We start from the raw sequence: 57,671 nt of genomic DNA on the forward strand, positions 1-57,671 counted from the left end.
GAGAGCCGCACTTGCAGGTGGATCAACTCGGTTATGGACCGATGCACCCCGATACCATGTTTTCGCCACGGGTGGCTTCGCCGATGATCGGCCTTGGTTTGCTGGAAAGTATTAGCGAGCAAGATATTTTGGCTAATGCTGATCCAGATGACCGCGATCATGATGGGATCCGTGGACTGGCGAATCGAGTATGGGATCAACAAACACAGCAATTCACTTTGGGGCGTTTTGGTTGGAAGGCCGGGCAACCTAGCTTAATGCAGCAGAATGCGGCGGCCTTTAATGGTGATATTGGCATTACCAGTTTGTTATTTAGCAAAGATCACTGTACCGGGCCTCAAACGGCTTGTTTAGCGGCGACTTCTGGGGTCGATCCCGATGGTTCGGAGGTGAGTGATAAGCTGCTTGGTTTTGTTGAATTTTATTCGCGTCACCTTGGTGTTCCTCGACGCCGTGATTATAACGATCCGCAGGTGAAACAGGGTGATCAATTGTTTACTCAATTGGCTTGTGATAGTTGTCATCGACGCAGCTATACTACGGCTAAACGCCCGCATTTACCGGCTTTAAGTGAGCAGCGAATTTATCCTTATACTGATATGTTGCTGCATGATATGGGCAGTGAGTTAGCTGATGGTCGGCCGGAATATTTAGCCAATGGCCAGCAATGGCGTACGCCGCCATTGTGGGGGATCGGTTTAACCAAGGTGGTGAATGGTCATAGTCAATTTCTGCATGATGGTCGGGCGCGCAATGTTACCGAAGCGATTATTTGGCATGGCGGAGAAGCCAAACCTGCTCGACAGGCCTTTGCTGGTTTAAGTCAAAGCGAACGAGAGGCTCTGGTCGCTTTTGTTAATTCCTTATAGGAAGTTGTCATGAATATTTATTTTTTACGAGTACTGACGTTTAGCCTATTGGGATTGCTGGGGTTGACGTCGGTGCAGGCGGATAATAACCCACGAAGCCTTTGGTTGAAGCAGGAGCAACAGTATATCAGCGGTTTAGGGGGGCAGTTACTTGAGGCTGCGCAGGCTTATCAACAGCAAGTTGCAAGCTATTGTGCTGCGCCTAGTGCCGCTGCTTTAGCCGCCAGTCAGCAAGCTTGGCAAGCTAATTATCAGGCTTATTTACCCCTGCAGGCCAGTGCCTTAGGGCCGCTGCTGGACTTAAAATTAAATTGGGCGATTAGTTACTGGCCAGATAAAAAAGACACCACGGGACGCAAGGTAAAGGCAGCATTAAGTGTGGCCGAACCCAAGCTCAGTACCACGCATAGTAATTTGCGCAGCCAAGCGTATTTATTATTTAGTGAATTGACGGCCAAACAGCGTTGCGATGTCTTATCGTCCCAGTTCAGTCGGTATTTACCCGTGGTGACGCTCGTGAGTAAAGGCCTGCAAAGCCTTGCAATACATCAAGACCAAGCGCCGCTCTTTCCACAGTTAAGCAGCGATCTACTGAACAGCTATCGTTTACAAAGTAGTATTATGCTGCGCAAGTACCGTGCGCTTTATTCCGAGAAACATCAACGCTTGCGACCTTATCAAGGAGAAGCGTGGCGCGCTAATATCAGCCTGCACTTACTCAACCAACAACTCGCTTTATTACAGCAACGTTATACGAAATATTTGGCAGTTTATCTGCAACAGCTTGAGCCCACGCTTGCCAAGCAGGTTTCGCAACAGTTTGCGGCGGTGTTGGCCAGCATGCCTCAACAAGAGCCGTTAGCAGAGCAAAGCGATTTAAGTGCTTGGCAGCAGGCTGAACCACAACTGGCACGCTTGGATAGTTTGTTTATGGAACAGATCCCGCAAGCCTTGTCGATTGATTTAGGGTTTAATAATAATGATGGCGACTAAATTAAATCGCCGTCAGTTATTGGTGCGGCTCGGTTGTTTAAGCCTGGGTTGTGGTTGGTTTCGTCCCGGGCTTGCGGCTAAATTATTACTTGAAGCAGACGATGCTCAAGCGAGCAACATGTTGCTCTTGGGCTGCTCCAAGCAAGAGCTGGAGTATCAATTGAGCGCGGTAACGCTTGATGGGGCAGTGCAATATCAAATCCCTTTGGCCGCGCGAGGCCATGAGGTGGCCGTGGCAAAACCGGAGTTTGATTTGGCGGCTTGTGTCGCGCGCCGCCCGGGGAAATTCATCGTGCTATTTAATCCTCGTCACGGTGAAATTCTCGATACTCTGCAGCCACCTATGGGCATGCATTTTTATGGGCATGCGAGTTTCTCTGAAGATGCTTTGCGCATGTTTGTTACCGCGGGCGAGCAGGATAGCAGTGAAGGTTATGTGCTGGTTTATTCACGCTCCGACTCGGCAACGGCTTGGCAGCTAAGTGCCCGTTGGCCGCTTGGCGGCTTGGGTCCCCATCAGTTATTGGTATTACCTGGGCAACGTTTAGTGGTGGCTGTGGGGGGGATCCATACTCGAGGCCGTGAAAAGCTTAACCTTGCGACGATGCGTCCGTCCTTGATTTATCTCAACAGCCTTAATGGTGAGCATTTAATGCGTCGAAGCCTCGCTGATCATCAGCTTAGTATTCGTCATTTGGCTTACTCAGCGCATAGCGATACCCTATGGTTGGCTTGTCAGGGGCAAGATCCAGAGGCTGAAATTAGTTCTCTTGTGTACTCTCATCATGGTGAGGGGCCGCTGGTGGCTCTGGATCCCGATGCTGATTATTGGGGCTTATTCGATCGCTATGTTGGCAGTATTGCCTGTAGTCAGGGAGAAGTTTTAGCCAGTTCTCCTCGGGGGGCCAAATTGGGAGTGTGGTCGGAGGCGCAAGGCGAGTTGAGTCACTTAGTGCAAATGGATGATGTTTGTGGTTTGGCTGGTGGCGAAACGACTTGGGTAGCAAGCACTGGGCAAGGCCAATTACTCGGGCAACGAGGCTCTGGGGAAGATTGGCGGGCACAAAGCCCGCTGCAATGGGATAACCACCTTAATCTAATCGCCTTACCCTAAGTCACAGTGCTTTGTCGTGGCTCAGCGCTGTATTGCTAGTTGGCGAGCGGTGGTTGAGCACGACGGCGAAACGGATTGCCCTTGGTAAATACAATCAGATTCCCAATTAATACGGTGGCGACTCCCAGCAAGGCTAGTGGTGTCCATTGGTAGCTTTCGAACAGGGTCGATAGGCCTAAGGCAACCACAGGAAACAGCACCGTAGTGTAGGCGGCTTTTTGTGGGCCTAAGCGCCCCACCAAGATCAGGTAGAAGCTAAAACCTAACACCGACCCCACTAAGGCAAGGTAGAATAAGCTACTCAAATACTTCACAGAGCTAGTGAGATGAAAACCTTGGCCGCTGAGCAGGCACCACAATAGCAGGAAGCTTGCGCCATAGGCCATGCCATAGGCATTGACTGACAACACCGGCAAGCCTTGCTTTTGCTGTTTTGCTGAAAGCACATTGCCTAAAGAGAAGCAGTAAGTGCCCGCCAATGCCATCAAAAGCCCAAGCACTTGCTCACCCAAGCCTTCACTTTGTTGTAGATTAGGGTAAAACAATAACACGATACCACTAATCCCAATGGCTCCGCCCACTAATAGTCTTAGACTCGGACGTTGTTTATAGAACAGCCAACTGTTGCCCATATTCATGATGGTGGCGATGGAAAATATAATCGAGATCAGTCCACTGGGGATGTATTGTGCGGCATGATAAAACAGCATGAAATTACAGCTAAATAGACACAGGCCTAATAGTAAGCAACTGAAGTGCTGTTTTGGATTGAGCTTTTGTAAGCGTCCGCTGAGGCGTAAAAAAATCATTAATATTAACGCGGCGATAGCAAATCGATACATGATGGAATTAGCGATGGGCACATTGCCAATTTGATAGGCTATCGCTAACCAAGTTGTCCCCCAGATCCCTACGGTTGCTACATAAATAAGAGCAATCATTTAAGCTTTCCTTGCGCGGCCATCGATACCCAATTAAAGAGTTCTATGATGCTGGAGTCGTCAGGCCGATGATTACAGATCTTTGCGCAATTTTAGGTGTTTTTATCGAATTTTGCGCATTTTACAAAAAGAGCAGCCGCCTCGCGGTTTGTATTGTGGCGGTGAAGTGCCGCTCAGGGCACTCTTCGCTTGGACTGTTTTGTTCGTTACTCGGTAGGGACTGAGTGGTTTACTCAGAAGACAGCAGATCTTTACTGAGTTTGAGTCGATGTTTACCGCGGGTGGCTTTGGTTACTAGGTAATAATGGTTGTCGACTTTACGATAGACCCCTGTGCTTTCCATTTCGCTGACGATAATGCCATTTTCTTCGAGGGCAGTTTGTTTACGTGGGTTGTTGCTGAGTAGCTTCAGCTGTTTCACTCCCATCGCTTTAAGCATTTGAGCTGCTTCGCCAAAGTCTCGCAAGTCGTCATCAAAGCCCAATTGATTATTAGCGCTATAGGTGTCGATACCCTTAATTTGCAGCTGATAGGCATCCAGCTTGTTGTATAAACCGATCCCACGGCCTTCTTGGCGCATATACAGGATAATGCCACCTTGCTCGGCCATTTTTTCGATGGCTTCATTGAGCTGTTCACCGCAATCACACCGTGAAGAACCAAATACATCGCCGGTTAAGCATTCAGAATGGATCCTCACTAGAGGGTTTTGTTGTTGGCTGTCGGCATTTTTGAAGACCAGTGCGACATGTTCTTTATCACTACTCAGATCTCTAAATGACAGCATTTCGGCAGGAATATCGCTGCGGCGTCCAACTTGAAAGGGGACTCGGGTGCGAATACGGCTGGTGTTTTCTGCTGGCTTCATCAATGCGCTCCATTACAACGGCGATGGCGAAGTGTATAAATTCATTCTAGCAAATGCAAAGCCTTCCTCAGCGTAAAATTTACTGGTTGTGGTTCAGCTATCCTAAAAACCTGTTGGAGATGACAATCAAAAGCATTTTCACCATCCCTCTTACAGAAACGTAAATTGATTTTTGGGGGGGCTAAACTTGAACGACTCAGCTTTTTAAGGTGAATGATTTAAGTGAAGATTCCAGCTAAATTAAAAACGGTAGCCTAGGTTTAACATAAGGCTGGTACGTTGGCCCATTCCTAGTTCTAGTAGTGCCGCCAGTCGGTCGGTGAGAGAGACTTGAGCGCCTAATAGTGCATTCCATTGTGTTTTTAATCGCTGATTTACATCAAACCTCGTATTACTCGGAAATTGCGGAGGGAGAGCGATCCCGAGTTCGGATATATCACCATGAAAACTTTGCTCTAAGTTTTGGTACATCATTCCCCCCCACAGTTGAATGCTGTGGCCGCTGACTTCCCAGCGATAGCCAAGGCGAGGGCTAATGACGAGCGTATTGACTTCACCATTCAGAATATCGAGATCGGTGCGGCTATAGTTAATGTCGAATACACTAAACCAGTTGCCAATTCCCGCGACAAGGGTACTGCCGACGCCATAGGTAAGGCCTTTAAACTCGAGGTCTATTTGAAAAGGACTTAATAAAGGCTGACCTGCGAAGTTGATTTGTGCGTCGCTAATGCTGCTACCTTTGGTATAGCCGAGTAGCCCGTAAACATTTAAAAAGGGGCTGAGCCACAGATCGGCTTTAAAACTCAATGTTTCGGAATCTTGCACTGCATCACTGGTTTCAATATCAATTAAGGGCTCTAGTGCTCCTAAGCCTGAGAAAGAAATGTTATCGCTCGTTAAAGATTGCGACATTCCCAGATAATTTAGGCTGAAGCCATAGGGTTTCGGCAAGCTTTGGTTGCGCTGTTTTGCCTGCTCTGCCCCCATAGGAAAATAGGGTTTCTCTTCAGAATCGAAGTTATCTTCGACGACAGCCTCGGCGAAGAAGGGGGAATAGAAAGCGATAAATAGGCTTGCTTTCAGCCACTGAAGCTTAGTCATGAGATCCTTCTTTCGGTGATTACAGTGAATATTTTTAGGGGCGTTAAAGCCACCTTGCTATTGAGCGAAGAGTTACATCCAGATGTTACTTGGAGGGATGCCGCAGCCGAACAAGCTTTGTCGTAAGTTTATCGACCGTGCTTATCAGCTTGCCGTGGATTCTATTGAAAGTATTCAATTAAAACAAGCCATCTTTGCTTCTGATACGCTTGCTTAATCTTAATTCGTACTTATGATGGACGAATCTCCCTGAGCAAGCAGCCATGCGCTGGTGGTGTGATGAATTATTCACATTTATATCAACAAAATCAACGAGTTCATGTTTTCGAACGGCTGAGCAACGCTCGGGCAGTGCTGCATAACCGTGTCAATTTGAATCGGCAGTTAGGTTTTGCGCTGTGGTCTAATCAGGATGATGTGACTTCCTATCAGAAGCCAGAACACCACACCCTAAGTCTCTATCTGTCTGGCGGATATCAAACCAAACGGGTGCTTGGAGCGCAGTCGATTGGCGGTGGAGCACCGGGCAAGTTATGCATCATGCCAGCAGGGCATGAATCACATTGGCAGGTTGATGGCCCTTGCGTTTTGTACATCTGTACTTTTCAGATGATGATCTCAGTCGCTGTATCGAGCAGACTTGGGATAAAAGTGCGGCACAAGTTAGCCTACAAGATTTAACTTTTATCGACGATCCGGCCATCAGCAGCCTACTGCAATTGTGGGCTTTGAAGTTAAATTGGCAAGATGCTAGCGACCAATTGGCGCTAGAACAAGTGAGCCAACTATTACTTGGTCATTTGCTAAAAAACTATGCCGATAGGCGTTTCGCTGACTTACCAAGCCGCGGTGGTTTAGCTCCATTTCAGTTGCAACGTTGTCAAGATTACATCGAACAAAACCTAGCCACTCATATTAGCTTGCAACACTTGGCTAATTTAGTGGATTTGAGCCCCTATCATTTTGCTCGTATGTTTAAGCTCAGTAGTGGTCAGAGTCCTCACCAGTATCTGACTCAGCGACGGATTGCGCGGGCTAAGCTGCTATTGACCAGCGGCGACTTAAGCTTGGCCAGACTTGCTTATCAGCTGGGGTTTTCTTCTCAGGCTCACTTTAGTGCTCGTTTTAAATGTTTTACTGGGCAAAGTCCACTGGCCTATCGTCGCTCGCAGCGGACCTGACAGTCTGATGTGAACCATTCAGTTTAGCGATTGCATCAATGCTTGCGGCCAGTTGCGCTAAATCCCACTGTTATAGTGCGCGTTGGTGAGGACTGCCTAGTGGATAAGTGCTGGCGAAGGTTTGGGCTTGGCTGTTCATGGTTGGTCATTGCTCACGACTAGCAGGCTTGAGAGTGTTGTATGCGGTAATGTTCAGCAGCGTTCGCTTACTCAAGACGATAGAACCATTTTGCATCAATCGCATTGAATTTCTCACTGTTCAATGGGTTTTTAATATGGATGGCGGTTCGCGTTGCAAGCTGAGCTTTGCCGAGACCCTCCTTCATGAATGGATGGCTGCTCATTAGTTGCTGAAAACTCCCTTGCGAGTACGCGTTTTCTAAGCCCTTGATGATGTCGGCATAGAGTTCGGTGTTTTCTTTATTGACATAAAAGAAATGCCCCGATGGATAGACCAGCACCAGGCTATTCTCAATCACCAGATTTGGCAGTTTTGCTTTGTAGAACCGGAGGAATCCGTAGATTTCTCCCGCCCCTAATGGAAAGAAATCAAACCGTTCTCTATCAAGCATTTTAAGTAAGTTCTCGATCTTGGACGAGGTTATTACCTGCAAACCTGCGCTTTTTAAAATGACCACATCCGGCCAAGCTCTTCCCTGACCCGCAGTTTTGCTCTGAAGTTGTTGTAAAGTTTTAATCTTGGCAAAATCTTCAACTTGATTTTGGTGGATAATAAACAGTCGCCACCCCAGCAGTCCGCCATCGAGGGGAATGGGAACCATGTTGAACTGTTCTTCCAGCGAACTATCGGCCGCGTTGTCTGCGGCAGAGAGTTTACCCTCGCTCAACAGGCTAAAAGCCCGCTCTGTGTTGACTGCTAAGGGATAGAGTTGCAGTTGATATGGTTTTCCACTGTTCTTGAGCGCTAAGGCCATCATTTGATAGCCAAAGCTGGCTTCCTCAAGTCCATCAATATTTGGATACATAACGATAGTCTTGGCTGAGCCATCGCTGAATATACTGCTAAATCCGAATATGAGGCAAACAGATAAAAGCAGAATGGATACTCGTTTCATAAGTTCTCCTTTGAGCAACGTTACAACGTTCTACAAAAGAGGGGCCTTTCTCCCGGCGGCGCTCACTTTCAGGGGGAGTCCAGCTTGCTGTAAAGCCTGAACATCATGCTCCTCAAGTCCTATGTTTGTTATAGGCCAGTCAGACAAAAGTCTCCTGTTAGCTGTAAAGCACCATGCTCTAAGTTCAACACGTTTATACATATAAATTTAGCACATTTATCCTAGACTGAGGCTGATTCAGCATCATTTTGGTGTTATTTATGGCTTGGATAATTGGCGTCAAAACAATCAATGCTTAACCTGAATTAGGTGGTCAATTAATCGCCCATGATACTGTTATTTTTATTACGCTTCAGATTGCTAAAATTAGATAAATATCTTTTATTTCTGTGTGTTACCCGTGATTGATGTTTTGAGTATCAGTCGCAGGGCACTGAACGCTTCGTTTAGTTAAGGGGGGAACAGGCTTATTGCAAGCCTGCTGAGGAAGTACACAGAGGGGGGATGACCGATAGTCTGAGCGACTACAGTTTAAATGATCACCGGAAAGCCATATTTGGGGTGGCGCATAATTTGTGGCTGATAATTAAATACCGTGCCAATTTGTTGCTCGGTGAGCACTTGCTCAGGAGAGCCATCGCCACATATTTCACCTTGCTTTAATAATACGATTCGCTCGCAGTAACGTGAGGCAAGATTGAGATCGTGCACCACACTGATCACCGTGGCACCTTGCTGGCTTAGTTTTGAGGCATGTTGCATCAAGGCTTGCTGGTGGTTTAAATCTAAGGCGCTGGTGGGTTCGTCTAAGAGTAAGATTTGTTGTTCTATTGGAGTGTCGGCGAGTTGCGCAGTGACGCGAGCATAGTGAACCCGCTGTTTTTCACCGCCCGATAGTTGCGGGTAGGGCGTATCGCGATAGTGCCAAATGTCCATCAATTCCAGTTGTTGTTCAACGATTTGTAGCTGCTGCTGGTGGCTTAATTTACTGTTGATTAAGCCGAGACTAACTACCTCGCTAACGCTAAAGGCAAAGCTTAAGGCTGAACTTTGCGGGAGTACCGCGAGATGGCGGCTTAATTCTGTGCGTCGCCAGTGTTTACGTTGGCGTTGTAAAATACTGAGTATGCCGGTGGGGGCTTCAAGATCGCCAGAAATGAGCTTGAGTAGTGAGCTTTTACCTGCCCCATTAGAGCCCAACAAGGCGGTATGTTGGGCTGGATAAAACGCCAGTGATAGGTCTTTAAAGAGTTGCTTTTTACCCAGAGTGAGACCGATGTTGCTGAGCTGTACGGTAGTTGAAAGAGTCATAGTCGTCCTAGGCAATGCGTTGCCGCTGTTGTAACAGCAAGAATATGAAGAAGGGCGCGCCAACCAGTGCGGTCACGATGCCTACGGGGAGCTCAGCAGGACTAATGATCATCCGTGAAATAAGATCCGCCATTAACAATAGTGCTGCGCCGAGTAAGCCGCTAAAAGGAATGAGTTGTTGGTGGTTGGGCCCAAGTAACATTCTCACTAAATGGGGAACCACCAAGCCGACAAAACCAATTAAGCCGGATACCGACACTGCAATCCCCACTCCCAGCGCGGTAAAGAAGATCAGTTGACTCTTGAGTTTTTGTACATCGATGCCTAGGTGGCCAGCTTCTGCTTCGCCTAATAATAGTGCGTTTAAGGCCTTGGCTTTGCGGCAAAAGACCACCGTGAGCATGGTCAAGGTAATAAAAGCCAATAAGATATTATTCCAGCTGGCTCCCGCCAGTGATCCCATTTGCCACAGGCTCAAGTCGCGTAGCATTTGATCGTTAGCCAAATAGCTTAATAGGCCGATCCCAGCACCAGAAAGCGCACCAATGGCGATGCCCGCTAATAACATCATGACCACCGAAGTCCCATTGGCTGTTGTCCCCAAGCGATAAACCAAGATAGTGGTGATAAAGCCGCCGACAAAGGCAAACAGTGGTATTGCCAGACTACTCACCACGTTTGGGAGCTGCCAATCTAATAGACTCAGCAGCACAATGGCTATGGCAGCGCCAGCAGCACTGCCGCTTGAGACGCCAATAATACCGGGGTCGGCTAAAGGATTACGAAATAAGCCCTGCATGACCGCGCCGCACATGGCTAAAATAGCTCCCACGGCGATGCATAACAGGGTGCGCGGTAGGCGGATACCGGTGATCACTAGTTGGTAGTGAGCTGGAGCATCTGAATGCAGAGAAAAAGGCACTAAAGCTCTTAAAGCGTCTGCCACGGGAATGCTCATCGGCCCTTGAGTGACAGACAACAAGCCTGCGGCAATGAGTAACAGTAAGGAGGCCAACATAAACCAGCGAGACAAGCTGATTTTGGGGGAGACCGACTTTGGCGAAAATAGCGACATTAATACAACCTTGTAAAGGTTAAATAGCGAGTAATTAAGCTTATACATTCAGCTCTGTTTATATTATTGGGCTTATTGTAGGCGTTGGCTTAGCCGTGTTGCTTGTTCTAAGCTTGCTAAACCTAAGCCACCAATTAGTGCATGTCCATCAATCGCATAAATTGCGAGCTGTTGTCCAGCGGGCGTCGCCGCTAATACCGGAAAACTATCAATTACACCTTGTGGCCCACCGAGGGCGTCTAAACTTCGTTGGCTAAATAATAACAGTTCTGGTTGCAAGGCTAAAATGGCTTCGTTCGAGAGCGGTTTGTAGCTGTTAATATGCGGTTTTGCAAGGTTTACTGCACCAGCCAGTTCGATGATGCTATTGGCGGCTGTGTGATCTCCCGCCGCCATTAGTTTTTTGCCATCGTGGCTGATGAAAAATAAGCTATTGAGTTGGCGAGCAGTTTTAGCTTGTTGTTTTAAGTGGCTAATTTGTTGTTTTAGTTTGGCTTGTAGTTGTTGCCCTTGTTGCGGATGGCCTAATAATTCTGCGAGTTGGACTATCCGTTGCTCGAGGCCAGCGATAGTCGCTTCACTATTTAAACGATGTACTGCAATTCCAGCTTGCTGCAATTGAAGCAAGCTACTTTCGGGCCCCATTTCATCACTGCCAATTAAACCATCTAGACCTAAAGCGAGTAAGGCTTCGGCGCTGAGTTGGCGATGATAACCAACCACCGGTAGCTTAAGCCGAGGTGGCAGGTCACTGGTTGAATCTACTGCTACCAGTTGTTTCTCAGCGCCAAGGGCTATCACTATTTCGGTAATGTTAGCACCAGCACTCACCACGTGTTTTAGTGGCGACTCTGCAACGCTGATTGACGAGTAGAATAGGCTCGCGATAGTTAGGCAGAATAGCGGTGAAAGAAAGCGCAAAGGTTGATGCTTAATCATGTTTTTTTTCCATTAAAATTTGAGTGGTCTCTATCTTGAGTTGTTGTAATAATTCAAGCAATTTGAGCAATTGTTCGACTGGAACTTGGCGCTCGCTGGCGAGGCTGGTATTAGCCAAAGGTTGTTGTTGGCTCTGCTGTTTTAAGGCAGCGGCAAAGGTTTGAAAGTTTTGATAACGTTGTTGTCCAAGCCCCCATTTAGGTGATTCCGCAAATAGACTCAACTGTAGCTCGGCGGGTTGCTTTGCAGCTTGGGGCTGTGCTTGTTCGGTTTGTGGCAGGTTCATCTTCATCTGATAAACCCGAGAGTTTGCCGTGAGCAGCAGAAACACCAATACAATGAAGATAATGTCTAATAGGGCTGTTAGGTCCGGCATCATGCTGAAGCCACTATTTTTTTGTTCTATACGGATCATGCGGGGCTCTGAAGTTCCGGTTGAAAGGCCGCAAGGGTTTTTGCATCGTCGGCAAGGGTATCGACACCTTCAATCATCAAGTTGGCTTGATTGATCATTGTTTCCAGTTGGTGCACGATTTGATCCTTCCACAAGCTCAAAGCATGCGCAAAGGCAAGTGCGGGAACCGTCACCATTAAGCCTGCTGCGGTGGTATACATCGCTGTCCCAAGGCCCTGTGCTAGCATTGCTGGGTTAATGGCTTGCTCGGTACTGGCCAAAACATCGAACATCTCAATTAAGCCAAGCACGGTGCCGAGTAAGCCGAGTAAGGGACTAATTAGCGCTAGAATGTGTAAGGCTTTGAGACCACGAGAGAGTTTTTGTTGCTGTTGGCGTAACCAAACGGCTGCTATTTCCTCACGAAGTGTCTTGCTTTGATGACGATGAACCAGCAATAGGCAAATTGCTTTGCGAGCGAGGCTACGTGATTGGGAAAAACAGCGTGCTCCTGGCTGGCAGGACGTTTGATTGTTGACCAGCAGGTGAGTGGCTAATTGTAACCAATTTCGTTGATAGTTGCTGAGTTGCACTGTGGCTAAACTGATCACTCGTTCGGCAATGATTGCGCAGGCGAGTATTGAGCAGGCAATGATTGGCCAACGTAAGTCGCCGAGCTGGTCTGCGGTGATGATTTGGCTAAAAGCCGTTAGTTTATCCATAGAGAATATTTGCATAGGGTCAACTTAATTTAAATTTAATCGGGATAAATACGCGAGACATTTGCGCTTGACCGTCAATGACTAGTGGCTTAAAGGGCCATTGTTGAACGGCGTTTAATGCGGCCTGATCGAGGCTACTAATGCCTGAGCTAGTGCTTATTTCTCGCTTGATTTGCCGTCCTTTAGGGTCTAACCAAACTTCCACTATCACTTTGCCCTGCTGTCCGCGTTTTTTGGCTAAGCGTGGATAGACCGGGGCTTTCGGTGGATGGGCAAATTGTGGCTGGCTATTGAGTCTTGGCAGTTGTGCTAGACCTTGCTGCGGACTCGGTTTCGAGCGGCTCGGTAGTTGCGGTATTTCTGAAGTGGTTTGAGTTAATTGTCCAGCCTCTGGTGTTAATTTGTTAGGGTCAGTGCGCTGCTGATTAACTGGCTTTGCTTTGGGTTGAGTTGTGAGCAGAGGCGTCTTTTTAGTTTGTTGCGGTTGCGCCGCTTGGGTTTGGCGGACGGCGTGAAGCTCTGCGTCTGTTGGGGGCTGTTTTTCATGCTCAACGATTCCTATCGATTCAGTTGGTGTCGTTTGGGGTTTAGGCTTGTGCTTTGGTTTTTGAGCGGGGGGCGAAGATAACTCGCTCTGCATCACTGGTTGAGGAGGATGTTCGACCAGAGCTTGGGCGACATTTGGTTCGCCTATAAATGGAGTTTCTGCTTGCTCTGGCGTATTCAATATTTTGGTACTAATGCTGATTCCATCGACCTTCGATGCCACAATGTCGCCACTGCTATTTAGTTGCAGAGGGCTTGGTGAAGATTTAAGTAATATAAAATAGGCGTGGATAGCAGCGGATAACGCGATCGCGATAGTTAACTTTCCCATCTATTTTTATTCCGCTATTGCCCTCAACTAAGCAACAGAATATCGATAAAACAAATCCAAGTAAATACAAATGATAATGATTTGCATTCGATTGATGGTTGGGTTAAGGTGGTTATATTGTTGTTAAGCAGACGGTCGCGTTTGCTTAGTCAGTGGTCGATAGGAGATTTAAATGACGCTATCTGTAGCAGACGTGCTTGAGCAGTATCCCGATTTAAGTGTGGCTCAATTAGCCCAGAAAGCTCAATCTAGTGAAGCAGAAGTTGTCGCCCACTTGCCAGAACACATGGCATGTTGGTTAGTCACTGAACAATTACAATGGTTACTCTATGATTTGCCGAGTTGGGGACCATTAACCACAATTATTCAGATTGCGGGTTCAGTTTTTGAAATTAAGGATAGTTTTCCAGCGGGGAAATTGGGTCATGGTTATTACAACTTAATGGACAAGCAAAGCCACTTACATGGTCATCTTAAGTTAGAAAACATCGCTCAAGTGGCCTTAGTGAGTAAACCTTTGCGCGGTACAGAAAGTTATTGCTTCCAATTTTTTGATGATAGGGGAGACACCATTTTTAAAGTGTACTTGGGGCGTGATCGTAAGCGAGTCTTATTCGCCAATCAAGTGGAACGTTTTGAGTTATTAAAGCAAAAAATGGCTGTGAAAGAAGTAGAGGATTGCTAGTGAGCAGTGACAAGAGTGAGAAACAGCAGCGTTTGGCCTCGCGTTTAGGGCCCGAAATTGCAGATTTTATCGAACAACAGCAGAGTTTAATACTGGCTTCTCAGGGGGAAGATGGTTTCCCTCACAATTCGTATTCGCCGTTTGTTTTTTATCAGGCTGCATTTTTTATTTTTATTAGCGACATCTCCAAACATGCTCACTATTTACGTGCGCATGAAAAAGCCGCGCTAATGTTGATTGAAGACGAGACTAGTTCTCAGCAAATTTATGCCCGTAAACGCTTGAGCTATGAAGTGATTGCGCAACAAGTCGATGCCGAGCCCAGAGAGCAAGTGCTGGACTTATTAGTCAAACGCCATGGCGATATTGTCGAAAATCTTCGTCAGTTAAGTGATTTTAAGTTATTTCGTTTAACGCCGATTAACGGACGTTATGTAAAAGGATTTGGTCAAGCTTTTGATATTAAAGGTTATGACGATGTCGATTTTGTGCACTTGAAGGAAGGGCACAAAAAGCGAGCTTAAGGGCTCGTGGTTTACACCCGGGGTATAGCTGCCCCTGTACGTAAGTACTCTCTCCACACTCAGCGCAAGCTGAAACATTAGGTCTAATTAGACTAGAGCGGCACAACATTTCGTGCCGCTTTTTTTATGTTTAAAATCAGTGTGACGACCCGCTCCATTTTGCGGCGAGAACCAAAGTGAAGGCTCTCCGCCATTGATGCAGCGCAAGCTGAAACATTAGGTCTAATTAGACAAGCGTGGCACAACATTTCGTGCCGCTTTTTTTTATGTTTAAAATCAGAGTGACGACCCGCTCCATTTTGCGGCGAGAACCAAAGTGAAGGCTCTCCGCCATTGATGCAGCGCAAGCTGAAACATTAAGTCTGATTAGACAAGCGTGGCACAACATTTCGTACTGCTTTTTTTATGTTTTAAATCAGTGTGACGACCCGCTCCATTTTGCGGCGAGAGTTAAAGTGAAGGCTCTCCGCCATTGATGCAACGCAAGCTGCAACATTAAGTCTGATTAGACAAGCGTGGCACAACATTTCGTGCCGCTTTTTTTATGTTTTAAATCAGTGTGACGACCCGATCTATTTTGTGGTTAGAGTAAAGTGAAGGCTCTCCGCCATTGATGCAGCGCAAGCTGCAACATTAAGTCTAATTAGACAAGCGTGGCACAACATTTCGTACTGCTTTTTTTATGTTTTAAATCAGTGTGACGACCCGCTCCATTTTGCGGCGAGAGTTAAAGTGAAGGCTCTCCGCCATTGATGCAACGCAAGCTGCAACATTAAGTCTGATTAGACAAGCGTGGCACAACATTTCGTGCCGCTTTTTTTATGTTTTAAATCAGTGTGACGACCCGATCTATTTTGTGGTTAGAGTAAAGTGAAGGCTCTCCGCCATTGATGCAGCGCAAGCTGAAACATTAGGTCTGATTAGACCGTGGCACAGAACGGAATACCGATTTTATTTCTTGAATGTATGTAAACGATAGGCTTGTTCTGGTGACTTTGTAAATGATTCTTGCCATTCACGCTATATCTGTCGATTCCCTATTCTTCTGATAGGCCGCTGTTCATTATAAAATAAAATACCGTTTCATTTTTTAGGTTGGATACGTTTTATATTGATTTGTGATCCACTTGCTATGCAGAATAAGCGCCTTTGGCTTGCTGAACGTGAGCCATCGTTGTGGTGAAGGGGAGTGATTGCTTGATGAACGTCTTATCTGCTTGAAGATAATCAAGTACTAGGCTTTGTTTTAGTGCTAAAAATTTGTAAAAAAAACGCGATTAAATTGGCTAGAGTGAAGGAGGCATTCCATAATGTACTTATTCGCTTGGCTAAGTGATGGATAATAAAACTATGGATAAATGGAATTGCATATGAAGCTTTCAAGACAACTAACTTACTTAATGATCGTTGTTATTTTGGGATTTATTTCACTGGGTATTTTTGGATTAACGGAGTTAAAGTCTAGTTTGATCGAGAGCCGTAAACATGAAATTCAGTCAATATTAACTTTTGCCCGTACTCAGTCTCAACTTTATATTGATCAAAACAAAAAGGGACTAATTACGCGCGAAGAGGCAGAAGCAAAAGTCGTTGAAGTTCTATCGGGGATCCGGTTTGGTGCTTCCTATGTATGGTCGAATGATAACAAGGGCATGTCTAGGGTACATATTCGTCCCGAGAAGATGGGCATTTTTCAGAAGTCTTATCAGGAGCATATGGAGAAGCTCCAGAATAAAGACTTTGCCTTCTCTGTGGGAAGTAACCTTAAACCCAATACCAACACTAAAGTGATTAAGGTAAATGGGATGACTAAACTTCCAGGGTGGAATTGGGTAGTGGGTTACGGCGTCTATATGGATGATGTTGAGCAAACTTACTGGGATTTTGCTTTTAAGTTTTTGTTAATCGCGGCTGCAATCATTATTGTGGTGGTTGGTTTAACGATATTTATGTTGAAACTCATTTTGTCTAAGTTAGGCGGAGAGCCAAATTACGCGGTTGAGGTGACCAGTCGCATCGCTAAAGGAGACTTGTCGGAAAAAATTGAAGGTAAGTTTTCCGATGATAGCTTGCTTGGTTCAATTGCTTTCATGCAAAACTCATTGAAGACAATGGTTGCTGATATTCTTAAAGGTTCAAATCATCTGACGGAAGCGACCGCAGCTTTACATGAGCAGGTAGCGATGATTACCAATACTTCAAAGGGCGCTTCAGACGCATCGATTTCTACCGCCGCATCGATCTTTGAGATGTCCAGTTGTATCAAAGAAATATCTTCTAGTTCAGAAAAAACTGAGAAAAATTCAGAGCACTCTTACGAGGTCTGTAAAAATGGTGAATTATTGGTGCAGCGCTCGAGTGATGTGATTAATCAAATTTCTGAGCAAATTAGCACTTCAATGTCCGACTTTAAAAACCTACAAGATCGCTCTAATCAAATCGGCAGTATTGTGAAAGTGATTCGAGACATTGCCGACCAAACCAACTTGTTAGCACTGAATGCGGCAATTGAGGCGGCTAGAGCGGGTGAGCAAGGTCGTGGTTTTGCAGTGGTCGCCGACGAGGTGCGAACCTTAGCTTCACGTACCGCAACCGCAACCGCTGAAATTACAGAGACTATCAACGTGATTCAGAATGATACTGACGTAGTGGCGAAGGCTTTAGAGTCTATCCTTCCGAAAGTTCAAGATAGCGTTTCTAGCTCAGTTGAGGTGACTCAAATGCTTGGTGACGTGCAAACCAGTTCAACCGATACCTTGAATATGATCCGTGAAGTATCAAGTGCGACCTCCGAGCAGGAGCAAGCCTCAAACGAACTCACTATGCACGTCGAAAATATTTCAGGAATGGTGCAAGGCACTGCGGATTCAATTGAACAATGTCGCGATACGGTAGCTGCATTGGATGAATTGGCCAATGAGTTGAATAAATCGGTGAGTTATTTCACCCTGAAGTAACTTGTATCCCTCTCGCTGAAACAGTCGCAGTTTATGAGATTGTTTCAGCTTGTTTCATTTCCTCAAGATCCCATCCTCTATTTCCATTGGTTATTGCACTAGTCCCGGTTCTTCACTCACTTGGTATTTCCTAGATTTTCATGGATACAGTCTGCCGGTTTTAGTGGGAGTCTAAGCTTAGGCATTACTCATTGTTGATTGTGCGAGCTCAAAGGAGTCGCAGCGCCTCGTTGGCTGTGATAGCTGCCCTCTAGTAGGACATACATTAGCAATAGCTGGTTGCTTGCTTAACGAAAGTGCTCAGGCTTCCTCAGAGATAAGCTTAAATCTTAATAAATGTTCTTTTTTGTCAGAAAGGTAAAATAATTACAAATATAAGTTGATCTATGTCACATATAGGTAGAGAATTGTGATGTGAATCAGGTAATCATTCGGAGAAAACAACATGAACTCATCAGTAACTACAGAATTTGACGTAAACAACACAAAAAAATCAAGCAGTAATGGCAAGTTGCACAAAACTCTAACTGACATCGCTACTTTGGTAACTATGTTTGCAGTGACAGCTACTATTCAATTATTGCTCACTTTAAGTTGGGTGAACTAACGAAAGGTAGTTAAACATTGTTTTATTGGTGGTTTGGCCTTGTAAGCTTATTTAGTTAATTTTATTTGGGGTCGAAAAATCGCCATTGCTAATCAGCAATTGATTGAGACAGGCTTTGTTTGACGTTTATCAGTCTTTCGTAATTTATTTTTAGCACGGAGCAGTGCACGCCTATTTGCTTGCTCAGTATTGCCAGGGACATGGCCTTATCTGCTTGTCGTTTATCGATTCTTGACGCAATTAAGCTTATTCCTCGTATCCTATCGCAATATTCATCTTCCTCTACTTCGACATTGTTCCATAAGTCTCCTATATCATCTTAAGTCAAAAATTGCCCATCTTAGCCAAAACAATTAGAGATCTATTTATTGCCATTTAAATGATAATCATTATTATTTAAATGAGTGATTAATAAGCATAACAGTGAAACCATATGGATGATTTGGTTACTCAAATAAAACAAGCACAATCGCTTATTGGTTGTTTAGATACGGTGTACCTTGATGGTCGATTAAGAGTCGATATCATCAATGTTCAAGCATCCCGAACCACCATATTAAATGATCCTGTCAACGCGGGTGGTTATCTTACTATTATGGGAAATAATGGTGCTTACAATCCTGACTTCCCTGACTATCCCGCATCTGCATTTGTACATCGTTTTATGGTGACAGTGTTACCCGAATCGAGGTGGCATGACACACTAGTTCTCCCAACCAATGCGCAAATTCAGGCGATCCGGATCCATTTTCCTCAAGAGCAACCACCTTGTCAGTTATTGATGAAGGATAGTGTGGATGATTTTTTTGTGCCGTTGCAGTTGTACCAGGCCGGATGGCAGTTTCAGTTATTAGGGGAGTTGCGTTATGTGGTCAATTCAGTATGGAATTGTCGGCTGTCAGGAGAAGCGCGAAGGATGTGGATGCTCGGCAAGATGTATGAAATCTTAGCTTTAGCTATATCCCAGTCGAGACCTCAATCGTTAGCTGAAAAAGCAACAACTTTGGTTCGACAACAAATTGATTTGAACTGGACCATTGCTAGTTTAGCAAAGGCCCTGGCAACGAATGAATGTTATTTGAAGCAAGCTTTTCATCAAGAGTATGGCATTGGGGTTGCATCCTGGATCCAGCAATACCGTATTCAGCAAGCTCAACATCAGCTTAAATCGGGATTAAAGCCTGTGACAGATGTTGCATTCTCACTTGGATTTCAAACTAGTAGTTATTTTGCCAAAGTTTTCAAACGTCATATCGGACTTACTCCCTCTGAGTTTCGAAAGATAAATTCCTAAATTTACCTTTTCATTTCCTGAAAGTGACAGCAGACTTTTACCACTCATATAACAATGATTCTTATTTGCATTGGTGGCAGATGTTAGTTAATCAGTCGATGTCCAGAAAGCAGGCTTTTCTTTCGATACTAAAGGAGACACATTTACGCGTCATTACATCAATCGTGTGTGCAGTTCTAGCTTCTATCATTGAGCTCATTCCATGGTTATGTGTTTATCTCGGTGCTCAATCCATGCTTGCTCAGCAGCCAATTGGTGATTATGTTTTGTTGTTGAGTGGAGCGCTAATTATTCGCTATCTGCTTCACTCTTGCGCATTGTGGCAAGCTCACCTTGTGGCCTACCATGTAATTTCGAAACTACGCCAACATATTATTTTATCCTTGGCTGAAATGCCCGTTGAGCGATTAAAAACTTGGCACAGGGCAGATCTTGAGAAACGAATCTCAGAAGATTGTCAGGCCTTGGAGCCTCTAATTGCTCACCACAGTACTGACATCATCAATGGGATCTTGATGCCTATTTTGTTGGCTGGTTTGCTTTTTTATATCGATTGGCGAATTGGCCTAATAGCTTTTATTCCCTTGCCCATTGCAGCAAGTATTCAATTTTTATTTATGCGTGGATTTTCAGGCAGGCTCCATAAGTACCATGATGTTTTAGCTCGAATGCATGCCGCTCAGCTGGAGTTTTTACGCAGTGTTGGCGTGATGAAACTATTTTCGGTGGATGCGAAAGCTTATCAGCAGTTATATCAGGCAATGCGACGCCACCATCGCCTTGTGATTAGTTATACCCAACAAATGATCCGTGGCTGGATTAGTTTTGTCACGATTGCCCAGTGCTCATTTATGCTGGTTGTTCCATTTGCGATTGCTTTTGTGATTGATGGTTCGATGACCAAACCCGACTTGGTGATGGTTGCAGTGATTACTGCTGGTTTGTTAAAACCGTGGTTAGACTTAACCCAGGTGGTGGGTCAAATGCAATCTTCACTTCTCTCATTAGACCGAATCATTCCGCTATTTGGCCAAAAAATACAGCAACAACAGCGCTGGAGCGAGCCCGTTAAAGCAGTGACATGCCGTGATGTCTGCTTATATCAGGGGCAGCAAACGATACTCAAGCAAGCTGAGGGCACCATATTACCGGGTGAACGTGTACTTATTTATGGTGCATCTGGCTCGGGTAAAAGCTCTCTTATCGGAATTCTAAGTGGCTCATTAAAGGCTGACCGAGGTGATTGGTACATCAACGATACACCGGTGAGTCAGTTAAATGATCAACAACGTGCAGGTTTAATCGCCTTGGTTGGTCAACAAGCGATATTTTTTAAAGCTTCGCTCAGAGCTAACTTACTGATTAGCGACTCAAATATTAAGGATGAAGTGATTTGGACCGTTCTGAATTTAATGCGCTTGAGCGATATGGTTGAGCAGTTACCACATCAACTAGATACCCAAATGGATGAAACTCGACGTAGTTTTAGTGGTGGCGAAATGCAGCGCCTTGCCATAGCTAGAGCGATGCTAGCGGATACGCCTATCTTAGTGTTAGATGAGTCTACAGCCCACCTTGATGCTCAAACTGAGTTAGAGGTTCTTGAGGCGCTACGTGGTTATTCGCCGCATCAAATTCAAATTATTATTACTCACAAGCCGAATCAAGTCAGTACTGCGAATCGTCGTTGGCGATTGTGTGATAGCGCGATAGTAGAGGAATACCATGACTAAGTTTCGCTTCTTACTTCAATATAGTGGCGCCAGTTGTCGCCAATTTTGGCTCGGGATTATCGGAAAAATGTTGGCCGAACTAGTGCCAGTTGTGCTTTGGAGTCTGCTATTTATCTTTTTACTCCAAGGTATGACGCTGCCACTGTATGCCTTATTCTTGTTTGCGATTGGCTTAATTGCGTTGCAATTTGTGATAGGGCAAACGGCAAAAAAAAGTTTTATTGGCGCCTATCATATTACGCATCAATTGCGAGAGCGGCTGTTAAATGATCTTCGAAAGCAGCCGCTGGCTTGCCTCGTTGGCAAAGGACTTGGCGAGCGAATGAAACAAATTACCACCGATCTTAAGTTGTTTGAGGATATTCTTAGTCACTTGGTGGCTGATTTTTTAGCCGCAGGCGTGGCGCCCTTTGCGATGTTGATTATGCTGAGTTGGATTTCTCCGATACTCGCAGTATTGCTGGTCGTGATGATTGTTTTGGCATCGACCGTGTTGCTGTTACTAGAGAAACGTTTTAACCAAACCGCGCAACATTATCACCTACATAGTAACCAGACCGCCGATAAACTACTCGAGTATATTGCTTGTCTTCCAATGCTTAAGAGTTTTGGCAATGCAAGAAAGTTGGCGATCCCCCTAAATGATGAAATTGAACAAGTCCGAAAATCAGGACTAGCGCTAGAGGCTACCGGAGGAAAGGGGTTGAGGGCGGCCTGTATCTTACTTGAGCTAGCCTTACCCTTGGTTATGTGGCAGGGGGCTCGTATGGTCGATATTGGGACGCTCACCGCAACCCAATGGTTGGTCGCTGTTGCCGCCACGATCGCCTGTATCAAGCCCTTAACTCGCATGGCTTTTTTCTCAGCGATGTTACGTTACTTTGTGAATGCTGTATTTCGTTTGTATGCTTTGGCGAATACCCCCCTTCAGCAGCAACATGGTCAAGCGCTCACCAGTTATGAGCTTGAATTAGACGCCGTCAGTTTGCATTTAAATCAACAAACAATATTAGATGCTATTTCTATGAAAGTTGCGGCTGGTGAGCATGTCGCTATTGTTGGTCCAAGCGGAGCGGGAAAGTCTAGTCTATTAGATCTGATTGCGGCTTTTCATATGCCCAGCCAGGGGACCATCCGAATCGGCGGTTTAAGTCTCGAACAATCAGGTACCGAACACCTCTATCGCAATATTGCATATGTAACTCAAGACGTTCAATTATTTGCCGGAAGCCTGAAAGATAACCTATTGATTGCCGCTCCTGATGCTTCTGAACAAAGCATGCAGCAAGCCATTGTTGCGGCAGGTTTGGCACCGATGTTACAGCGCTTACCAAAGGGGCTGGAGAGTGAGGTTGGTGAAAATGGTAATCAGTTTTCACAAGGAGAGCGGCAACGGATTAGTATTGCTCGAGCGATTTTGCACGATGCACCGATCCTGCTTTTAGATGAGATTAGCTCAGCTTTAGACATTAATACACAAGCGCAAGTTATGGCGGCTTTAAAGCAATTGAGTATCCAAAAAACGGTGATTACGGTTGCTCACCGTCTAGATACGGTGCTTGATTCAGATCGGATTTACTTATTAGAAAAGGGCCAGATTAGTCAAGTTGGCCAGCATGAAGCGTTGTTGTGTTCTAGTTCAAGCTATCAACAGCTATGGAAAGCGAATTGTTCGGGTTATGAAACCGCGGTAGGTATTTAACCACCGCTCAGCTGCCCTTGTAGAATAAGTACGAATCATTACTAAATATTGAGTCATTAATTGAGGTTATCGGATGCAAACGGCAACACCATTATCTTCGAAATTGGGTTTGGGATCTCTGCTGAGCATTATGGCGGGGGTGTATACCATCCAAAGCATTATTGGCATGTTCACCTTACAGGGACTTCCCGCCATCTTGCGCTCCGAAGGTGTATCGACTTCCCATATTGGCCTGTTTTACATCGCGATGTTGCCATGGGCGTTAAAATTTATTTGGTCGCCCACAGTGGAAGAAATACGTAAGCGAGGTGCGAATTTTAGCCATCATGGGTATCTAATTTTAGGTGCTCAATTATTGATCATTTTGTTGCTGCTGTTCTTTGCGACAAAAATAGCACTTACACAGCTCTGGTTGTTGTTTTCCGGTATATTTTTATTAGCCTTGTTGTCGACTTTTGCTGATATTACGACCGATGGTTTAGCGGTGGATCAGCTTGCGCCCCATCAGCGCCACATTGGGAATGTGATGCAAGTGGGCGGAGGGTATCTGGGGGCTATTTTTGGGGGGGGCGTGTTCATTTATTTGAATGGCATTTTTGATTGGAAAACCGCACTGCTGTTGTTGATAGTATTGGTTGGATTGATGTCCTTACCTTCGCTGAAATTATTCACCAGCAAAGTCGTTGTGTCTGCTGTTAAAAGTAAGACTCGACCTTCGCTTAGAAATGCCTTGGTCAAGCACCAAGTGCGACAAGGTTTAGTCGTGGTTTTTCTTTGTCAGTTTGGAACCCGAAGTGTGTTAGCGATGATGATGCCTTTTTTATATGACCAAGGGATCCAGCTTGAAAGTTTAGGTTTGCTGGTGGCTGGAGGTAGTGCCTTGACCGGATTTATTGGTGTTGGCTTGAGTGCTTGGCTGATCAAGCACAGCAGCGCTGGTAAGTTATTGTTGGGATGTTTATGCCTTGAATTATTGTTGTACATTGGATTTTTCTTCTATGCCGCAACGTTTTTGACTCAAAGCCAGGGCTTGGTGGTGCTATTTACCCTGAACGCAATTGTTGGTTCAGCTAAATTTGTTGCTTTATATACCTTAATGATGGACTGGTCATACGGTGAGCAGGCGGGAGTCGACTTTTCTCTATTCCAATCTATGGATATGGTTGTGGGGATCCTCATGGCGGTCATTTGCGGCTGGTTAATCTCTCAATTTGGTTATGCGGTTCATTATGGCTTAGCTATTTTAGCCAGTGGCTTTGCGATTTTTAAATTACGTGGTTTGTTATTAGCCAGACCTTTTAATGCGGTAAGCGAAACCCATCTCGCTTAAATTGAGGGTTTACTGCTCATCTTGAGTCAGTGATTCATCGAGGGATGTATGTTAGTTAAGGATGCGTTTTTATGGTTTCACCGTTAAATCTTCAAGCGGAAATTTCGCTCACCCAATTATTGTTAGATACACCAATGCAAGATACTTCAATACAAAATCAATGCCGATTATTACGTTGCAAGTTACAACCAGGCATTGATTTATTTATCTGGCAAAGTCAGCTGGTAGAGCCATTTAAACTCAGGGCTTACGATGATTTGGGGATGATAAATTTCACTTGTGCATTAAATGGTCAGTCAGAATTTTCTCTTAAGCATGAAAAGGCGCGTCGAAGATATCAGGTTTCTGAGGGGGCTAATTGTATTAGCTTCACCCCTGGTTGCCACGGCACTGCCTTATATCAAGGGCAATTTGAGAGTTTGGTTGTCGCAGTGCAGCCACGTATTTTGGAGCAATGGGGGATTGATCCAGGGGCGGTTATTCAAGCTCAGTTGAAGGCTCAATGTTGTTTCCTACAAAGTCCTTATCATCGCGAAATTCAAACCACCGCAGCTTTATTAAAACATAAATTACTAAAAATGGCTGCATACCCTCCAAGCCAGCGAAGTGCATCTTCGTTGTGGTTGTTGGGACATAGCATCATCTTTGTTAGCTTGATGTTGGAACAGTATCAGCAACAAACGCTTACGGGCTTCAAGCTGACTCAACAAGAGCAGCAAAAGCTACAACTTGCAAAAGAGTTGCTGCTCGCCGATTTAACTAAGGCACCTAGTATTTCTAGTTTGGCCTCCGAAACGGGTTTAAGTGTGCTGAAGATAAAACGTGGATTTCGCTTACTATTCGAGAATAGTGTTTATGGATTATTTCAAGTGGAACGAATGAAAGAAGCAAAAAAGCGCTTGTCAGCAGGGAATGTACAAGTTTTAACCGTTGCTTCCGATCTTGGCTATGTGAATGCGAGCCATTTCTCTAGCGCCTTCTATAAACAATTTGGGGTGAACCCTTCAACTTATAAACGTAGTTTCTAAAAGATGTTATGGATACCGAAACGGGCATAAGAAAAACCTTTTCGGGTAGTCTTTAGTGTTGCAAATGATTATCATTTGCAACACTAAAGGATGACAAGGAAACAACATGAACCTTAATGGCTTTTATCTATTGGTCTTTATCAGTACGTTAAGTGCTCCGGTAGTTGGTGCGGAACCAAGTCCCGATGAGGCTGGGGCCTTAGGCACCATGGTCGTGACGGCGAGTAAACAATCCGCTCACGCGGCATCATCAATTAATGTGTCTTCGAGTGTTGTGGATAAATATCAGCTTGAAGATGCCAGAGTCACTCAGGTTGAAGATTTAAGCCGAGTATTACCAGGTTTGAAAATTGAAAAGAGTGGTAGTTTATTGTTTCCTATCGTTTCTTTGCGGGGGGTGTCGTCGGCGCAAGATTTTTATCACCCTTCGGTGAGTATCTATGTGGATGGTGTTCCACTGCTCGCCAGCGACATGTTACAAGTTTTAAATAATGTTCAAAGCGTTGAAATGTTACGTGGTCCTCAGGGAACGCTATATGGGCAAAGTGCGCAGGGTGGGATCATCAATATTGTGACAGCGAAACCAGGCAATCGAACCCAAGCTTTTGTCGCTGGAGGTTGGGCAAGCCGTCACAGTAATCATGGCAAGATACACGTAAGCGCGCCGATACAAAAAGGCCTGTTGTATGCGAGTGTGACTTTATCGAGACAAGATGATAATGGTGACTTCACTAACCCTGCCACCGGCAGTGATGACTTGGGTGGGGCAGCAAGTGAGTTGGGCAGCATGGCATTTCGTTTGGCGCCCGATGACCATCCTTGGGAAGCCAATTTAAAGATCAGTCATAGTTGTACCGAAGCGAGTCAAGATACCTATATCGATTACGATGATATTGACAATAAAACCTTAAGTCTTCTTGACGGATCGCCAGATCCCTATTTGAAACGTTGCTCCAATAGCCAATCGCTTGCTGGAACTTATACGGCGGCCGATTGGCAATTAATGATGCTTACGGCTTTTCAACAACAAGATTATCAACGGCTTTTCCCAAATGGTTCGGTAATTGCCAATATGCCTGAAGATTGGCAGCAAAATGTACAAGAAATTCGGCTCGCTACCCGCGGAGCTAAACGTACAATAGACGCTGTTTTCGGGCTCTATCGTCAATATACAAAACAGCAACTTAATCTTTCTTATGATTTGTTATCAGGTCCCAATTATCAAACTAGTGATGCTCAAACCACAATGCAAACGATCGCTGCCTACAGTGATTTAACATGGCATGTTAGTGAGCGATTTAATCTTGGAGGTGGTCTGCGTTTCTCGCATGAGCGGGCTAAAACTAGTTATGCTATTTCGCAAATGGGGACCCCTTATAATGCTCAAAATAGTTTGCAAGATAATCACTTACTTGGGCAGTTATCCTCTGGCTATCAGCTCAATCAAGCATGGTACTTATATTCAAGAATAGCCCAAGGCTACAAAGCGGCGGGATTCAATATTATTCCTACCGCGAGCTCATCAGCGGAGCCATATGAGCAAGAAACGTCTATCAACTATGAGCTGGGTTCACGTTATCAGGCGGGGCCGCTGCAAATTCAGAGTGCAATTTTTCATACCCATACCAAAGATATGCAGTTGTATTTTGGTCCTTTGGGTGGGCAAACACTATCGAATGCGGGAACAGCAGATGCGACGGGGATCGAATTGAGCTCTAGTTGGCAATTTAACCCTATTTGGACTTGGGATATTGATGGGACTGCAGTACATGCTGAATTTACCGATGACAGTCTTTTATATGCTGGAAACAAGGTGCCTTTTGTTCCTGAGTTTAGCGGGTCGACGAGTTTGAATGGAGCCATTGATGGGGCCTATGGCATGTTGACGCCTCGCGTGGCTTTGAATGTTGTAGGGCCGCATTATTTTGATGGTGATAACCAGCTTCGACAAGCCAGCTATGCACTCACTGATCTTCGGCTTGGATGGCAGGCAAATGACAAGTTTAATCTTTCGGTGTATGCCAATAATGTATTTAACCGTCGTTACCGAACTTATGCCTATAGCAGTGGTAGCTCAAATTATGCTCAGGCTAATGTTGGTCGAACCATTGGTATCGATTTACGTTACGATATTTATTAGTTGAAGGACTGTTATCAAACGGTAGCTTAGTTCGAAATGTTTAAGCTACCGATTTTAAACAGGCAAGTAATCTGTCGATTACTTGCTTAGCTGTATATGACTTAGGCGCAGTAGGCGATGGCAATCGCCGCGCCAAGGCGTGCATTGTTCAGCACCAGCTGAATATTACTCTCTAAGCTATCCCCACCTGTCAGCTCACACACGCGGGCCAGTAGGAAGGGGGTTGATTGCTTACCACTAATCCCTTGCTGTTCGGCTTCTTGTAAGGCTTGCTCAATGGCAGCATCAATGCTGGCCTTAGGCATTGCATATTGCTCTGGAATGGGGTTGGCAATGACCGCCCCACCTTGCAATGCTAACTGTTGTTTAGCTTTTAAAACGTCAGCTATTTGCTGGGCTGAATCTAAGCGATAATCTACTTTAAAGTCGCTTTCACGAGTGTAGAAGGCGGGGAGGCTGTCGGTTTGGTAGCCGATGACCGGAACACCATTGGTTTCTAAATACTCTAAGGTTAAGCCTAGGTCGAGAATCGATTTGGCACCGGCGCAAACCACCGCGACATTGGTTTGCGATAACTCTTCTAAATCCGCAGAAATATCGAAACTTTGTTGAGCACCGCGATGCACCCCACCAATTCCGCCAGTGGCAAAGATTTTCACACCAGCCATGGCGGCTAAGATCATGGTTGCCGCTACTGTGGTTGCGCCATGTTGACCCGCAGCAACCACAAAGGGAATGTCACGACGGCTGACTTTGGTGACCGACAATCCGGCTTTACCTAGCAGTTCAATTTCGTCCTTTTCTAAACCAACTTTGAGTCGTCCATTAATAATCGCGATGGTCGCTGGAATTGCGCCTTCTTCACGCACGGTTGCTGAAACCTGTAGGGCCGTTTCAACATTCTTCGGGTAAGGCATACCATGAGAAATAATGGTTGATTCCAGCGCGACAACTGCTTGGTTGGCTGCGAGGGCTGCGGCGACTTCGGGATGAATGTCGAGAAAAGAATTAAGCATGGTGACTCTCCATATGGCGGCGTACCGCTCGTTCAGAAATAAGTGGATTGATCGTGTGTTCGGATTGGGTGGCAATTTGCGCGCAGGCGAAGGCAAATTCGACACTGTCTTGCCAGGACCAGTTTTGTAAGCTTGCGTGGCTCATGCCTGCCATCATCGCATCTCCGGCACCGGTGACATTGATGACTTGCGGGTTTACATTGCTTAAGCGGATCACTTGCTGCTGATCACTGGCGTAGATCCCGCGCGCCCCTAGACTCAGTAGCAGTTTGTTCACACCAGCCTGATGTAAGGCTTCGCAAACCCGTGGCAAATCATCGTCACTATTAATGGTGACGCCGCTGAGCAGCTCGGCTTCGATTAAATTTGGTTTTAGCAGCTCTATTTGTCCCAGATAAGGCCTTAGTTTATGGGCCTTATTAGTGGACACTGGATCAACGAAGATTGATGGTGTTTCAATACAATCAAATAAGTAGGCCAGCGCATCTTCGGATAGGTTGGCATCGAGGATCAGAAGGTCTGCATAACTTAGCAATGACTTGTGTTTCACTAACTGACTTGAATCTAGTTCTTCTAAGATCCGCATGTCGTTGAGTGCCAGTTGCATCTCACCCGAGGCATCATGGATTGAAAGGTAAGTGGCGGTATGACTGGTTTGACTACGTAATAAGTGGCTCACGCCAATACCTGCTTCTTGGCAGGCTGCAATCAGTTGCTCTCCCCATTGGTCTTTACCGATATTGGAAACTAAGTCTACTTTACTGCCCAGTCGCGCAAGGTTATCGGCGATATTACGGGCTACGCCGCCGGGGCTATTGTGCAGGGTGCCTAGGTTGGAATCGCCAGCAATTAAAGTGCCGCTGGCTTTGCCGCATAAATCCATATTGGCGCCGCCAATCACCACCGCACTACGTTGGGAGGCAATAATATATCCCTTGCCTTTAATCAGACCTTTATTGGTTAAATTCATGATATGACCGGCCACCGCACTGCGGCTAATGCCCAGTTGGCTGGCCAGTTCTTGCTGGGCGATCATTGGGTTATCGCGCAGTATCGTGAGAATTTGTTGCTCTCTATTTGTCACAAACAAATGTCCGTTTTGCAAACTTAAGTTTGTATTGTAGTCTACTGCTCAGAAAAATAAAGTACAAATTTTGCTGCTTGGGTGCTGGCCAATATTCATTCGCAGTTCAACTTTTGCTGTAGCGATTGGGGGCGCATCTCAAGCGCAAAAAAAAGCCCCTCCTACCAATGGGTGGGAGAGGCTCGAGACTCGTGGTGAGTTTACAGTTTTTCGGCCAGAGCGCTTAAGTCTCGGTTGGACTTGATTTCTTTCAGCACTAACTTGGCGACCACTTCGGCTCCGGTTTGTTGGAAGTGAGTCGTATCGGGCTTATCCAAGCGCCCAGTCCGGTTTTTATAGAAAGGATACTCGGCGGGGTCAACGGCTAACCAATAGGTTTTCCATACGTCTTCACCTTTTTGGTTAGCGGCTGCAATCACCTTACTTTGCATATCGAGTAAAGGGACGTGATTTGCTTTAGCTGTGTCTTTCACGGTTTGGGTGTAGCTGCCATAGAATTGGTAGCCACCGTCAGAACGTTTCTTGGTGACATGCTGAACAGGATTAAGCGGCACACCAAGTTTCTTTTTGGCGGTCTTGGCGCGAGGCACCGAGGTGAGTAGCACCGGGTGTAATTGTTTCTCTTTGGCAAAAGCCAGGTAGCGCTCTAAAGAATGTTGGAAAGAGTATTCTGACTTACCTTGTGGGAACTGCGGTTGACCTTCTGGTGTATTGGGGTAAGTACATAGGTTGGCGACATCAATTGGGCCGCGTTTTTTCTTCGCGCCATTACATTTTTCATCGTTATGACTAAATTGGATGAATAGGTAATCGCCGGCTTGCACTAAGGAGCCCATTTCGCTAAACCAACGTCCATTAATATAATCACGCGAACTGCGTCCGGAACGTGCTGCATTCACCACCATCAGTTTAGGATTGTCAGCGAGCAATTGGTCTAAAGCCTGGCCCCAGCCCATGCGCGGATAAACATCGGCTTCGTAGTTAGAAGCAGTTGAATCACCAACAATAAATAAACGCGTTGCGGCTGATTTTAACGCTTGTTGGCTTTCGGCTAACTGGATCCCATCGATGGTATATTCTGGGATGCTGGCTAAATTGATGATCGGTTTAAAGCTTAAGTCGGTGAGCGAAGTTTGAGCCGCCAAACCGGTCGAGGTTTTATAGGCGCGATTATGCACCACTTGCTGGCTGATGCTTGTCATGAGAGGGTGTAACTTGGCATCGTAGCTCACTGGGTCGAAAGACTGACTGATACCCTGTTGCGCGGCAAGTTCAGCAAAGGTTTGTTGGAAATTTTCAGTGGCGGTCTGCCAGGCTTTGTGGGAGAAAGCGGGGAGCTTGTCGGCGCTGACTAAAAGTTGCGGGCCGTTGATCCCTTCTGTCTTGGCAAGGCTGGAAACGATTAAGTCCGAAAATGGATTTACATTGCCTAAGGTTTCCCCTTGATTATTCACCTCAACCACTAGCGCACTGGCGCAGAGCGAGCGTTGGGTTTCGCTGCGCAAGCAAGACTCACCACTATTGTCATTGGCTGATACCAGCAGTGGTGGAGTCATACCGGTAATCGACAGTTGGTAGCGACCCTGAGCATCGGTGTTGCTGGTGAGTGTCTTACCTAAGCTGTCTTTGACCAAAATACTGGCTGGAAATTGCATGCTACGATGTAAGACTTCGCCCTTGAGCTGGCTGTTATCGCCTAAACTTATGCTGGGTTGCCAACCCGCTAAGATGTTACTCGTGGTGTATTTTTCCGCCTGCTGCTGGCTCAGCTGTGGGCGTTTTTCTAGATTGGTTTTGGCACCTGCACCGCGTGAGGCGTACTCCCAAAAACGTGAGTCTTCAGGATGGAACCAGATCTTGTTCTTGTTGATATCTTTACCACTCATTTTATCCCAGCCGTAGATATGGTCGTCCATTTCACAGTTGAGATAAGCGCTGTGGCCAATCGCATCGGGATCAGCATAGCGTCCGTCAGTAAATCTAGTGGTGGGATGCCAAGGACGACCTAAGCCATAACTGTTGGCGGGCACCCCAGCTTCTTTGCTCAAATGACAATTTTTAAAGACCAAGCCATATTCGTGGTCAATATTGGTGGCAGGCGCTGTCATATAACCATAGGCATTACCAGTTTTCACATCGTTGCGATTGCGCGCAACAATATTGCTGTTTTCAAATAATCCGGTGCCGTGACCGAAGATAAAATCAACAGTACCGCTAATTTGGGATTGGTCGAAATAACTGTGTCCGCCACGTAGATAAAGGGTGTCTTGATAGCTGCGCAGATTCACATCTTTAAACTGTACTCGCTCGCCCTTTTTACCCACATATAGAGCCACCGCTTGGGTTCCGCGTTGGCGAGTTGGGTCATCGGCGCTTTTGGCTTGGTTTGCAGGAAAATCAAAGCCGTTTTCGATGGTGAGAGAGCGGGCGCTAAAGTCTTTTGCATCAACGTTGACGGTACGGCTACCTGTGGTGCCAAACTTTTTCCCATTGGGTTTTAACATGCTATTGGCGGTGGTCGCGGTAATGATGGTTTTATCGCGATCTTCGCCGATCAGGTAAACATTATCGCGTTTGACCTGAAGTTTTTCCTGATAAACCCCATTCCGGATATAAACCACATAGGGCGAACCATCGGATGGAGCACTATCGATGGCCTGCTGTACCGACTTAAAATCGGCGGAGCCATCCAAGGCGACGACGACATCGTATAACGGTAAAGAAAATGCTGATGAGGCATACAGCATCACGCCAATGCTTAGCCCTCGTGTAAGATGTTTTTTCATATGCTATCCCTATAATAAAACAGTAATTCTTTAATTAAGAAACATCGGTTTATTATATTTCAATTCAATCCGTTAACTGTGATCGCAATAATAATTGCTAACAATAGTTGGCTGATGAAGCCGTTATCGATGACATCTTTAGGATTCAGTTTTGTTTGGATTTTCCTGTCATTAGCGTGATTTGGAGGCCGAATTTTTGAGTTGGCAAGCGATTTGTGATTGTATAACATCAACGATGAGTGTTGGTCTTAGCGCTTGAAAAGTGTTGCTTGTGATTCTAGCGATACGCATCATGATCGCTTAATCCTTATAAGCTGCTATGACTTGCAGGCTGATTGTTTATTCTCAAGGAAAATGCAGAGATGATTAGTATTGAGTTTTTGCTTACCTCGCTGGTGGTGGTATTAATCCCTGGAACAGGGGTGTTATATACTATTTCTGCGGGTTTGTTTATTAGCGCGAGGGCGAGCGCCGTTGCTGCAGTGGGTTGTACTTTGGGAATTGTACCTTCCTTGTTGGCGAGCATCTTGGGTTTGTCAGTGATTATGCATAGCAGTGCACTTGCATTTCAGGTACTGAAATATGTTGGACTAGTTTATTTATTTTATTTGGCATGGTTGATGTGGCGCTCTAGTGGGGCGTTGTCGTTGCATCAACCGAGTGCTCAGCGGGGAATGATGGCGGTGGCGCTGAAGGGTTTTTTAATCAATATTTTAAACCCCAAACTCACAATTTTCTTTGTTGCATTCCTGCCTCAATTTTTGCCAAACAATGCTGTGGATAGCTCGCAAATGCTGTGGTTAGGCGCGATATTTATGCTGTTCACCTTGTTTGTGTTTATCTTGTATGGCTTGTTGGCCAGCCGTATTCGCCAGTATATTTCTCATTCTCAAAAGTTGAGTAAATGTATACAGCGCTGTTTTGCCGGTAGTTTTGCTTTATTGGGGATTAAACTGGCATTCACTGAGCGTTAGGCTTCAGCCGGGTTTAAGCTTTCGGCTTGGCATGTTACGTGGTCTTTGAGTGGGAAAGTTATTTACAAATAAATGAAGGAAGAAAATGATATGACATCGGCTCAAACGCATCATTTTGTTGCGCCGAAACAAGTGGTTCGGTCATTTTGGGAGGCAATGAGAACGAATGATTTTTACGTTGCTGCGGCATGGCTGGCTGAGGATTTTGAAGGTTTCTGGCCGCAATCCGCTGAGCGGATCGTCGGGCGAAATAACTTTGCAGAAATTAATCAGCAATATCCGGCTGAGGGACGCTGGACCTTCCAAGTGAACTCATTGCTTGCCGAGGGCAATCAAGTGGTTAGTGATGTATCGATCAGTGATGGGGTGTTACACGCCAGAGCGATTACCTTTCACACCGTTAAGGATGGGCTAGTCGCGAAACAAGTGGAGTACTGGCCAGAAGATTTCCCAGCCCCTGAATGGCGAGCCCAATGGGTTGAATTGAACCAAGCGTAGACTCCTCCGCCGATTCTATGAGACCACTATCGGCTAGCAGAAGTCACTAGGGGGAATAGTTTTTTGCCTCGCTTGATGTGGGGCTGTCACTCACGGGAATGGCATGATAAATCAACCTTCGGTTGTTTTGGCACCAAGCTCGCTACAGTCGTATTTGCTTAAATTAATCATGCTAGCAATGCCCTTATCGGACGATAAGGTCACTATTTTTCAATGCGATGAGTCTTTTGTTCGCTGCAAGCATTGCGCAATCGTTAGACCTCTCGAGAGGTCAATTGATTTACGGTTGTTGATTGCCACGGTTGGGGGCATTGCTTTGGCTCTGGATCACTAAGCAAACGCTAATCAATAACATGCCTGTCCAAGCACTCAGCGAGAGCCGTTCTCCAACAACCAGTACCGCTAAAACGGCTGCAACCACCGGTTCGAATAGGGTTAACAGAGTCGCTCGGCTAGCATGCAGGGTACGCAGCCCGAAACCAAAGGCGAGATAGCCAAGAAACATTGGGACCAAAGCCATATAGCAGGCCAGAGCGGTATTTTGTATGCTGGAGAATAACTGTTCTCCAGTGACCAGTAGTGAGGGCAGTAACAACAGAGATGCGAGTCCAAATAAGCTACCTATTGCAGATTCTGATTGGACACCCTTGTCGATCAGAGATTTGGCAAGCCAAGCGTAGATAGCGTAGCTTAAGCCCGCGAGTAAGCCGAGTAAGATCCCGAGTAATTTAGCGGTGTTGGCTTGTTTAAACTCTGTGCTGGATGATGCGGCATAGGTCAATAGTGCAATTCCTAAAGCACCTAAAGAGAAGCTGAATAACCACTGTTTGGTGATATTATTTTTTTTGCTCAATAGACATTCCAATAATACCGTTGCAAAGGGGGCGGTCGCGATCGAAATCACCGTTCCAATTGCGACACCTGCGAGTCGCATTGAGCTATAGAAAGCCAAAGGATAGAGTGCCACAGCGAAGGCTCCGAGAACGAGCTCTTTCTTCAATGTTCGTAGTTGTTGAAGGTCAGATTTGAGTCGATGCCTTGCTATTACCGCTTGCATTAGCCCACCAAAACCCACGGCAAATGCGCCGATGGCTAGAGGGTCTACTTCTGGGGCAAAGCTTGCAGCAGTGCCAGTGGTACCCCATAACAATGAGGCAAATAGTATTGCAAGACTGGCTTGTTGTTGAGTTGAGTGATTGTTGGTGGTGAATTTCATCTGCTTGACGATCCTTGCTTGTGGCCGTTAATCGCTTGACTAGCTGCACGGCATGTTGGCTTTAGGATAAACAGAATGAAATAGAATTAGTTTGCTAAACGGACGCAATCTTTGTTTCGATAGGCGTTTTTTAATCGCTAGCGAGTACACTCTCGAGGAGAGAGCCCAAAGTGGATGGAAAATCGACGGCTAAAGGCCGATAGGTCCTTGTAACCGACACGTTCGGCAACTAATTGTACTGGCAAGTCGGTATGAGTAAGCAGCGCTTTGGCTTTCTCCATACGTTGTTGAGTAATAAATTGATGGACGCTCAGCCCTAGCGCAGTTTTGAATAATTTCTTAAATTGAGTCGGGCTGAGGCATGCTCGCTCGGCGAGCTGATTGATGCTTAGATCAATATTCAGATGTTCGTGGATAAAGGCCTGAATTCGCCGGATCCGAGGATCCATCGCTTGGTATTCTCCTTGCTGCTTTAACAGAGTGTAGAACAGCTGGAAGATAGACTTCTCTATCTCCGGTTGGAGTTGGTATTCTAACTGAGTTTCGATGAAGGAAAGGTAGCTGAGTAGCGGTGGCGTCACCGAGAAAATCATGGCCTTTGTTGGTGCCAAATTAGCAGGTAAGTCCTGCATATCTGCGACCACAAAACGGGCTGCTTCATCGGCATGGAAATGATGTCGCTGTCGTGAGGGGACCACCACACACTCACCTACAGCCACTCTGCCTTGATAATCAGCCAATGCGATATGGATCGCGCCTTGGATCGGTAACACCAACTGATGATGGTGATGCCAGTGACTGCAACGTTGCTTGCTATAGGCTCGAATCGTTAAGCTATTTTCTGTCATTGGAACAATTATGATCAATAAAGCAGCAGTATAGTATAAACCGCTGAGCGCCTATAGTGTCATTTTTTGCAGTAAAAGGGCCTATGGCGAGGCGGGAGTTGGAAACTAATGTTTTAGTGGCTTAGCCATCGGTTATAGCTTGACTAGCGATGCTTACGTTGTTGCTTGAGCTCGTCCGGTGTGGCATTGAAGGAGCTTGGTAATACATCCACACCGAATATCTTCCCTAACTTGACGATCAGGGGAATGGTAATGGGCGCGAAAGGTAAAACGGCAAACATACTTAATCCTAAGCTCTTGAGTACATCGGCAAATTGTTTATTCGCCTTGCGTAACTCTTCGGCACTGGCCTGCTTCTGGGTGTAACGTCGATAAGTACTTAGCATTTCTTTGGTTTCTTGTTTTTCTTGAGCTAAGGCTTCTTTTACCATCAGTAAGTCACGCCTTAAACGTTGCCATATACTCAGTTTTTTTACTCGACTCAAAAATCACTCCATTGGTTTACAAAACGCTAAGGTGGTTATTGTTCTAATATTTGCGGCAGTTAAGCAAGAACTATTCACTATATTTCAGTATAGCGGTGGTTTGGATTGTTTATTCCAGGCGCAGCTGATCTTTGCTCTCCAGTGCCATAAGCGTTGTCATTGTGACAGGAAGCGTGGATTTTGGTGTTTTATAATTTTAGCCGAAGGCAATCTTGCATATGACGGGTCTGGCTTGAATCAAGCATCAATAGCCGCAAAGCATCACCAAAGAGCAGCTGTTCTTAATAAATAATTTATTTTACAAGAGATTATAAAACTCAAGTAATGTATCTACATTGACTTTTAAGGCTTCGGCATTGGTTTCGAGCCGTTGCCATTGACCAAGTTCAATGGCATCGATCAGTTGCAGCATTTGCCCCCAACGACCGACTCTTGAGGTGAGAGCCTGGCTAATATCTTCCGGCAGTTTTAACTGTTGACATATAGCTGTCATCTCTACCGCAAGGATGGCATCAAACAGGGATAATAGACCGACGCTATACGCAATATCTGGATCACAGCTTAGCGGATACTGCTTCGTCATGAAAGCTAAGGTTTGAGCTCGTTTTAAGGCATTTGCATAGAGGATCTGTGGTCGATTCACTGCCAGTTCTGAGGTGATTACAATATGGATTAATTTTTTGAGTTCAGCCATTCCCACATAGCTCACAGCATGCTTAATACTGAGAATTGGTTTGCTTACCATACGACAGTTGTCGTTGGCTTTGCTGAGTAGTATCGCCATTAACGCCGCATCGTTGGCGATATTATCGCTAATGTCTTCCACCGACACATTGCTTTGGCCAATTTTATTCAGTAGTTCCAAGAGGTAGAGTTTTCTGGGGGTCAGCACTCGTAGCTTCGACATGCTCGGCTTATAAAAGTGAAACCCTTGAAAAAGCTGGTAGCCATATTCTAAATAGCGATGAAATTGTGATTCGGTTTCGACTTTTTCGGCTAATAGGGTCAGGTTAAGTGGCTTAAATCGAGTGGCAATGGCTTTTACATCCTCCTCTGGGGCGACGAGGACATCCACCTTAATTATATCTGCATAATGGGCGTATTCGAGCCAAGGGCTACTTAATTCAAAGTCATCTAGGGCAATGGTATAACCTAATTCACGCAGGTTTTTGATGGCTTTTAACAAGGCTTCGGTGGGCTGACAGTGTTCTAAAATCTCTATGACGACACTTTTTTTTGGCAGTAAGGTTGCCTTTTCTTCGAGTAAATCTTGTTCGGTAAAATTAATAAAACTACGATGTTCACTGCCCAACTGATTCAACACCCCTAAGATAAAATTACCACTGATAATATGGTCGGTTGCTCTGTCTACTTGGTCGGATTGGTTACGAATACTGTCTGCGCCGCGAAACAATAGCTCGTAAGCAACGATTTGATTGGTAGCATCTACAATAGGTTGTTTAGCAAACTGAAACGTCATTAATATTCTTACCATTCAGGATCAAGCTTGAGTTTAATCATGGCAGAATATGAGGTGTTTTATCAAGAGTGGCGTCAATGATATGAGGGGGGGGGGCTTATCCTGTGAGCTTATTCTGAAAAATATAAGGCATTATCTGCTTATTTGTGGACGATGAGGCGGTGTTGTTAGGAGTAACGACAAGTTGTGGATTCACTTTTGTTCGATGCAAAAAGGACTAAATTGTGTTGAGTTGTATGTTATTTCGAGAGGTAAGTCGTCAGGCGTCACTTTCCCTTTGAAGTAAAATCAGACTCCTTTCTAGAGGGTATTTTGAGCTGGTGCTACGCACTCAAGGATTCTGCTTTCCCATCGCTGATATTAGCTCGGCTGGTGCTGTTTATTTGATTCAATAGTAAGAGCTAAGCATTCCTTTAAGCTTATCTGCCCCTCGGATGGGCAGAGATATTCACCTTTAAAGCTTATTAAGCTGATATTCGAAAGTCGAGTTCTAAGCTATTGACGCCGATCGGCGACAGCCTTGCGGTAGGCCTGTACAGGCGTCATCACTCATAGCATTTTATTGCGTCGTTAATCAACAACACCTTCGCTTACTTTACACCTCTAATTTATAGTTAAGTCATTGTTATTTAATTGCTTTTAACTTATGGCCTAAGCCTTGCTATTAGCTTGTTGCCTCGCTGCTTTGTTAGAGCAGCATATTTTAAGAGTGTTCATTATCACAGGAGTTATATCATGAAATTAAAATATACTTTTCCAGTACTAGCCGTGTTTGTTGCGAGTTTGGCGTCTGCCAATGATGATATTTTTAAAGGCTTAGATACCAACCAAGACATGGTTGTGAGTCAAGAAGAAGCGGCTGATTTGCCTATTTTAGCTGAAGTTTGGGCGAGTTTAGATACCGATAAAGATGGGGTATTAAGCCAAACTGAGTTTAATAACCTAGATTTATCTACTGATCCAGCAAAGGCTGAAAATAGTGAGGTGTCTGAATAACTTCTGCTCTAGTTATCGCGAAGTAATCCTTTTTGGTTGCTATCTGGACTTACGGCGGTAGATACATTTGGTCTAGTGATGATGCCGCTTCATCTAAGGTAGTTTCCAGCGCTTAAGCTTGTGCTCGCTTAAGCGCCTTTTTTAAGGTCAAGACGCTACGCCTATGTTGATGGGCATATTATTTACGGAGTTTTATCATGAAATTGAAATATGGCTTTCTCGTCTTAGCCGTGCTGGTAGCCAGTTTTGCTATATATAAGGGCTTAGATCCGAACCAAGAGTTGGTGGGGAATCAAGAACAAGCTGCTGAGTCTACCCAGAATGAATTGAACAACTTGCAATTGTCGGCCGAAGCAGATCAAGCTGCAAATGGCGAAGTGTCTGAAAATAGCGACGTCGTTGTGAATCAGGCGATGCCTAAAGATATCGAGTCGTCTGAAAATGATGCCCCTGCTGACAATCTCCAAGTATCTGAAGATAAGGCGGTCGTTGAAAATTATGAAACGGCTGAAAATAACGAAATTTCTGAAAATAGTGAGGTCGCTGAATAGTTTTCCATTTTAGTTTATCGCGAAGTAATCCTTTTTAGGTTTCTATCTTGCTGAGGCTGGCGAAAACAATGGTCTAGTTATGCTGCGGCTCCAGTTGAGATAGTTTTCCAGCGCTTAAGCCCGTGCTAGCTTAAGCGCCTTTTTATATGCTTTGCGGATGGTTTTCTCAAGATATAAAGCTTGAACCATAAATTTTAAGCCATTGCAGAGTATGTCGCTCGCGGTTTGCTCCAAGGCATACAATTGTCCGAGTCATAAGGCGACAATTGGCATCAGTTTGATCGTTGGTAAATGGTCCGCAATACGCAAAGCACTCTTTTCATATATTTTACTCTCGGGTGTAAAACCGTCCATAGCATCGGGTTGCCGCTCGTTTCGCAATGCTGAGTTCTCGAGTACATGCGCTAACAATTGTAAATCCTCAATAGTTTGCCAATTATCGCTGATGATTTACATATTTTGTGCTGTTACGCCCGCCGTTGGATATTTAAAGCTTGTTGTATGATGCCGACTCATCATTGTTGTTAAAATCATGTGGTCGAGTTGAAACATTGCTTAATACCTCACTAATTTTACTGCCATGACCCAGAAACTCTAGTGTCGCTGGAACTATAAAGTGACATAAGGACCTGCGTTACATCTAATGCAAATCCAAAATTTGAACCACAGTTTGACATAAAATGGAACCATAGTATGGCATAGTGCATTTCGTATGTTTGCCGCCGGCCAAACACACTTTTGGACAAAAGTGAGTTACGCTGATTGTTTGTTCAAAGGTATGCTGGATTAGATTCAGTATGGCTGAGACGGAGATAACGCCGAAAGCAGCGGCGCGCGTTAGCGCATCCAGCCCGTAGGGCGATGCTGCCTATGTTTGTGTACGCCCATGGGCATGAACTTACTAGCAAATGGCAAGGGCGTTACCGTGAGGGAATGTCTGAAGGAAGCCGGACGCCTTTTTATCTAAAGAGAGGGCGAGCTGATGAACAAAAACATCATATGAGGCGTAGGCTGGAGGCGAGTTGGCACGGTAATCCTCCCATTATTAACCGCATTTATTCGTAGAATTCATGCTGCCGTTTTTAGTGGTGGGAACCCTCCATTTGCAAGGTGTGGTCGTTGATGATTGTAGAACCATAACCATTGGGTCGCCCGATCTTGAACCTCTTCAAGTGTGTCAAACAAATACTTACTCACTAAGCCAAACCTCATAGTACGGTTGAACCTTTCTATATACGCGTTTTGTTGTGGGTTCCCTGGCTGAATATAATCGATTCGAATGTCGTGGTTGTTGGCCCATTTAATAAACGCATGGCTAATGAACTCAGGACCATTGTCGCAGCGGATCGCAACAGGTTTGGTTCGTTGTTCGATGAGCTGCTCTAAGATCCGAGTGACTCGTACTGTGGGCATTGAAAAATCAGGTTCTGACGCCAGACCTTCACGTTTGTAATCATCTATCACATTGAATAAACGGTACTTCCGGCCATCAGATAGCTGATCATGCATAAAGTCCACGGACCAAACTTGGTTTGTTTTAATCGGCTCTTTAAGAGGCTCTGGCGTATGGCGATTCAGGCGTCGTTTTGGCCTAATACGTAAGTTTAGAGCCAATTCGCAGTAGATCCGATAAACCCGCTTATGGTTCCATGTATACCCTTTAACGTTCCGCAAATGGTGAAAACACAGGCCAAAGCCCCAGTCAGAGCAGTCTTCACTGTTGCACAGCGTTACTAACTCTTGAGCTATCAACTCATTCTCAGGTTGAAGCTTCGATTTATAGCGATAGCAGGTCTCGCTGATCCCAAACCAATAGCATGCACTTTTAATGCTGATGTGATAGTTCGCCACCGAACGCTGAGCCATCAATCGACGCTCACAGGGCTTCACCACTTTTTTGCCATCGCCTCTGAGATCACCTCTGCTTTAAGGCGTTCTTCCGCATACATCTTTTTAAGCCGTCGATTTTCATCTTCGAGTTCTTTCATCCGCGCCATAAGGGATGCGTCCATACCACCGTATTTCGAACGCCACTTGTAAAAGGTTGCGTTGCTCATTCCATGCTCACGACAGAGCTCAGGAACAGGTGTACCAGCCTCAGCCTGCTTGAGAATAGATAAGATCTGACTGTCCGTGTAACGTGACTTTTTCATGTTGAATCTCCTGTATTTACTATACGAGAAAATTCTACTTTTGCATGGGATTAATTTTCGGGGGGATTACCGCACAAGACAACGAAGCCATGTGATCTAACGGCCACCGTAAATGATGCAGCAGTGCAGAGAAAAGAGAAAGTGCATGTTCTACTTCTTATAAACAAAGAGTGGGGAGATCTGCTTAACTTGCGATCGTTTAACTCACTCCATGGCGGTTATCAGCAGACGGCGTTTTTAGATAAAGAGCCCAATGCCGCTTTATTGTGTAATAGTTGGGACATGGTGAAGGCCTGAACCTGAAAATCAATGAGGAGCCTGTGCAGCTCATTGTCTCCGTATCCGACCGGACTGAGGAGTCATGGCGCAAAAACAGAAGCCATCATTGGAATGCAAAGGAGCGAATCGGCCGTTGTATTTTAACCGTTTTCAGGAAACGCCCTGTGCGGAGCCGCATGCAGGGTGTTGTGGGGGCTGGAGGTTAGACACCTCCGGCTACCCGATTAGAATTGTTCAAACTTGAGCACTGTTGCAAATGAAGCGGTCATAGGTTCTATAAATGATTCGATTTCTTCTTCTAAATCTATCATCTCATTTTTGACTTCATCAACACCTTTACTACTTAAATTGTTTTTCTCAAAGGCAACGAGTTGCCTATTTAAGCGCTTCCATTTAAAAGCCAAACTGTGAGCTTTGACAACTTGATTGTGAACTTTCTCTGGTAGTAAAAACTTTGCCTCGTTGCATGATTTTTCAAAACTAAAAAATTCTTTTTCGGTTACTTTTTCATCACACAACATACTTTCAAATACAGTAACTACTGAATGGTAGATAGTAAATCTTCTATCATAGAGATCTAATCTTATTTTTGTCTTGTTAACTAAGTATTGCTGTCTAGCAAAATATAGTCCCACGACAGCAATTATTGTTATTGATAACTTAGATATGTGTAGCCAGTCTTCCATATTGACCTTAAATTCTAACGCCGTAATCACGCGCTTGTCGCGTGCATTGCCTTGTTAAGTTTGAGCTCCATAGGCTGATAAACCAAGCCTGCTGATTCTCCCACTTCGCCACTGCACTCAAAACCATAATTTTCATAAGCGGTCACTGAAGATAGTGACGCGCTGACGGTAACAGTATCAACCTTCACATGATTTAGGGCGGATATAAGCAGCTTTCTTCCAATGCCGCTTTTCTGGGATTCGGGGCTAACAAAAAGCATCGCAACATGGCGTCCTTCCTTTAACTCGATGACACCTTTGATATTTTTGTTGTTCTCAGTAACCAGCATCAAGTTATCGCCTTTCATCCTATCGAGGAATGCATCGCGCGCAGCGATATTTGAAAAGGTTTTAATCCCCTCATCAGACAATGTGCCTGCAACTGACTGCAAAAAAGAGTCCATGCAAATTGTACTTACAGCTTCAAGGTCCTTCTCTTCCATCTTCCTGATAATCATCAATGTCTCCCAGAAACTTAACGCCCTGTTAAGCTGTAAAAAATGGTTGGCTATAATCGCGAAGCGATGGCCAACTGTTTTTTATCAGTTTAAACAGCTTGTGTACGCCCAACATGGGCATGAACTAATGAGGTGAAAGTCCTCTGTAGGAAGGTCACCGTTTAATAACACTTTGATTATTAAACGCTAACTACTAGCGAATGGCAAGGGCGTTACCGTGAGGGAATGTCTGAAGGAAGCCGGACGCAAATCTGCGAGCTGATGAACAAAAACATCATATGAGGCGTAGGCTGGAGGCGAGTTGGCACAAGACAACGAAGCCATGTGATCTAACGGCCACCGTAAATGATGCAGCAGTGCAGAGACAGTGCATGTTCTTATCTGGGGAGATCTGCTTAACAGGCGATCGTTAAACTGACTAGCTTGGCCGCTAGTTCAACAGGCCTGGCACTTAATTCTCATCAACTTAAGTGAGCAAATACGATGAACAACGATAGCGCTATTTGGGGTAACTCAAACGGTGATTAAGCAGAAGTCAGCAGACGGCATAGTAGCCCAACGCCCATCGTAATGGTTGGGACACGGTGAAGGCCTGAACACTTAGAATAAAGGAGGAGCCTTGTTAAACTTGAACACCCATTCGCCGTCCGGCGTAGATGCGATTCAGCGTAATAACTCGCAGCCAACCTTTAGCCAACATCTATTCGAACATATGCTAACGCGGCAGAATATTCAGCTCGCGTGGCAAGGTGTTCGAGCCAATAAAGGGGCTGCTGGAGTGGATAACATGTCCATTGATGCATTTCCTTCTTGGGCAAAACTACACTGGAAGCAGGTTGCTGCTGCGCTGCGTAATGGCCAGTATCAGCCTAAACCGGTTCGCCGTGTGGAGATTGACAAACCCGATGGCGGTAAACGCCAACTGGGGATCCCAACCGTGCTCGACCGTGTCATCCAGTAAGCCATTGCCCAAGTGCTAACGCCTATCTTTGACCCTAGCTTCTCAGCGAACAGCTTTGGATTTAGACCAAACAAGAATGGGCAACAAGCGGTGAAACAAGTGCAAAGCATCATCAAGCAAGGCCGACGTTTTGCGGTAGATGTGGATTTATCTAAATTCTTTGACCGAGTTAATCATGACTTATTGATGAGTAAACTGGGTCACCGAATGCAAGATAAGCGCTTACTTAAGCTGATTGGACACTACTTAAGAGCGGGTTTTATCCATAACCAGTGCTATCAGCAAACTCGAGAAGGTGTACCGCAAGGGGGACCATTATCGCCCTTGCTGGCCAATATCATGCTCGACCCATTAGACAAAGAGCTGGAAGAGCGAGGGCACAAGTTTGCTCGTTACGCCGATGATTTTATCATTTTGGTGAGAAGTCAGCGTGCGGGCGAACGGGTGCTGACGAGCATTAGTCGATACTTACAACGGCGCTTAAAACTTGTGGTTAATACAGCCAAAAGTCAGGTGGTTAAAACGGCGAAGAGTAAGTTCTTAGGGTTTACCTTTAAAGCGGGACGGCTGCAAATTCACGCCAAAACGTTACACCGTTTTAAACAACAAATTAGGCGTCTAACAAACCGTAACTGGGGCGTGTCGATGGGCTATCAGCTATTTAAAGTAAGCCAATACTTGCGAGGATGGATAAACTACTTTGGGATCGCGAATTGCTATCAACTGTGCGTAGATCTAGATCACTGGATAAGGCGCAGAGTGCGAATGGCCTACTGGCGACAGTGGCGAAAACCGAGAACCAAAGTAAGAAATCTGATGCGTAGAGGAGTACATGTTCAAGCCGCGGTAGCCTGTGGCATAACCAGTAAAGGCCCATGGAGAAGCTCGAAAACACCGGGGATCCAACAAGCATTATCGAATGCTTATTTAGCATCCCAAGGTCTATTTGCGCTTCGAGATGGATGGATTAAGCTTCACCATTCTAAGTGAAACGCCCTGTGCGGAGCCGCATGCAAGGTGTTGTGGGGGCTGGAGGCTAGATACCTTCGGCTACCCGATTATATGCTAGCCAATTTTTGTTTCTCTCTCAACAGCTCTTGGAGAATGCTTTTCTTTGTGGGTTTTACCGAAGCCAAACATCAGTAAACAACTTAATAGAGCAACTAAAATTACTGCGGCGTGTGCACTTAAAGATAACCATTGTTCTGTTGATATAGCTAATGGAGAGATCGATTTGTAGCCTGAAAATGCAGCGAGAGATAGCCATGAGAAAACTACAAATACACTAACCCATTGGTTTATTTTGGAAACTGAAACGCTCATAGGCCCTGTCACATACTTTTCTACAAAGTTTGAATGCTCAGGCCGCTCTAATAAGGTCTTATATAAAGGACCTGTAACTTTATTTTCCAGTAAATCTAAATGATTTTCCCAATTTTCTTGCCAATACTTACTTCCTCTACTTGAAAGAAACCATGCAAAAGTAAAAACAAAACCAACACAAGACACGATTAATGATAAGAAAAATTTGTTTGGCATGTGTTCAGATGCGAGTATTGAAAAATAACCAGCAAATGCGACCGTAATTAATGCCCAAAAATACGTAGCTCGCTTCCAATAAAGCTCTATTTCAAATTTTCTTATATCTGATACTTGCTCAAAAGCGGCTTTAAGCTTTTTTGACTTTGAGTCATCAGTTTCGAAATTTTTATCGTAATCATTTTGATTCATTCAATACTCTCGATTGGCATATAACGCTAAGTAGGCCGCACGTGCGGTCTATCCCATTCAATGAGCGCGCGTCCTATCACAAAAAACATGATCTTCATCACGTTCGCTCATCAATTTATGATTTGATATTAACCCATTGTCTACCTTAGTTTTTTACTCGGAATCAATCAATCATCGATCCATTTCTATCATTGATTACTTTGACAAATGACGCAAACGAAACTAAAAATACTGTATATATATGGCTCTTCACCGTTCTTGGTGGAAAGTCATATCAAGCCCTCCAAAGTGAAATAAAATAGCTCGCTTAAAGCGTTCTTTATTTCTAAAACCCATCGAACGTATTTTTAGGCGCTGAATGTTTCCATTTATCGCTTCCGCTAAGCCATTTGATACCTTATAACGCATCGCATTGATGATGCCCTTTAAGTGCGTTTTCACGGTTTCTGCTGCTGTCATCATCGGCCTGATTTGACTGACCTTTATGAGTGCTAACCAATCATTCCAAGCCGCTTTGGCGTTAGCTGCATCGCCATACCAAATGGCTCTTGCTTGCTCTTTAAATATCCAGCTCAAGCCTGTGTTTTGCATCATTTTGGCCAGCGCACTCACTCTTTCTCTCAATGTCCCATGTAGGTGGCTGTTTCGTTTTAACCATCCATACCGTGTTTGGTGGCACTCTCTTTTTAAATGCTGGGGCAACGCCATGAGTTCGCTTTTTCTCACTTCATTAACCGCTTTAGTGAGGACCTTTGCGATATGAAAATGGTCTATGGCTATCATTTGCTTAGCCCGCTCACCGAAGTAGTCATATGCTGCGTTTATATATGCTCTGCTCATGTCCATCGATATGGAACGTGTAACCATTGTTGACTCAGGGGGCAATGCCTTAAAGCAAGCAGATAAGCTCAGGCCTGTTCGACCGTCTTCAACCGATATCACCTGACCATCACGATTGGATAATACCGTGACATAGTCATGGCCTTTCTTAAATGCCGTTTCATCGACCAACAGGTCTTGGTAGTTGATGGTGGTTCTGGCTGTCAGACCACGTTGAACGGCCCGAGTCATCATCCGGTCAATGGCTCCCCAGCTAAGCCGATAGGTTTTACTCACCGCGTATAATGAACTGACTTTAAGCATCTCTATAACGCGAGCCTCAAACAGCTCTGTGTAGCGGCTCTTACTCGTGGCCCAAGGCACTTGAAGTGTTTGTACCCCATGCTCGGGGCAATCAGCCCTAGGTACTTCAGCCTCAATACGTGTTTCAAACTGACAGGTATCTAAATGTCGCCAAACCCGCCGCCGAGTATCGTGTCGACGAACAGCCTTACCGCAAGAGGGGCAAGCCGTTAATGAACCTCGGTCATAGTCAACGCGTACGGTGATGGTTTGGGTTGACTCATTGAGTTCAACAGATGAAACAGCCCAAGGATGAGTTAATCCAAGAATAGATTGATAAAGCGTCGTGTCTTGCATGGTCGCGAGGTATTCATGAACGTTTACTTATTATCTCGCTCATTAATGTTTGTTGAAAGTGTTTCCACTACATTCGGTGAAGAGCCATATATATACAGACAAAAAGTGCGCAACATGTCAAACACACCATTGCGGCTCCAGCAGCGATTTAGAAATACGATTTATCAGCACCATTACAGTATTCGCACCGAGCAAACCTATTGGCATTGGATAAAACGTTTTTTGTATTTTAATCACAAGCAGCACCCAGCAAAGCTCAGAGCTGCTGATATTGAACGATTTCTAACTCATCTAGCGGTCGATAGGCAAGTCGCTCCGGCGACTCAAAACATCGCATTTAATGCCTTAATGTTTCTCTATAACAAAGTACTACGTATCGAAATGATTGGAATTCAGGCGAAACGCGCGAAAAAACAAGTCAACATTCCCGTAGTTTTTACTCGAGCTGAAGTGAGCCAAGTGATTGCGAATTTACCCGCGGATTATCAGATCATGGCTTCACTGCTTTACGGTTCGGGACTAAGACTCAGTGAATGCTTGAGATTACGGATTAAAGACTTAGATTTTGATCAAAATACAATCACCGTACGGCAAGGCAAAGGAAATAAAGATCGCGTGACTTTGTTACCCCCTAACTTGATCCCAAAGCTTCGCGATAACATTCTCGTGAGCAAAAGTGTTTTTGCTCACGATATGAGTCTACATTATGCTGGAACGACGATGCCTTACGCGTTAGCCCGTAAGTATCCACATTCTCAACGGTCGTTTTCTTGGCAGTTTTTGTTTCCTTCAACTCGCCTGTGTATCGACGCTAGAACAGGTGAGCTCAAACGCCATCATATTCATCATAGTGTGCTCCAAAAAGCAGTCACCAAAGCCGTGCGTAATGCCGGTATAAATAAGCCTGCAAGTTGCCATACCTTTAGGCACAGTTTTGCCACCCACTTATTAGAACAAGGGACTGATTTAAGAACTATACAAGAATTACTTGGCCATCAGGATGTAACAACGACTGAGATTTACACGCATGTTATCGGTCGTCATACCACGGGCGTCAAAAGCCCTTTAGAGTGCTTGGTTCAAGCTGCAAAATAGATGATTTTTGACAAGACCATCGAACAGGTTTTTGCATTCTAGCTGGTGATTAAACTTGGCTTGTAAAATCTGATTCAAAACCATTAGTTTTGGTATGGAAAGAAACATGGGTGATTGCGTTGTTCGTTAGAAGGCGTAACACGGAATGGGGCAAAAGCACGTTAGTGTTGCGATAACTCGACAAACACTATTGGTTAGTAATCATTCTTCAACTCATACTAATCTAACTCATTATTTGTTCATTTTTGCAGGCCTAAATCATCGTTAACTGCGTAATGTATCTTGTAATTAGAGTCACTCGTTACTGCTCTTCATGCCTTGTTATCGGTAGATTTATGTTGCGTAATAAGTTGCTCACATAATCAATCAGATTGGTTGCGCATTGGTCTGGTGAACGTTGCAGTAGTTTCGCAAAGCGTGATCAACTGGGATGTGAGGGTTTAAGCTGACGCTTCGAGTGCGTCAGCGTATCGGATAAGACTGTTTTTAAAGAATAAAATTTGCAATTGTTTTGGCGACCGCGCTTGGGTTTTCCCACAACATGGAGTGACCAGACTCGGGAATGACGTCCACTTGAACGCCCACTTTAGGAAGCTTGGTATAGTCATCATCGGGCAATGAGTATTCCCCAAAGAGTACCATTTTGGGGCATGGAAACGCGATCAATTGTTGTCGCCATGACGGAATCGAACCCGTCATCAGAGAACTCGATAGTTGATGCACCGCGCGAGGGTTGGCAACCTGCATTGTTCCCGCCCAAACATGGTTGTCATTTGAGATACAATCTTGAATTTGTTGCTGATGACCATGCTCGCAATAATCGGCTAAGGGTTGATTAGCGATGCCTTGACTAAAAAAACCACCGCCAGTATCTAAATTGGGCTCAGAGAGTACTATTTTTTCCACTCGTTCTTGGCACAGAGACGCTAGCGTTACCGCGATTGCCCCGCCAGCACTATGTCCAAAAACTGCAAATTTAGTTAATTTAATGGCTTCAATTAGTCCCAGTAGCGCTTTGGCATGCGCCTCGACAGAGTAAGCAAATGTTGGCGGGTGATCGCTAAATCCGGCACCAAATAAATCAACCATAATACAGCGGTGTCCAAGTAGACTTTGATCCGCAACCACGGCGGGGTAGTCACTTGATGAAGCGCAGCCTAAGCCATGGATAAATAAAATGGGCAGCTTTTCACCTGGAATATCGTGATATCGCAAAACGGCTTGATATTGTTCATCATAATGAGCGTTCATATAAATCCTAAGTGTGAATGTTGTGTCAATGCAACGTCGATTGGCAGGCAAGCGTAGCGAAGCGTGTGGATTCAGAGTGTATAACAATAGGTGAGCGGTTTAGGCTTTATTTTATGATTTGTCACTCTATATTTCGTTGATTTAAAACAGTAATTTTAAGCACTTGGCGCATTGGGAAGTAATTTGAAATGGCGGGTTTACTTGGTGAATGATTGGATCTCATCGTTTGTTAAATCACGCCATTGCCCAGTCTTAATATCTAGGCTAACTTCGCCAATTTTTTCTCGATGTAAAGACAACACTCGGTTACCCACGGCCGCGAACATCCGTTTTACCTGATGGAATTTACCTTCGGTGAGGCTTAGCAGCACCTCGGTTGGCGTAATTAATTCTAAGTGAGCTGGCAGGGTGAGTTGTGGTTCCCCTTGTAATTGAATGCCTCTTTTAAACAGAGAGCGGGCGTCTTCCGTTATTTTTTTTGATAAACCCACCCGATACACTTTACTGCAGTGTTGGCTTGGCCGCGTGATATTAAATGACCAACGTCCATCATCGCTGATTAAAACCATCCCTGTGGTATCGACATCTAAACGTCCCACAATATGCAGTTCGGCGACGTTTTCAAGATCTAAATAGTTGAACAATGATGGATAAACTTCATCGATGTTGGAACAAATGGTTCCCGCGGGTTTATGCATCATGATGTAACGAAAAGGTCGTGTTTTGAGCGGGTTGCCATTCAACAGGATGATGTTGTTTTCATGAACTTGAGTCGCTTCATTGTTTGCGATATCACCATTTACCCGCACTTCGCCTAAATGAATCCGTTGGCTTGCTTCGATTTTTGTTAAGTTGGTACTTTTACAAATAAATTTATCAAGGCGCATATTGACAACAGATTAGGCGAGAGAGTTGATTATTATCCGGAACTCTCGCGAATGATCAAATACTCTGGCTGATTTTTCCATTGGTTTTTGTTGATATGTTTGTTCTGGGCTTATCCTAAGGTGAAGAATCCCGAGGTGAGGAGAGAGCTTCGAGCAGATTTAGGCAATGTGCGGATTGCTTGTCTGTATCGCTACCGCCAGCTTGTTGTTAAACGCTACAAAATAGCTGCTAGATATCAACCAAAGCTCAATTAAATGTGATGAGCATGGCAAATAAATTGTCAACCGATTGGTCAGGTTCTGGTGGCTGCTATGCTCAAATTTTGAGTGGTCAATATACAGACTGAATCAATCACTGTTCAGAAACGCGCTTGCAAAGGTTCGCCGTTAAACTTATTGCATTAAGTCATGCTCAGTTTTGCGCACTCAATTTGTAAACTATTGCGGGGTGGCGAGGGCCAGCTTTAACGATTAAATATCAGTTAAAATGTGTATGAATGCTTGGCTCGAATAATACCAATCTGATTCATTATATGAGCAACTTATTGCGCAGAATAAATCTGCCGATAATCTGGCGTGAAGTACAGTAACTAGTGGTTCTAATTACAACATATGTAACGCAGTTCGCGCTGATTTAGGTCAGCAAGATGAACCGGTAATGAGTGAGATGGGTATAACCAAGGAATTGGATGAACAGATGAAAAAATTACGCTTATGGGGAGCTTTGCTGTTCGCACTACTTTTTTCTTCGCAAGCAGCGTTCGCCGCAGATACATGCAGTGCTCATCGCCTGAATCTGTCGTTATTGACTGATAATTACGCTTCAGAAACAAGCTGGAAAGTATTGAGAGGTCGTACTTTAGTCGCCAGTGGCAGGGTAATCCCCCCGAAAATTAATCCCATGCAAAAGTAGAATTTTCTCGTATAGTAAATACAGGAGATTCAACATGAAAAAGTCACGTTACACGGACAGTCAGATCTTATCTATTCTCAAGCAGGCTGAGGCTGGTACACCTGTTCCTGAGCTCTGTCGTGAGCATGGAATGAGCAACGCAACCTTTTACAAGTGGCGTTCGAAATACGGTGGTATGGACGCATCCCTTATGGCGCGGATGAAAGAACTCGAAGATGAAAATCGACGGCTTAAAAAGATGTATGCGGAAGAACGCCTTAAAGCAGAGGTGATCTCAGAGGCGATGGCAAAAAAGTGGTGAAGCCCTGTGAGCGTCGATTGATGGCTCAGCGTTCGGTGGCGAACTATCACATCAGCATTAAAAGTGCATGCTATTGGTTTGGGATCAGCGAGACCTGCTATCGCTATAAATCGAAGCTTCAACCTGAGAATGAGTTGATAGCTCAAGAGTTAGTAACGCTGTGCAACAGTGAAGACTGCTCTGACTGGGGCTTTGGCCTGTGTTTTCACCATTTGCGGAACGTTAAAGGGTATACATGGAACCATAAGCGGGTTTATCGGATCTACTGCGAATTGGCTCTAAACTTACGTATTAGGCCAAAACGACGCCTGAATCGCCATACGCCAGAGCCTCTTAAAGAGCCGATTAAAACAAACCAAGTTTGGTCCGTGGACTTTATGCATGATCAGCTATCTGATGGCCGGAAGTACCGTTTATTCAATGTGATAGATGATTACAAACGTGAAGGTCTGGCGTCAGAACCTGATTTTTCAATGCCCACAGTACGAGTCACTCGGATCTTAGAGCAGCTCATCGAACAACGAACCAAACCTGTTGCGATCCGCTGCGACAATGGTCCTGAGTTCATTAGCCATGCGTTTATTAAATGGGCCAACAACCACGACATTCGAATCGATTATATTCAGCCAGGGAACCCACAACAAAACGCGTATATAGAAAGGTTCAACCGTACTATGAGGTTTGGCTTAGTGAGTAAGTATTTGTTTGACACACTTGAAGAGGTTCAAGATCGGGCGACCCAATGGTTATGGTTCTACAATCATCAACGACCACACCTTGCAAATGGAGGGTTCCCACCACTAAAAACGGCAGCATGAATTCTACGAATAAATGCGGTTAATAATGGGAGGATTACCCAACCACGACATTCGAATCGATTATATTCAGCCAGGGAACCCACAACAAAACGCGTATATAGAAAGGTTCAACCGTACTATGAGGTTTGGCTTAGTGAGTAAGTATTTGTTTGACACACTTGAAGAGGTTCAAGATCGGGCGACCCAATGGTTATGGTTCTACAATCATCAACGACCACACCTTGCAAATGGAGGGTTCCCACCACTAAAAACGGCAGCATGAATTCTACGAATAAATGCGGTTAATAATGGGAGGATTACCAATCAGAGAGAGGCGTGGTGCGCCTCTCTCTGTGATGTTTTAAAAGGTGTGGCTACAAAGAACTGCGTGGCGGAATTGCCACATTTGCAAATAAGATCCCCCCAACAATCGACATGAAAATTAAGAAGGTTTGTGAGCCGATGTTGGGAATACTGACCAATGATTCGCCAAATACCATAGAGTTTAAACTAAGGTAGGCTTTGCTACCTGGGACTAACAACACAATCCCTTGTAGCAGTACCACTGATGCGGGGGATTTGGTGAGTTTGGCAAATAAGTTGGCATATAGCGTCACCACGAAAGCGCCCACGAAGGGGCCTAAGGCGTCGCCTAAATAGATACTGCCAAGTAATGCGGATGCATAGGCGATAGCTCCCGACAATAAGCCCCAAATCATATCTTTATTGCGCATCTTAAACACAATGCTTAGGCCAAGAGAGAGCAGCAAAACTCCCAACCATTTAATCCACCAAGTGCTGGTGGCGTATTGATGTAAATCTACTTGTCCCCAGACCAGAGAACCAATCGCCATCCCTAATACGGCACCAAAATACAGTTTAAATAACACCATGCTGCCATCCATTACTCGCGCAGTTCCCGACATTAATTCACGAGCAGCCAGCTCGGTGAGCCCAAGCGTAAGCGATAAGCCGGGGATTAGGATGATGATGGAAGATAAGATAACAATGCCAATATCAAGCTCGGGCAAAAATTGGCCTAGCGACACCGCGACAAAGGAACAGACCAAGGCGGCAACGGGTTCTAAGGCTTCTGAAAAATCGTCTGAGCGTTCTGCCTGTCGGGCTAAGTAATAACAGACAATGCTTAATAGGCTGGCACATAAAATGGTGAGCCAATCGGCAGCCATTAACATCGCAAAGCCGCCGCCAGTAATCGCGTAGGCTCCAAGCATGATCATTGGCGGATAGGGTTCGGGAAATTGCGCCCATTTGTTGAGGCTATCCATCGCTTCGCCGAGCGTGATTTGTTGGTTACTGACCTTTTCCACCAATTGGTTGGTTCTGGCGAGCATTCCCAAATCGATTTCACCGGGCTTGACACGCATCACGTAATTATATTCTTGGGTATCATCGGGCGCCCAAAGTACAAAGGTGAGTGAGGTCGGCGTGACCAAAAAGTAGCCGTCCAAGCCAAGAGTTTCGGCAACATTTCGTAGATGAGACTCTAAACGAAAGGCTGGGGTGCCATATTTATGCAGAGCTTTGCCAAGTTTAATAATGAAGTTTCTTTTTACTTCAAACAGTGATTGTTTCAATGTGGGGCTTGCTAAAAAGTGGAGATGGCTAATTGTATATCAGTCGGCACACATTGGTGTATAGCACTGGCTAATTAAATCGAGTTTGATTTCCTTTGAAGGTGATTTAGCCGCTAAGTGCTGCCTTGTTTCAATATTCATCCGCTGATCTTGCGAATCATCTCAAAAAGGACTGCACGGACGGTAAATTATTTGTTAGTTGATTAAATTTAGACGATTTTTGAATGAAATAGCGTACAGATGTAGTGGGATCATTTACTATTTAACTTTGTTCTATCTTTTCTTACGCGCTGTCTCGGAGGACAACATGCCTACAGGTAAATATTTACGCTGGAAAGACGAAAATGGTAACGAATTTCGCCCAGTTTCAATTTCTGGAACCGCACTACTGAACGATCGCACTTTGAATAAAAGTACCGCCTTTAGCTACGAAGAGCGAGAAGCCTTTAACTTAAATGGTCTGTTACCTCCCAAGCCACAAACTTTCGATGATCAGTTGCAGCGAGTCTATCAAGGCTTTTTAAGTGCTTGTAGTGATATTGAAAAATATCAATATCTACGGGCTCTGCAAGATCGCAACGAAACCCTGTTTTATGCCTTAATTTCACGCCATGTTGAAGAAATGACGCCGATCATTTATACCCCAACCGTGGGTAAAGCCTGTCAAGAATTTAGTCATCGCTATCAAAAAGCCCGTGGTTTATATGTGACCGCAGATAACATCGATCACATGGGAGAAATGGCACGCCATTTTGCCGGCAAAGAAATTAAAATTATTGTCGTGACCGACAGTCAAGGGATCCTCGGCTTGGGTGATTTAGGCATCGGTGGTATGGGGATCCCCATTGGCAAGTTGTCTTTGTATACTTTAGGGGCAGGCATTCATCCTGCGCATTGTTTACCAGTGGCTCTTGATGTGGGAACGGATAATCAAGATCTATTGGCAGACCCTATGTACTTGGGGATGCCGAAGAAGCGGATGCGAGGTGAGGAATACCAAAATTTCATCGAAAAGTTTGTAGCGCAAACTAAGTTACATTTTCCTAAAGCCGTCTTGCAATGGGAAGATTTTAGTAAATCGAATGCCTTCGATAATCTTTCAAAATATGAAGATGTATTACCTTCATTTAATGACGATATTCAAGGCACCGGTTCGGTGGTATTGGCAGGGGTGATTGGTGCAACCAAAATTAAGGGTGAAACCTTGGCTGACCAAGTGTATGCGGTTTATGGCGCAGGTGCTGGTGGGGTCGGCGTTGCCGATCAAATTTTTGCGGGTTTACTCAAAGAAGGCTTAAGCCATCAAGATGCGCGTGACCGAATTTATATTTTAGACTCTCGCGGCGTGGTGTTTGATAACCGCGAAGGTTTAGATGATTATAAAAAGCGTTACGCCAAACCAATTGGTTTTGCCGAGGATTGGCCTTTGGCCGAAGCAGGAAAGGCCAGTTTAAGTGAACTAATCGATAACGTTGCGGTGACCGTGTTACTTGGCTGTAGTGGTGTCGGCGGGGCATTTAAAGAAAGTCATGTGAAGAAAATGCTCGATTATACTTCGCGGCCAATGGTGTTTCCTTTGTCTAACCCGACCAGCAACTGTGAAGTCTTGCCCGAAGAAGTCTACCGTTGGACCGATGGCCAAGCCATTGTCGCAACCGGAAGCCCCTTTGATGATGTAGAACACAATGGTCAGCGCTACCGAATTGGTCAGGGAAACAACGTATTCATTTTCCCTGCTGTGGGCTTAGCAACCATTGTTTCTGGGGTGAAAAAAATCACCATGGAAATGTTTACCACCGCATCGTTTGCGTTAGCTGAGTATGTTTCGCAAGAAGATCTAGACAGTGGTTGTGTATTCCCAAGAATGCGAGAGTTAAAAGAAGTCTCTAGTTTTGTGGCTAAAGCAATTTTGAAACAAATTAAAGAGACCGATCCAGATGGCTGCCTTAGTGGCAAAGATATAGAGCGTGAAATTGCCGATCATATGTGGGAGCCGATTTATCTGCCTTACCGCCGGGTATAGTAGAAAAATTTCTTCATCATGATCAGTAAGGGCCTTAGGGCCCTTACTTGTTTTTGGGCCAATTTAGGTGCACCATTACGTCTGGCACGGTATCGCTGTGCCAGAACATTCTCAGGGCGGGGTGAAATTCCCCACCGGCGGTAGTTAAGTTTTCTTAAAAGCCCGCGAGCGCTCAGTTTATTCTGGGGTCAGCAGATCTGGTGCCGATTGAGTCCATGACCCAAGCGAAATCCAGAGCCGACGGTAATTTACAGCTGTGCTGTAATCAGTCCGGATGGAAGAGAATCAACAAGTAGTATTTGCAGTACGGCAACTAAGCGTAAGCTTATTGCTGTGTTGTTGGATTGGTGCTGCTTTAGATAAAAAAGCATAAAGTGTCACTTTATGTTTCAATTCCTGCGTGCCCTGATTCTGGAAAACCTAATGTTGTTATTAAAGGATTTTAACCATGAATCAGTCTTTACTTGCCCAATATGGCAATTCTAATCAACGTGTTGATGCTGCGCTTGACGCGCTTCGCAAAGGCCAAGGCGTACTGGTGGTCGATGATGAAGACCGTGAAAATGAAGGCGACCTAATATTTTCCGCCGAGTCGTTAACTCAGCCACAAATGGCGATGTTAATTCGTGAATGTAGTGGCATCGTCTGCTTGTGTTTAAACGATGATAAAATCAAGGCTCTCGATTTACCGCCCATGGTGAGCGATAACTCTAGCCAGTTTGGTACCGCTTTTACTGTGAGCATCGAAGCAAAACAAGGGGTGACGACCGGAGTGTCTGCGGTCGATCGACTGACCACCATACAAACTGCGATTGCTGATGATGCCAAGCCGAGTGATTTAGCTCGCCCTGGTCATGTATATCCACTGAGAGCCCAACCTGGCGGAGTATTTACTCGCCGAGGACATACCGAAGGTACGGTCGATTTGATGATTTTAGCAGGGCTTAAACCGGCGGGCGTCTTGTGTGAAGTCACCCTAGCGGATGGCACAATGGCGCGATTACCTGAAATCGTTCAGTTTGCCCAGCAACATGGTATGCCTGTATTGACGATTGAGGATATCGTTGAATATCGCAGAGCTTTATTAAGCCAGGTCGGTTAAGCTTCAAAAGCTTTCCACAGCGCAAATAAAAGGGGCCGAGGCCCCTAATCGATTTAAGCGTTTAGTACTTATTGTTGTTGTAATTATGTAAAATGACTTTAATTTTATTCTAACTAAATAAAAAATATATGCAGTCCAGAATTAAGGTATTTTATGGCTTATTTGTCAATAATGTGACTTGAGCTGGATTTAATATTGAGAGCATAATTCTCTTTCAAAGTGCAGTCCCCGCCAGTATATATTCAATGCTTGATAATTCTTCAGTGCTAAAGTCTAGCTTATCAAGGGCTTTCACCGAATCGTAGAGTTGTTCGGTGCGACTCGCCCCGATTAGGCAGGTCGTGACTGCATCATTACTCAGGGTCCAGGCGATGGCCATTTGCGCAAGGCTTTGTTGACGAGCTTCCGCAAGTTGATTTAACGCTGCCACTTTGGCTATTTTTTCTGCAGAAATATCGCTTTGTTTTAGATGAATGATCTCGTTGCGCGATGCTCGTGAGTTTTCAGGGATCCCATTTAA

At 45.0% G+C, this 57,671-nt stretch carries 48 protein-coding genes, 2 pseudogenes and 1 riboswitch (2 of these 51 cut by a window edge); of the genes and pseudogenes, 24 read left to right on the top strand and 26 right to left on the bottom strand.

Annotated features, from left to right (window positions below; genetic code table 11):
- The 3 genes in view from ACRRS1_RS04890 to ACRRS1_RS04900 are tightly spaced (at most 9 nt apart) and all read left to right on the top strand, a layout consistent with a single transcriptional unit that may run on beyond the window.
- On the top strand, window positions 1-869 hold the 3' portion of the coding sequence (locus tag ACRRS1_RS04890; RefSeq protein ID WP_432454262.1) for a di-heme oxidoredictase family protein. The gene continues 529 nt to the left of window position 1, outside the view; the window shows 869 of its 1,398 coding nt (coding positions 530-1,398); its start codon lies off the left edge, out of view; it ends in the stop codon at window positions 867-869.
- 9 nt (window positions 870-878) lie between these two features.
- A complete protein-coding gene (locus tag ACRRS1_RS04895) occupies window positions 879-1,862 on the top strand; it encodes an imelysin family protein (protein ID WP_432461059.1) in 984 nt (327 codons plus the stop codon).
- Window positions 1,849-2,976: a DUF1513 domain-containing protein gene (locus ACRRS1_RS04900; RefSeq protein ID WP_432464459.1), complete on the top strand. Its 1,128-nt coding sequence runs from the start codon at window positions 1,849-1,851 to the stop codon at window positions 2,974-2,976. Before ACRRS1_RS04895 ends, ACRRS1_RS04900 begins: the two co-directional genes overlap by 14 nt.
- Before the next feature lie 35 nt (window positions 2,977-3,011).
- Here ACRRS1_RS04900 and ACRRS1_RS04905 read toward each other — a convergent pair whose 3' ends face one another.
- The 3 genes from ACRRS1_RS04905 to ACRRS1_RS04915 form a co-directional block, all read right to left on the bottom strand.
- On the bottom strand, window positions 3,012-3,917 hold the full coding sequence (locus tag ACRRS1_RS04905) for a DMT family transporter (RefSeq protein ID WP_432464460.1): 906 nt from the start codon (window positions 3,915-3,917) through the stop codon (window positions 3,012-3,014).
- A 229-nt stretch (window positions 3,918-4,146) separates the two neighbouring features.
- The gene (locus tag ACRRS1_RS04910) at window positions 4,147-4,785 is read right to left on the bottom strand and encodes a GTP cyclohydrolase II (protein ID WP_432464461.1); all 639 of its coding nucleotides are present in this window, start codon (window positions 4,783-4,785) and stop codon (window positions 4,147-4,149) included.
- A gap of 240 nt (window positions 4,786-5,025) precedes the next feature.
- Window positions 5,026-5,889, bottom strand: a complete 864-nt coding sequence (locus tag ACRRS1_RS04915) for a virulence protein (protein WP_432468281.1) — start codon at window positions 5,887-5,889, stop codon at window positions 5,026-5,028.
- Window positions 5,890-5,971: 82 nt separating this feature from the next.
- Here ACRRS1_RS04915 and ACRRS1_RS04920 point away from each other — a divergent pair, with 82 nt between their 5' ends.
- Together ACRRS1_RS04920 and ACRRS1_RS04925 are read left to right on the top strand one after the other, a co-directional pair.
- Complete coding sequence (locus ACRRS1_RS04920; RefSeq protein WP_432468280.1) at window positions 5,972-6,106, top strand: hypothetical protein; 135 nt, start codon at window positions 5,972-5,974, stop codon at window positions 6,104-6,106.
- A 364-nt stretch (window positions 6,107-6,470) separates the two neighbouring features.
- Entirely contained in the window at window positions 6,471-7,070 is a 600-nt protein-coding gene (locus ACRRS1_RS04925; RefSeq protein ID WP_432468278.1) for a helix-turn-helix domain-containing protein, read from the top strand.
- A gap of 206 nt (window positions 7,071-7,276) precedes the next feature.
- Here the strand turns inward: ACRRS1_RS04925 and ACRRS1_RS04930 are convergent, their stop codons facing one another.
- The 7 genes from ACRRS1_RS04930 to ACRRS1_RS04960 form a co-directional block, all read right to left on the bottom strand.
- On the bottom strand, window positions 7,277-8,146 hold the full coding sequence (locus ACRRS1_RS04930) for a hypothetical protein (RefSeq protein WP_432468276.1): 870 nt from the start codon (window positions 8,144-8,146) through the stop codon (window positions 7,277-7,279).
- Between the two features lie 531 nt (window positions 8,147-8,677).
- Window positions 8,678-9,457, bottom strand: coding sequence for a heme ABC transporter ATP-binding protein (locus ACRRS1_RS04935; RefSeq protein WP_432454252.1), 780 nt, complete (start codon window positions 9,455-9,457; stop codon window positions 8,678-8,680).
- Window positions 9,458-9,464: 7 nt separating this feature from the next.
- The gene (locus ACRRS1_RS04940) at window positions 9,465-10,532 is read right to left on the bottom strand and encodes a FecCD family ABC transporter permease (protein WP_432468275.1); all 1,068 of its coding nucleotides are present in this window, start codon (window positions 10,530-10,532) and stop codon (window positions 9,465-9,467) included.
- Between the two features lie 72 nt (window positions 10,533-10,604).
- Window positions 10,605-11,471, bottom strand: coding sequence for a heme/hemin ABC transporter substrate-binding protein (locus ACRRS1_RS04945; RefSeq protein ID WP_432454250.1), 867 nt, complete (start codon window positions 11,469-11,471; stop codon window positions 10,605-10,607).
- Complete coding sequence (locus ACRRS1_RS04950; RefSeq protein ID WP_432464466.1) at window positions 11,464-11,886, bottom strand: ExbD/TolR family protein; 423 nt, start codon at window positions 11,884-11,886, stop codon at window positions 11,464-11,466. The genes ACRRS1_RS04945 and ACRRS1_RS04950 overlap by 8 nt, the downstream gene beginning before the upstream one ends.
- The gene (locus tag ACRRS1_RS04955) at window positions 11,883-12,602 is read right to left on the bottom strand and encodes a MotA/TolQ/ExbB proton channel family protein (protein WP_432454248.1); all 720 of its coding nucleotides are present in this window, start codon (window positions 12,600-12,602) and stop codon (window positions 11,883-11,885) included. Before ACRRS1_RS04955 ends, ACRRS1_RS04950 begins: the two co-directional genes overlap by 4 nt.
- 4 nt (window positions 12,603-12,606) lie before the next feature.
- A complete protein-coding gene (locus ACRRS1_RS04960) occupies window positions 12,607-13,464 on the bottom strand; it encodes an energy transducer TonB (protein ID WP_432468274.1) in 858 nt (285 codons plus the stop codon).
- A 172-nt stretch (window positions 13,465-13,636) separates the two neighbouring features.
- Between ACRRS1_RS04960 and hutX the strand changes: the two genes are divergently transcribed.
- From hutX to ACRRS1_RS05005, 9 genes are all read left to right on the top strand, one after another.
- A complete protein-coding gene (hutX, locus tag ACRRS1_RS04965; RefSeq protein WP_432454246.1) occupies window positions 13,637-14,149 on the top strand; it encodes a heme utilization cystosolic carrier protein HutX in 513 nt (170 codons plus the stop codon).
- Window positions 14,149-14,673, top strand: a complete 525-nt coding sequence (locus ACRRS1_RS04970; RefSeq protein WP_432464469.1) for a pyridoxamine 5'-phosphate oxidase family protein — start codon at window positions 14,149-14,151, stop codon at window positions 14,671-14,673. Before hutX ends, ACRRS1_RS04970 begins: the two co-directional genes overlap by 1 nt.
- Window positions 14,674-16,043: 1,370 nt before the next feature.
- Complete coding sequence (locus ACRRS1_RS04975) at window positions 16,044-17,630, top strand: methyl-accepting chemotaxis protein (RefSeq protein WP_432461064.1); 1,587 nt, start codon at window positions 16,044-16,046, stop codon at window positions 17,628-17,630.
- A gap of 1,040 nt (window positions 17,631-18,670) precedes the next feature.
- Window positions 18,671-19,531, top strand: coding sequence for a helix-turn-helix transcriptional regulator (locus ACRRS1_RS04980; RefSeq protein WP_432461065.1), 861 nt, complete (start codon window positions 18,671-18,673; stop codon window positions 19,529-19,531).
- Between the two features lie 98 nt (window positions 19,532-19,629).
- Entirely contained in the window at window positions 19,630-21,264 is a 1,635-nt protein-coding gene (locus ACRRS1_RS04985) for an ABC transporter ATP-binding protein (RefSeq protein ID WP_432464704.1), read from the top strand.
- Window positions 21,257-22,966 carry an ABC transporter ATP-binding protein gene (locus ACRRS1_RS04990; protein WP_432468271.1) on the top strand — a complete coding sequence of 570 codons (1,710 nt, stop codon included), beginning with the start codon at window positions 21,257-21,259 and terminating at the stop codon, window positions 22,964-22,966. Before ACRRS1_RS04985 ends, ACRRS1_RS04990 begins: the two co-directional genes overlap by 8 nt.
- A gap of 73 nt (window positions 22,967-23,039) precedes the next feature.
- Entirely contained in the window at window positions 23,040-24,296 is a 1,257-nt protein-coding gene (locus ACRRS1_RS04995) for an MFS transporter (RefSeq protein ID WP_432461067.1), read from the top strand.
- A gap of 71 nt (window positions 24,297-24,367) precedes the next feature.
- Window positions 24,368-25,324 (top strand): helix-turn-helix domain-containing protein, encoded by a 957-nt coding sequence (locus tag ACRRS1_RS05000; RefSeq protein ID WP_432468270.1) that lies wholly within the window; start codon window positions 24,368-24,370, stop codon window positions 25,322-25,324.
- 106 nt (window positions 25,325-25,430) lie between these two features.
- Window positions 25,431-27,464 (top strand): TonB-dependent siderophore receptor, encoded by a 2,034-nt coding sequence (locus ACRRS1_RS05005; protein ID WP_432468269.1) that lies wholly within the window; start codon window positions 25,431-25,433, stop codon window positions 27,462-27,464.
- A gap of 101 nt (window positions 27,465-27,565) precedes the next feature.
- On the opposite strand, the gene ACRRS1_RS05010 is transcribed toward ACRRS1_RS05005, so the two are convergent.
- The 3 genes from ACRRS1_RS05010 to ACRRS1_RS05020 all read right to left on the bottom strand — a co-directional run bounded on the left by ACRRS1_RS05010 (window position 27,566) and on the right by ACRRS1_RS05020 (window position 32,350).
- Window positions 27,566-28,480: a pseudouridine-5'-phosphate glycosidase gene (locus tag ACRRS1_RS05010; RefSeq protein ID WP_432454237.1), complete on the bottom strand. Its 915-nt coding sequence runs from the start codon at window positions 28,478-28,480 to the stop codon at window positions 27,566-27,568.
- A complete protein-coding gene (locus ACRRS1_RS05015; RefSeq protein WP_432454236.1) occupies window positions 28,473-29,564 on the bottom strand; it encodes a PfkB family carbohydrate kinase in 1,092 nt (363 codons plus the stop codon). The genes ACRRS1_RS05010 and ACRRS1_RS05015 overlap by 8 nt, the downstream gene beginning before the upstream one ends.
- 200 nt (window positions 29,565-29,764) lie before the next feature.
- A complete protein-coding gene (locus ACRRS1_RS05020) occupies window positions 29,765-32,350 on the bottom strand; it encodes a pectinesterase family protein (protein ID WP_432468267.1) in 2,586 nt (861 codons plus the stop codon).
- A gap of 362 nt (window positions 32,351-32,712) precedes the next feature.
- Between ACRRS1_RS05020 and ACRRS1_RS05025 the strand changes: the two genes are divergently transcribed.
- Both ACRRS1_RS05025 and ACRRS1_RS05030 read left to right on the top strand, forming a co-directional pair.
- Complete coding sequence (locus ACRRS1_RS05025; protein WP_432468265.1) at window positions 32,713-33,324, top strand: LysE family translocator; 612 nt, start codon at window positions 32,713-32,715, stop codon at window positions 33,322-33,324.
- A gap of 90 nt (window positions 33,325-33,414) precedes the next feature.
- A complete protein-coding gene (locus tag ACRRS1_RS05030) occupies window positions 33,415-33,822 on the top strand; it encodes a nuclear transport factor 2 family protein (protein ID WP_432468263.1) in 408 nt (135 codons plus the stop codon).
- A 280-nt stretch (window positions 33,823-34,102) separates the two neighbouring features.
- Here the strand turns inward: ACRRS1_RS05030 and ACRRS1_RS05035 are convergent, their stop codons facing one another.
- From ACRRS1_RS05035 to ACRRS1_RS05050, 4 genes are all read right to left on the bottom strand, one after another.
- Complete coding sequence (locus tag ACRRS1_RS05035; RefSeq protein ID WP_432468262.1) at window positions 34,103-35,038, bottom strand: DMT family transporter; 936 nt, start codon at window positions 35,036-35,038, stop codon at window positions 34,103-34,105.
- Between the two features lie 137 nt (window positions 35,039-35,175).
- A complete protein-coding gene (locus ACRRS1_RS05040) occupies window positions 35,176-35,886 on the bottom strand; it encodes a helix-turn-helix domain-containing protein (protein WP_432454231.1) in 711 nt (236 codons plus the stop codon).
- Between the two features lie 143 nt (window positions 35,887-36,029).
- Window positions 36,030-36,317: a hypothetical protein gene (locus tag ACRRS1_RS05045; RefSeq protein ID WP_432456093.1), complete on the bottom strand. Its 288-nt coding sequence runs from the start codon at window positions 36,315-36,317 to the stop codon at window positions 36,030-36,032.
- A gap of 352 nt (window positions 36,318-36,669) precedes the next feature.
- Complete coding sequence (locus ACRRS1_RS05050; RefSeq protein ID WP_432468261.1) at window positions 36,670-37,851, bottom strand: EAL and HDOD domain-containing protein; 1,182 nt, start codon at window positions 37,849-37,851, stop codon at window positions 36,670-36,672.
- 735 nt (window positions 37,852-38,586) lie between these two features.
- On the opposite strand from ACRRS1_RS05050, the gene ACRRS1_RS05055 reads away from it, so the two are divergent.
- A complete protein-coding gene (locus ACRRS1_RS05055) occupies window positions 38,587-38,847 on the top strand; it encodes a hypothetical protein (protein ID WP_432454229.1) in 261 nt (86 codons plus the stop codon).
- Window positions 38,848-39,044: 197 nt separating this feature from the next.
- Complete coding sequence (locus ACRRS1_RS05060; protein ID WP_432461073.1) at window positions 39,045-39,398, top strand: hypothetical protein; 354 nt, start codon at window positions 39,045-39,047, stop codon at window positions 39,396-39,398.
- Window positions 39,399-40,466: 1,068 nt separating this feature from the next.
- Here the strand turns inward: ACRRS1_RS05060 and ACRRS1_RS05065 are convergent.
- The 3 genes from ACRRS1_RS05065 to ACRRS1_RS05075 form a co-directional block, all read right to left on the bottom strand.
- Window positions 40,467-41,551 (bottom strand): IS3 family transposase gene (locus tag ACRRS1_RS05065; protein ID WP_432462919.1). Its coding sequence is split into 2 segments (ribosomal slippage): window positions 40,467-41,302 and window positions 41,302-41,551, totalling 1,086 coding nucleotides; the frame shifts between segments, so codons are not numbered across the junction.
- 503 nt (window positions 41,552-42,054) lie between these two features.
- Entirely contained in the window at window positions 42,055-42,516 is a 462-nt protein-coding gene (locus ACRRS1_RS05070; RefSeq protein WP_432468260.1) for a hypothetical protein, read from the bottom strand.
- Between the two features lie 26 nt (window positions 42,517-42,542).
- Entirely contained in the window at window positions 42,543-43,013 is a 471-nt protein-coding gene (locus ACRRS1_RS05075) for a GNAT family N-acetyltransferase (RefSeq protein ID WP_432463500.1), read from the bottom strand.
- Window positions 43,014-43,632: 619 nt separating this feature from the next.
- Between ACRRS1_RS05075 and ltrA the strand changes: the two are divergent.
- Window positions 43,633-44,964, top strand: a pseudogene (ltrA, locus tag ACRRS1_RS05080) (group II intron reverse transcriptase/maturase).
- A gap of 75 nt (window positions 44,965-45,039) precedes the next feature.
- Here the strand turns inward: ltrA and ACRRS1_RS05085 are convergent.
- Together ACRRS1_RS05085 and ACRRS1_RS05090 are read right to left on the bottom strand one after the other, a co-directional pair.
- The gene (locus ACRRS1_RS05085) at window positions 45,040-45,705 is read right to left on the bottom strand and encodes a RipA family octameric membrane protein (protein ID WP_432468259.1); all 666 of its coding nucleotides are present in this window, start codon (window positions 45,703-45,705) and stop codon (window positions 45,040-45,042) included.
- Between the two features lie 249 nt (window positions 45,706-45,954).
- On the bottom strand, window positions 45,955-47,184 hold the full coding sequence (locus ACRRS1_RS05090; protein ID WP_432467308.1) for an ISL3 family transposase: 1,230 nt from the start codon (window positions 47,182-47,184) through the stop codon (window positions 45,955-45,957).
- Window positions 47,185-47,298: 114 nt separating this feature from the next.
- On the opposite strand from ACRRS1_RS05090, the gene ACRRS1_RS05095 reads away from it, so the two are divergent.
- A complete protein-coding gene (locus tag ACRRS1_RS05095) occupies window positions 47,299-48,279 on the top strand; it encodes an integron integrase (RefSeq protein WP_432468258.1) in 981 nt (326 codons plus the stop codon).
- Window positions 48,280-48,765: 486 nt separating this feature from the next.
- Here the strand turns inward: ACRRS1_RS05095 and ACRRS1_RS05100 are convergent, their stop codons facing one another.
- Window positions 48,766-49,530, bottom strand: a complete 765-nt coding sequence (locus ACRRS1_RS05100; protein ID WP_432468257.1) for an alpha/beta fold hydrolase — start codon at window positions 49,528-49,530, stop codon at window positions 48,766-48,768.
- A 197-nt stretch (window positions 49,531-49,727) separates the two neighbouring features.
- Window positions 49,728-50,417 (bottom strand): pseudouridine synthase, encoded by a 690-nt coding sequence (locus ACRRS1_RS05105; RefSeq protein WP_432468256.1) that lies wholly within the window; start codon window positions 50,415-50,417, stop codon window positions 49,728-49,730.
- A 947-nt stretch (window positions 50,418-51,364) separates the two neighbouring features.
- On the opposite strand from ACRRS1_RS05105, the gene ACRRS1_RS05110 reads away from it, so the two are divergent.
- Window positions 51,365-52,449 (top strand): IS3 family transposase gene (locus tag ACRRS1_RS05110; protein WP_432462919.1). Its coding sequence is split into 2 segments (ribosomal slippage): window positions 51,365-51,614 and window positions 51,614-52,449, totalling 1,086 coding nucleotides; the frame shifts between segments, so codons are not numbered across the junction.
- 49 nt (window positions 52,450-52,498) lie between these two features.
- Window positions 52,499-52,711: pseudogene (locus ACRRS1_RS05115) on the top strand (integrase core domain-containing protein); the annotation flags it as partial.
- A 91-nt stretch (window positions 52,712-52,802) separates the two neighbouring features.
- Here ACRRS1_RS05115 and ACRRS1_RS05120 read toward each other — a convergent pair.
- Entirely contained in the window at window positions 52,803-54,026 is a 1,224-nt protein-coding gene (locus ACRRS1_RS05120) for a threonine/serine ThrE exporter family protein (RefSeq protein WP_432468255.1), read from the bottom strand.
- A 307-nt stretch (window positions 54,027-54,333) separates the two neighbouring features.
- Between ACRRS1_RS05120 and ACRRS1_RS05125 the strand changes: the two genes are divergently transcribed.
- Both ACRRS1_RS05125 and ribB read left to right on the top strand, forming a co-directional pair.
- Complete coding sequence (locus ACRRS1_RS05125) at window positions 54,334-56,049, top strand: NAD-dependent malic enzyme (protein ID WP_432454222.1); 1,716 nt, start codon at window positions 54,334-54,336, stop codon at window positions 56,047-56,049.
- Between the two features lie 103 nt (window positions 56,050-56,152).
- Window positions 56,153-56,339, top strand: a riboswitch (FMN riboswitch).
- A 158-nt stretch (window positions 56,340-56,497) separates the two neighbouring features.
- Window positions 56,498-57,151, top strand: coding sequence for a 3,4-dihydroxy-2-butanone-4-phosphate synthase (gene ribB, locus ACRRS1_RS05130; RefSeq protein WP_432461078.1), 654 nt, complete (start codon window positions 56,498-56,500; stop codon window positions 57,149-57,151).
- A 214-nt stretch (window positions 57,152-57,365) separates the two neighbouring features.
- On the opposite strand, the gene mgrA is transcribed toward ribB, so the two are convergent.
- Window positions 57,366-57,671 carry the 3' portion of an L-glyceraldehyde 3-phosphate reductase gene (gene mgrA / locus ACRRS1_RS05135; RefSeq protein WP_432454220.1) on the bottom strand. It continues 720 nt past the right edge of the window, so 306 of the gene's 1,026 nt are visible here — the last part of the coding sequence; its start codon lies beyond the right edge, outside the window; its stop codon occupies window positions 57,366-57,368.

The sequence above is a fragment of the Agarivorans sp. Z349TD_8 genome, assembly GCF_050870825.2.
Classification (GTDB): domain Bacteria; phylum Pseudomonadota; class Gammaproteobacteria; order Enterobacterales; family Celerinatantimonadaceae; genus Agarivorans.

Excerpts from the sequence above, each read along its gene's own strand:
- ACRRS1_RS04935 (WP_432454252.1), bottom strand. The coding sequence starts at position 9,457 with ATGACTCTTTCAACTACCGTACAGCTCAGCAACATCGGTCTCACTCTG.
- ribB (WP_432461078.1), top strand. The coding sequence starts at position 56,498 with ATGAATCAGTCTTTACTTGCCCAATATGGCAATTCTAATCAACGTGTT.
- ACRRS1_RS05040 (WP_432454231.1), bottom strand. The coding sequence starts at position 35,886 with ATGACAGAAAATAGCTTAACGATTCGAGCCTATAGCAAGCAACGTTGC.
- ACRRS1_RS05100 (WP_432468257.1), bottom strand. The coding sequence starts at position 49,530 with ATGAACGCTCATTATGATGAACAATATCAAGCCGTTTTGCGATATCAC.
- ACRRS1_RS05070 (WP_432468260.1), bottom strand. The coding sequence starts at position 42,516 with ATGGAAGACTGGCTACACATATCTAAGTTATCAATAACAATAATTGCT.
- ACRRS1_RS04975 (WP_432461064.1), top strand. The coding sequence starts at position 16,044 with ATGAAGCTTTCAAGACAACTAACTTACTTAATGATCGTTGTTATTTTG.
- ACRRS1_RS05125 (WP_432454222.1), top strand. The coding sequence starts at position 54,334 with ATGCCTACAGGTAAATATTTACGCTGGAAAGACGAAAATGGTAACGAA.
- ACRRS1_RS05075 (WP_432463500.1), bottom strand. The coding sequence starts at position 43,013 with ATGATTATCAGGAAGATGGAAGAGAAGGACCTTGAAGCTGTAAGTACA.
- hutX (WP_432454246.1), top strand. The coding sequence starts at position 13,637 with ATGACGCTATCTGTAGCAGACGTGCTTGAGCAGTATCCCGATTTAAGT.
- ACRRS1_RS04900 (WP_432464459.1), top strand. The coding sequence starts at position 1,849 with ATGATGGCGACTAAATTAAATCGCCGTCAGTTATTGGTGCGGCTCGGT.
- ACRRS1_RS05030 (WP_432468263.1), top strand. The coding sequence starts at position 33,415 with ATGACATCGGCTCAAACGCATCATTTTGTTGCGCCGAAACAAGTGGTT.
- ACRRS1_RS05050 (WP_432468261.1), bottom strand. The coding sequence starts at position 37,851 with ATGACGTTTCAGTTTGCTAAACAACCTATTGTAGATGCTACCAATCAA.
- ACRRS1_RS05055 (WP_432454229.1), top strand. The coding sequence starts at position 38,587 with ATGAAATTAAAATATACTTTTCCAGTACTAGCCGTGTTTGTTGCGAGT.
- ACRRS1_RS04920 (WP_432468280.1), top strand. The coding sequence starts at position 5,972 with ATGTTACTTGGAGGGATGCCGCAGCCGAACAAGCTTTGTCGTAAGTTT.
- ACRRS1_RS04960 (WP_432468274.1), bottom strand. The coding sequence starts at position 13,464 with ATGGGAAAGTTAACTATCGCGATCGCGTTATCCGCTGCTATCCACGCC.
- ACRRS1_RS04905 (WP_432464460.1), bottom strand. The coding sequence starts at position 3,917 with ATGATTGCTCTTATTTATGTAGCAACCGTAGGGATCTGGGGGACAACT.
- ACRRS1_RS04940 (WP_432468275.1), bottom strand. The coding sequence starts at position 10,532 with ATGTCGCTATTTTCGCCAAAGTCGGTCTCCCCCAAAATCAGCTTGTCT.
- ACRRS1_RS04985 (WP_432464704.1), top strand. The coding sequence starts at position 19,630 with ATGTCCAGAAAGCAGGCTTTTCTTTCGATACTAAAGGAGACACATTTA.
- ACRRS1_RS04910 (WP_432464461.1), bottom strand. The coding sequence starts at position 4,785 with ATGAAGCCAGCAGAAAACACCAGCCGTATTCGCACCCGAGTCCCCTTT.
- ACRRS1_RS05060 (WP_432461073.1), top strand. The coding sequence starts at position 39,045 with ATGAAATTGAAATATGGCTTTCTCGTCTTAGCCGTGCTGGTAGCCAGT.
- ACRRS1_RS05020 (WP_432468267.1), bottom strand. The coding sequence starts at position 32,350 with ATGAAAAAACATCTTACACGAGGGCTAAGCATTGGCGTGATGCTGTAT.
- ACRRS1_RS05005 (WP_432468269.1), top strand. The coding sequence starts at position 25,431 with ATGAACCTTAATGGCTTTTATCTATTGGTCTTTATCAGTACGTTAAGT.
- ACRRS1_RS05025 (WP_432468265.1), top strand. The coding sequence starts at position 32,713 with ATGATTAGTATTGAGTTTTTGCTTACCTCGCTGGTGGTGGTATTAATC.
- ACRRS1_RS05010 (WP_432454237.1), bottom strand. The coding sequence starts at position 28,480 with ATGCTTAATTCTTTTCTCGACATTCATCCCGAAGTCGCCGCAGCCCTC.
- ACRRS1_RS04930 (WP_432468276.1), bottom strand. The coding sequence starts at position 8,146 with ATGAAACGAGTATCCATTCTGCTTTTATCTGTTTGCCTCATATTCGGA.
- ACRRS1_RS04955 (WP_432454248.1), bottom strand. The coding sequence starts at position 12,602 with ATGCAAATATTCTCTATGGATAAACTAACGGCTTTTAGCCAAATCATC.
- ACRRS1_RS05090 (WP_432467308.1), bottom strand. The coding sequence starts at position 47,184 with ATGCAAGACACGACGCTTTATCAATCTATTCTTGGATTAACTCATCCT.
- ACRRS1_RS05085 (WP_432468259.1), bottom strand. The coding sequence starts at position 45,705 with ATGAATCAAAATGATTACGATAAAAATTTCGAAACTGATGACTCAAAG.
- ACRRS1_RS04945 (WP_432454250.1), bottom strand. The coding sequence starts at position 11,471 with ATGATTAAGCATCAACCTTTGCGCTTTCTTTCACCGCTATTCTGCCTA.
- ACRRS1_RS05105 (WP_432468256.1), bottom strand. The coding sequence starts at position 50,417 with ATGCGCCTTGATAAATTTATTTGTAAAAGTACCAACTTAACAAAAATC.
- ACRRS1_RS04990 (WP_432468271.1), top strand. The coding sequence starts at position 21,257 with ATGACTAAGTTTCGCTTCTTACTTCAATATAGTGGCGCCAGTTGTCGC.
- ACRRS1_RS05095 (WP_432468258.1), top strand. The coding sequence starts at position 47,299 with ATGTCAAACACACCATTGCGGCTCCAGCAGCGATTTAGAAATACGATT.
- ACRRS1_RS05000 (WP_432468270.1), top strand. The coding sequence starts at position 24,368 with ATGGTTTCACCGTTAAATCTTCAAGCGGAAATTTCGCTCACCCAATTA.
- ACRRS1_RS04915 (WP_432468281.1), bottom strand. The coding sequence starts at position 5,889 with ATGACTAAGCTTCAGTGGCTGAAAGCAAGCCTATTTATCGCTTTCTAT.
- ACRRS1_RS04980 (WP_432461065.1), top strand. The coding sequence starts at position 18,671 with ATGGATGATTTGGTTACTCAAATAAAACAAGCACAATCGCTTATTGGT.
- ACRRS1_RS04950 (WP_432464466.1), bottom strand. The coding sequence starts at position 11,886 with ATGATCCGTATAGAACAAAAAAATAGTGGCTTCAGCATGATGCCGGAC.
- ACRRS1_RS04895 (WP_432461059.1), top strand. The coding sequence starts at position 879 with ATGAATATTTATTTTTTACGAGTACTGACGTTTAGCCTATTGGGATTG.
- ACRRS1_RS05045 (WP_432456093.1), bottom strand. The coding sequence starts at position 36,317 with ATGGTAAAAGAAGCCTTAGCTCAAGAAAAACAAGAAACCAAAGAAATG.
- ACRRS1_RS04995 (WP_432461067.1), top strand. The coding sequence starts at position 23,040 with ATGCAAACGGCAACACCATTATCTTCGAAATTGGGTTTGGGATCTCTG.
- ACRRS1_RS05035 (WP_432468262.1), bottom strand. The coding sequence starts at position 35,038 with ATGAAATTCACCACCAACAATCACTCAACTCAACAACAAGCCAGTCTT.